The 57671-nt window shown below is 51.5% G+C and carries 47 protein-coding genes (2 of these 47 cut by a window edge); 44 read left to right on the top strand and 3 right to left on the bottom strand.

Translation table 11 applies throughout. The features are described 5' to 3' along the window. Positions 1-2049: the 5' portion of an InlB B-repeat-containing protein gene (locus DQG23_RS26930; protein ID WP_475113015.1), read on the bottom strand. Its footprint begins 1446 nt before the window's first position; only the first 2049 of its 3495 coding nucleotides appear in the window; it begins with the start codon at positions 2047-2049; its stop codon lies off the left edge, out of view. 1121 nt (positions 2050-3170) lie between these two features. On the opposite strand from DQG23_RS26930, the gene DQG23_RS26925 reads away from it, so the two are divergent. The 7 genes from DQG23_RS26925 to DQG23_RS26895 all read left to right on the top strand — a co-directional run bounded on the left by DQG23_RS26925 (position 3171) and on the right by DQG23_RS26895 (position 9342). Then, a complete protein-coding gene (locus tag DQG23_RS26925) occupies positions 3171-3938 on the top strand; it encodes an aminoglycoside adenylyltransferase domain-containing protein (RefSeq protein ID WP_113034126.1) in 768 nt (255 codons plus the stop codon). 21 nt (positions 3939-3959) lie between these two features. After that, positions 3960-5711 carry an RNA polymerase sigma factor gene (locus tag DQG23_RS26920; RefSeq protein ID WP_158560710.1) on the top strand — a complete coding sequence of 584 codons (1752 nt, stop codon included), beginning with the start codon at positions 3960-3962 and terminating at the stop codon, positions 5709-5711. Positions 5712-5726: 15 nt separating this feature from the next. Beyond that, entirely contained in the window at positions 5727-6458 is a 732-nt protein-coding gene (locus tag DQG23_RS26915) for a hypothetical protein (protein ID WP_146762391.1), read from the top strand. Between the two features lie 114 nt (positions 6459-6572). Further along, the gene (locus tag DQG23_RS26910) at positions 6573-6962 is read left to right on the top strand and encodes a VOC family protein (RefSeq protein ID WP_113034123.1); all 390 of its coding nucleotides are present in this window, start codon (positions 6573-6575) and stop codon (positions 6960-6962) included. Between the two features lie 45 nt (positions 6963-7007). Further along, positions 7008-7469: a VOC family protein gene (locus tag DQG23_RS26905; protein WP_113034122.1), complete on the top strand. Its 462-nt coding sequence runs from the start codon at positions 7008-7010 to the stop codon at positions 7467-7469. A 15-nt stretch (positions 7470-7484) separates the two neighbouring features. Continuing rightward, positions 7485-8099, top strand: a complete 615-nt coding sequence (locus tag DQG23_RS26900; RefSeq protein WP_113034121.1) for a hypothetical protein — start codon at positions 7485-7487, stop codon at positions 8097-8099. Between the two features lie 160 nt (positions 8100-8259). Next, complete coding sequence (locus DQG23_RS26895) at positions 8260-9342, top strand: hypothetical protein (protein WP_113034120.1); 1083 nt, start codon at positions 8260-8262, stop codon at positions 9340-9342. A 170-nt stretch (positions 9343-9512) separates the two neighbouring features. Here DQG23_RS26895 and DQG23_RS26890 read toward each other — a convergent pair whose 3' ends face one another. Next, positions 9513-10379, bottom strand: a complete 867-nt coding sequence (locus DQG23_RS26890; RefSeq protein WP_113034119.1) for a hypothetical protein — start codon at positions 10377-10379, stop codon at positions 9513-9515. A 232-nt stretch (positions 10380-10611) separates the two neighbouring features. Here DQG23_RS26890 and DQG23_RS26885 point away from each other — a divergent pair, with 232 nt between their 5' ends. The 37 genes from DQG23_RS26885 to DQG23_RS26705 all read left to right on the top strand — a co-directional run bounded on the left by DQG23_RS26885 (position 10612) and on the right by DQG23_RS26705 (position 56154). Continuing rightward, entirely contained in the window at positions 10612-11541 is a 930-nt protein-coding gene (locus DQG23_RS26885) for a phosphotransferase family protein (protein ID WP_113034118.1), read from the top strand. 156 nt (positions 11542-11697) lie between these two features. Then, complete coding sequence (locus tag DQG23_RS26880; RefSeq protein ID WP_113034117.1) at positions 11698-12162, top strand: DinB family protein; 465 nt, start codon at positions 11698-11700, stop codon at positions 12160-12162. Between the two features lie 160 nt (positions 12163-12322). After that, positions 12323-13798, top strand: a complete 1476-nt coding sequence (locus DQG23_RS26875) for a protein adenylyltransferase SelO (RefSeq protein ID WP_113034116.1) — start codon at positions 12323-12325, stop codon at positions 13796-13798. A 451-nt stretch (positions 13799-14249) separates the two neighbouring features. Beyond that, complete coding sequence (locus DQG23_RS26870) at positions 14250-14786, top strand: HAD-IIIA family hydrolase (RefSeq protein WP_113034150.1); 537 nt, start codon at positions 14250-14252, stop codon at positions 14784-14786. A 104-nt stretch (positions 14787-14890) separates the two neighbouring features. Then, complete coding sequence (locus tag DQG23_RS42635; protein WP_192894642.1) at positions 14891-15517, top strand: hypothetical protein; 627 nt, start codon at positions 14891-14893, stop codon at positions 15515-15517. Between the two features lie 148 nt (positions 15518-15665). Next, entirely contained in the window at positions 15666-15899 is a 234-nt protein-coding gene (locus tag DQG23_RS26860) for an NUDIX hydrolase (RefSeq protein WP_238178045.1), read from the top strand. A 221-nt stretch (positions 15900-16120) separates the two neighbouring features. After that, positions 16121-16504, top strand: coding sequence for a hypothetical protein (locus DQG23_RS26855; RefSeq protein WP_146762390.1), 384 nt, complete (start codon positions 16121-16123; stop codon positions 16502-16504). 25 nt (positions 16505-16529) lie between these two features. Continuing rightward, on the top strand, positions 16530-17048 hold the full coding sequence (locus tag DQG23_RS26850) for a GNAT family N-acetyltransferase (RefSeq protein ID WP_113034114.1): 519 nt from the start codon (positions 16530-16532) through the stop codon (positions 17046-17048). A 284-nt stretch (positions 17049-17332) separates the two neighbouring features. Beyond that, entirely contained in the window at positions 17333-17593 is a 261-nt protein-coding gene (locus DQG23_RS26845; RefSeq protein ID WP_113034113.1) for a hypothetical protein, read from the top strand. Between the two features lie 165 nt (positions 17594-17758). Next, positions 17759-19051: a hydroxylamine reductase gene (hcp, locus tag DQG23_RS26840; RefSeq protein WP_113034112.1), complete on the top strand. Its 1293-nt coding sequence runs from the start codon at positions 17759-17761 to the stop codon at positions 19049-19051. Positions 19052-19276: 225 nt separating this feature from the next. After that, positions 19277-19954, top strand: a complete 678-nt coding sequence (locus DQG23_RS26835) for a response regulator transcription factor (RefSeq protein WP_113034111.1) — start codon at positions 19277-19279, stop codon at positions 19952-19954. A gap of 32 nt (positions 19955-19986) precedes the next feature. Continuing rightward, positions 19987-21405 (top strand): HAMP domain-containing sensor histidine kinase, encoded by a 1419-nt coding sequence (locus DQG23_RS26830; RefSeq protein ID WP_238178044.1) that lies wholly within the window; start codon positions 19987-19989, stop codon positions 21403-21405. Then, entirely contained in the window at positions 21389-22450 is a 1062-nt protein-coding gene (locus DQG23_RS26825) for a Fe(3+) ABC transporter substrate-binding protein (RefSeq protein WP_113034110.1), read from the top strand. Before DQG23_RS26830 ends, DQG23_RS26825 begins: the two co-directional genes overlap by 17 nt. 280 nt (positions 22451-22730) lie before the next feature. Then, a complete protein-coding gene (locus DQG23_RS26820) occupies positions 22731-23852 on the top strand; it encodes a Fe(3+) ABC transporter substrate-binding protein (RefSeq protein ID WP_113034109.1) in 1122 nt (373 codons plus the stop codon). 3 nt (positions 23853-23855) lie between these two features. Next, entirely contained in the window at positions 23856-25499 is a 1644-nt protein-coding gene (locus DQG23_RS26815; protein WP_113034108.1) for an ABC transporter permease, read from the top strand. A gap of 4 nt (positions 25500-25503) precedes the next feature. After that, the gene (locus DQG23_RS26810) at positions 25504-26202 is read left to right on the top strand and encodes an ABC transporter ATP-binding protein (RefSeq protein ID WP_113034107.1); all 699 of its coding nucleotides are present in this window, start codon (positions 25504-25506) and stop codon (positions 26200-26202) included. Positions 26203-26413: 211 nt separating this feature from the next. Then, a complete protein-coding gene (locus tag DQG23_RS26805; protein ID WP_146762389.1) occupies positions 26414-28249 on the top strand; it encodes a sensor histidine kinase in 1836 nt (611 codons plus the stop codon). Continuing rightward, entirely contained in the window at positions 28242-29825 is a 1584-nt protein-coding gene (locus DQG23_RS26800) for a response regulator transcription factor (protein WP_113034105.1), read from the top strand. Before DQG23_RS26805 ends, DQG23_RS26800 begins: the two co-directional genes overlap by 8 nt. A 230-nt stretch (positions 29826-30055) precedes the next feature. After that, positions 30056-31795 (top strand): type 2 periplasmic-binding domain-containing protein, encoded by a 1740-nt coding sequence (locus DQG23_RS26795; RefSeq protein ID WP_113034104.1) that lies wholly within the window; start codon positions 30056-30058, stop codon positions 31793-31795. Between the two features lie 104 nt (positions 31796-31899). Continuing rightward, a complete protein-coding gene (locus tag DQG23_RS26790) occupies positions 31900-32805 on the top strand; it encodes an ABC transporter permease subunit (protein WP_146762388.1) in 906 nt (301 codons plus the stop codon). 17 nt (positions 32806-32822) lie between these two features. Further along, complete coding sequence (locus DQG23_RS26785; RefSeq protein WP_113034102.1) at positions 32823-33695, top strand: carbohydrate ABC transporter permease; 873 nt, start codon at positions 32823-32825, stop codon at positions 33693-33695. Positions 33696-33721: 26 nt separating this feature from the next. Next, positions 33722-34873, top strand: a complete 1152-nt coding sequence (locus tag DQG23_RS26780; protein ID WP_113034101.1) for a Gfo/Idh/MocA family protein — start codon at positions 33722-33724, stop codon at positions 34871-34873. A gap of 4 nt (positions 34874-34877) precedes the next feature. Next, on the top strand, positions 34878-36740 hold the full coding sequence (locus DQG23_RS26775) for a hypothetical protein (RefSeq protein WP_113034100.1): 1863 nt from the start codon (positions 34878-34880) through the stop codon (positions 36738-36740). After that, on the top strand, positions 36731-43027 hold the full coding sequence (locus tag DQG23_RS26770) for a DUF4838 domain-containing protein (RefSeq protein WP_113034099.1): 6297 nt from the start codon (positions 36731-36733) through the stop codon (positions 43025-43027). Before DQG23_RS26775 ends, DQG23_RS26770 begins: the two co-directional genes overlap by 10 nt. Before the next feature lie 74 nt (positions 43028-43101). Beyond that, a complete protein-coding gene (locus tag DQG23_RS26765) occupies positions 43102-44208 on the top strand; it encodes a mandelate racemase/muconate lactonizing enzyme family protein (protein WP_113034098.1) in 1107 nt (368 codons plus the stop codon). A gap of 84 nt (positions 44209-44292) precedes the next feature. Beyond that, positions 44293-45132: an amidohydrolase family protein gene (locus tag DQG23_RS26760; RefSeq protein ID WP_113034097.1), complete on the top strand. Its 840-nt coding sequence runs from the start codon at positions 44293-44295 to the stop codon at positions 45130-45132. Between the two features lie 19 nt (positions 45133-45151). Next, complete coding sequence (locus DQG23_RS26755; protein ID WP_113034096.1) at positions 45152-46081, top strand: U32 family peptidase; 930 nt, start codon at positions 45152-45154, stop codon at positions 46079-46081. A 65-nt stretch (positions 46082-46146) separates the two neighbouring features. Next, positions 46147-47139, top strand: coding sequence for a Gfo/Idh/MocA family protein (locus DQG23_RS26750; protein ID WP_113034095.1), 993 nt, complete (start codon positions 46147-46149; stop codon positions 47137-47139). A gap of 25 nt (positions 47140-47164) precedes the next feature. After that, positions 47165-48649, top strand: a complete 1485-nt coding sequence (gene gucD / locus DQG23_RS26745; protein WP_113034094.1) for an alpha-ketoglutaric semialdehyde dehydrogenase GucD — start codon at positions 47165-47167, stop codon at positions 48647-48649. Positions 48650-48723: 74 nt separating this feature from the next. Beyond that, on the top strand, positions 48724-50982 hold the full coding sequence (locus DQG23_RS26740) for a glycosyl hydrolase family 28-related protein (RefSeq protein WP_192894640.1): 2259 nt from the start codon (positions 48724-48726) through the stop codon (positions 50980-50982). 130 nt (positions 50983-51112) lie between these two features. Continuing rightward, complete coding sequence (locus DQG23_RS26735) at positions 51113-52399, top strand: neutral/alkaline non-lysosomal ceramidase N-terminal domain-containing protein (protein WP_113034093.1); 1287 nt, start codon at positions 51113-51115, stop codon at positions 52397-52399. Between the two features lie 24 nt (positions 52400-52423). Then, positions 52424-52852, top strand: a complete 429-nt coding sequence (locus DQG23_RS26730) for a GNAT family N-acetyltransferase (protein ID WP_113034092.1) — start codon at positions 52424-52426, stop codon at positions 52850-52852. A 114-nt stretch (positions 52853-52966) separates the two neighbouring features. After that, positions 52967-53785: a creatininase family protein gene (locus DQG23_RS26725; RefSeq protein WP_113034091.1), complete on the top strand. Its 819-nt coding sequence runs from the start codon at positions 52967-52969 to the stop codon at positions 53783-53785. Between the two features lie 44 nt (positions 53786-53829). Further along, positions 53830-54198: a RidA family protein gene (locus DQG23_RS26720; RefSeq protein ID WP_238178043.1), complete on the top strand. Its 369-nt coding sequence runs from the start codon at positions 53830-53832 to the stop codon at positions 54196-54198. Positions 54199-54250: 52 nt separating this feature from the next. Then, positions 54251-55666, top strand: coding sequence for a serine hydrolase domain-containing protein (locus DQG23_RS26715; protein ID WP_238178042.1), 1416 nt, complete (start codon positions 54251-54253; stop codon positions 55664-55666). A 137-nt stretch (positions 55667-55803) separates the two neighbouring features. Next, positions 55804-55983, top strand: coding sequence for an AraC family transcriptional regulator (locus DQG23_RS26710; protein WP_158560709.1), 180 nt, complete (start codon positions 55804-55806; stop codon positions 55981-55983). 3 nt (positions 55984-55986) lie between these two features. Continuing rightward, on the top strand, positions 55987-56154 hold the full coding sequence (locus tag DQG23_RS26705; RefSeq protein ID WP_272949071.1) for a helix-turn-helix domain-containing protein: 168 nt from the start codon (positions 55987-55989) through the stop codon (positions 56152-56154). Positions 56155-56191: 37 nt separating this feature from the next. On the opposite strand, the gene DQG23_RS26700 is transcribed toward DQG23_RS26705, so the two are convergent. Beyond that, positions 56192-57671, bottom strand: the 3' portion of a protein-coding gene (locus tag DQG23_RS26700; RefSeq protein WP_113034087.1) for a response regulator transcription factor. The gene runs 80 nt beyond the window's last position; only the last 1480 of its 1560 coding nucleotides appear in the window; its start codon lies off the right edge, out of view; its stop codon occupies positions 56192-56194.

The following is a 57671-nucleotide window of genomic DNA, read 5'->3' as shown; positions in this document are numbered from 1 at the left end:
CGATGTGTTGAAATCGAAAGCCGTTAGCGGATCCAGATTGCTGTTCGTAAACCAGCCATCGAATGTGAAGCCGCCTTTCGTAGGTACCGTAGGCTCAGAAGCTTTGTCGTTCTTGTTAACCGTTTGTACAGGTACAGCGGAACCGCCGTTGCTGACAAATGTTACGGTATGGGTAACCGGCGTCCATTTTGCGTAAAGCGTAATCGGAGCCGTGATCGGCGTGTTGAAATTGAAAGCAGTTGTCGGATCAAAGTTGCTGTCCGTAAACCAGCCGTCGAAGGTGAAGCCGGCTTTTGTAGGAGCCGTAGGCTCAGAAGCTTTGTCGTTCTCGTTCACGGTTTGCACAGGTACAGCGGAACCGCCGTTGCTGTCGAATGTAACGGTATGGGTGATCGCCGTCCATTTCGCGTAAAGCGTAATCGGAGCGGTGATCGGCGTGTTGAAATCGAAAGCTGTTGCTGGATCAAAGTTGCTGTCCGTAAACCAACCATTGAAAGTGAAGCCGCTTTTTGTAGGAGCCGTAGGCTCAGTAGCTTTGTCGTTCTCGTTCACGGTTTGCGCAGGTACAGCGGAACCGCTGTTGCTGTTGAAGGTAACGGTGTAACTATTTGTTACAGATATAGGAAGGCTGCTGCTGTTGTTAGTCAGATCGCTATCTTTCTCTGTTGAGGAGATAACAGCTTGATTCGTAATGGATGCCGGTACGCCGGCATCGGAATTAATTCTCACCGTAATGTTCATAGTAACGGATTGACCGCTACTCAATGTTCCTATTGTCCAAATTCCGGTGCTCGCATCATAATCTCCGCTCGAATCGTCGCTTACATACGTAAGCCCTGCCGGGAGCGCATCGTTAACAACTACACGGGTTGCAGGGACATTGCTCACGTTCGAAGCATTCAGGGTGTAAGTAAAAGTGGAGCCTTTGATATAAGGTCCGCTGCTCGCCGTTACAGTAATTTTCAGATCGGTCTCTAAATAGTAGCCTACATTCTGTAAAATGACAGAGCTTGCGCTTAACGTTCCAGTCTGTGTCCCGTTTCCTGTTTGCAGCGTGTATCCTGTGGGAGCAGTGGCTTTAAACGTATAGTTCCCTTGCGGGATCCCGACGATATAATAGCCGGTTGCATCCGTGGTAGTCGTATGGTCCGTGCCGTTTTTATCCTTTACGGTAACCGTAATTCCGTTCAGTCCGGGTTCGCCGGAGGAGAACTTTGTGTCTTTATTCATATCGTTAAAAATATATCCGCTCAAAGAGCCGTACTTTGTCGCGGAAACGGGCTCCACATTAAAATCTATGGTGATGGAGGTGCCGTCCGTAAAATAGGTCCAAGTGTCGATTCCGCGTTTATCGCCATAATTATTGGACCATTTATGTGCGCCATTGGCGCTGTCAACGCCTGCGGATGCGTCGACCGGATTGATTGCGTAACTGGAGCTTGATGCATTAAGGTTAATGGATGTGCCGCTCGCCGTTTTATAGTTGGATTCGTCATAGTAGATCGTAGTATGCGAATTTCCATCCGGTGCGTTAAGGAGCTCGACTTTGATGCCGTATGTATTATGCTCCGCATCCAGTAGCGGAAAGTGCACTTCTCCGGATCTTAAAATCAGCTCTGCGGTATACACTTGATCAGGCAATACATTGCCTGCAGAATCCTTTCCATCCCATAAAACTTTATTCGTCCCGGCGATGGCTACGTTTTTAATAACGCGTTTGGTGACCGGTACCGCATCTTTGGTTTTAATGGTCAGTTCATAGCTGGAAGGCTTGTCGGCTACGAAAGTAAAGGTGCCGCCATCCGCCAGATTGGTTTTGCCGGCTATCCCTGAAGCGCCTTGAAAAGCAAGTGCCGTAGGTTTGGCCGGAACCGGCGCCGTCGCTCCCGGATACAAGCTTACAGGCAAGTCGGGACTAGGCGGATTGAAAAATACATAATGGGAAATATCCGTATTCGTATCGGCTACATTGGGAAGCTGGGCCCCGACGTTTCCGGAAATAACGGATAAATTGTCGTCATTGCCGTCAGCTGTATGATACAAAGTCATATTATTTGTCAGGTCGATGAACCCCCGGTTTGCCGAGAAAAAAATAAATCCGTTAGGGTCCAGGCCGTTCATATCCGTTTTATACAAGTAGCCGTCTTTGGTGACGACATAAAATACGGAATTAAGCACTTTTTGATTAGGCTTATTTCCTCCCATATACATGGCAACATAAGATGTGAACACTCGGCCTGGTTTTTTATCTCCGTTCGCGTCAACGATCGTAATATCCCAAGCTCCAATCGTACCACCTTGATTTTGTCTAAATGAAGTGTCTGTAGTTAGAGTAGTGGAAGGCGCAGCAGTTCCGCCTTCAAACTCTACCTGATAAATACCTGTCTGTGCAATGGACACGATGTAAGGAACATAGCCGCCGTCGTCGGTTGTCAGACTAGGGCCCTTGGTTTCCTTAGCAAGGGTATCGATATAGCCGACACCGTTTTGGTCTACTTGGTAGCTGGTTTTCACTCCATTCGGGTCGGTGAAAATAATATTTTTCCCTTTCTGGCTGGAGCCCAGGTAAATCTTTTCCCCGGCTTGAGCGTACACCTTTAAATAGGTTTTCCTTTCAATTCCGGCTGTTTTATCCGTAGTGGCCCAAATAAATGGCCGATAGCCGCCGTTCGCCACCATTTCTTTGCTGCCCTCGGCCTTGGCGATGTCCGGCGGCCCTAAGATTCCGAATAAGACGGCCCCGATGACGATCATGAAGGACAGTAACCATTTTCTGCCGATCAAAGTTGACACCTTCCCCTAAAATAATAGATTTTTTAAGACCATAGTGCTCCGTGCTTAACCCGTCCTATCGGACTTTTAGCACACGAGGGTAATTATATCGACATAATCTGAACAATTTTTGGACATTTCGACACGGAAGAGTAGGACAAATGTAATGATTTTGTAAAGGTATTCCACTTTCGGTATTTATATGTCGAATTCTACTGTAGCTTCGTACATTTTGTAATAAAATAGAAGCCATATAGGTTCATCGCGAAAACGCCCCACCGTAATAGCTGAGCCCGTTTTCCGATGGCTGTTTTGCGGCATTTGATTTTTCTGCTAGATTAGCGGCAATAAAATCGGCCTACAGCGACAGTCGCGATCAATCACATGAAAAAGAAGGCATGATCAAATTGAACGTTCCATACTATTTAGACAAAATTACGGCTTTATTCAAAGAAGAGCTTAAGGAAAATCTGATAGGCGTTTACTTGCACGGTTCATTGGCGATGGAATGTTTTCATCCAGGCAGGAGCGACATCGATTTGCTGATCATTGTGAGAAGGAAGCTGATAGCTTCCGAGCATAAGCGGGTTGCCCAAACGGCTTTGCTCCTGCATGACGAGCTGCCCAATAAGGGCGGGCTCGAATTCAGCGTATTATTAGAAGATTGCCTGAAGCCTTTCGTTCACCCTACGCCAGTCGAGTTTCATTACTCGGATTACCATCGCGAGAAATACCGAAGCGACGGGAACTATTTGTGCGGAGGTTATGAGGACCGGGACTTGGCGTCGCAGTATGCTGTTGCCTATCACCGGGGAATTGCTCTATATGGCAGACCGCTGACGGAGATGTACGAGCCTGTCGACAAACCGTTTTACTTGGATTCCATTCTTTATGACGTAGAAGGCGCCTCGACGGATATCGTCCGTAATCCAATGTATTTCGCTTTGAATTTGTGTAGAGTTCTATACTTTCTGAAAGAAGGTGCGATAGCGTCGAAAAAAGAAGGCGGCGAATGGGGCGTTCAAGCGCTACCTGCCGAATACCGGGAGCTTGTCCAAACATGCTTGTCCTACTACACAGGTGCTTCGGATAAAATGGAGTTGGATCACAGCCTGCTCTTAAGCTTTGCAGACTACATGCTGCGTGAAATCAAGCAGTTATCATAAAAAGAGATGAGAGGGCCGCGCATGGAAAACGATTGGCGTACGGAAGGTCCTCTTCACGAGCAGCCGGATGAGGAGCTGGTCCGCAAGGCGCAAGCAGGCGATCGGGACGCTTACAATGAGCTGTTTATTCGACACCGCGACCAGGCGCTCGGGTATGCCCGACGCTTGTCCAACGATCCTCATATGGCCGAGGACATCGTTCAGGAGGCTCTGATCAAAGCCTTCCTTCATTTGGGCAGCCTTTCGCACAGCGGCTTTATTCCGTGGCTGCAAACGATCGTCCGCAATCAGGCTCTGATGAGGCTGCGACGCGGCGGACCATTTGCCAAAGAACGTCCGTTTTCCGGCCTTGCTATTACGGGGGACGACCGGGCAAACGTCGATTTTTCCAATGTCGACAACGTTCTGGATTATGTCGGCAAGCGGCTGGGGGCTGCTCGAAGTCAGGAAGAAGAACCGCAAGGCATCTTACTCCGCAAAGAGATGTGGGAGTCCGTTCGAGGGCTCGTTCGGGTATTAAGCAAAAGGGAACGCAGCGTCTTCGAGGCGTTTTTTTTCGGCCAATTGTCGCCGGAGGAAATAGCGCGATTGTTTGATTTGAACAGCGCAAACGTTTATAAAATCATTTCCCGTTCCCGCCAAAAAGTCGTGCAAGAGCATTATGAGTTCAACCTTCGCGATAGTCTCCGTCACAAGCTGGAGCAGGTGGGGAGGCGGAAATGCGAGCTTGCGAAGCCGTCCATCGAAGGCTCGGATTATCCGCACCCCGATCTTACGTTTATGAACGCGTTTTCCTATTGTCTTCCGTATTGCGGTTTGACTATGACCAAGCACGAATTGGCCGGCTGGAGCCATTACGCCTTCAAGATCAGCGTATGGGACAAACGGATCGGTCCCCTTAGCATGCATGATTGGAGCACATACAAAACGAATGCCCTCCTCAATCTGGGATTCCACAGCCGGATCATGGATATTTATAATTTCGGCGTGGAAGCAACCTCCAATAAAGGGGAACTGGCATGGAAGGCCGTTCGGATGATCCGCGATTCGGTAGACGGAGGAGTGCCGGCCCTCGTATATGACGCCCTGCGCCCGGAATTTGCGCTTGTATACGGATATGACGACGAAAAGCAGCGATTTCTGGCGGCGGATACGCGGGGACACGGGGATTTGCCCTATTCGCTGATCGGGCATCGGAGAACGAACAGCATTTTTATTGCGGCGATCGACGGGCGGTTTGATTTAAGTCCTTGCGCCGGACTGGTGCGGCTTCTTCGGCTAATCGTACGTCATGCAGAAGGGAAGGAGCCGATTTTTTATTCCCAAGTGAACGGGATGCGGGCTTACGACGCTTGGGTGGAAGGGCTTCGCAGCCATACGGCCGATCCGCTCGGACATGCTTCGAACGTAAATATCCTCGCGGATGCGCGGGAATCGGCGGCGTTTTTTCTAGCGGAGCTGGGGCGGCAATGGAACGGTTGTTCAATGGATGAGGAAAATCTTAAGGTTAGAAAAAAAATCGCGGAGGCGGCCCATTGTTATGAGGAAGTGTCCGGGCTGTTTGGACAGCTTCGGGATCGGTTTCCGTTAACCGGTGCGGCAGAGCTGGATGAGGCGGGGCGGGCTTTCGCAATCCGGCTGCTGAATGAAGCGAAACAAGCCGAGGAACGCGGCGTTGCGATTATCGAAGCATTGCTCGCGGAGCTGAGCGGCGGCGATTGTCCGCAAACGGTGCCGGCCGTCGTGGAGCCGAGTCCGTTCTTTTTATTTTGAGCCTGGAGGTAGCTTGTGTCACCAAAATGCTTGTTCGAAGCCGAAGGCTTGTTTTTTCACTCAGATGCGCTGCGGCAAGCGGTTTATGCCTATAGCGAGCTTTTCGATTTCCCCGTTATTCCAGGGCTGTGCGACGGACCGATCTATGTGCTGGATCTTGCGGGCGGATTAAAACTGATCCTCGACGATTATCGGTTCGATACGCATCATTTTGACCCGAAGCCTGCTTACGTGCTGACCAGCCCGGATTTGGAGGAAGCGCTGTTTGCGGTTAAGCGCTGCAAGTTCGAAATTACGCTTCCGATCGTGAAGGGAACCGGCATGAATTTTTTCTTGTTTCGGGGGGAAGACGAGCATGTATTTGCCGTATGCGATCGCCGGCTGCCTTACCGGACTGCTGCGGATCCGTCAGGCGGGGAACGTCACGTTTTGAAGGATATTTACCTTCCCGTGCGTCACGTTGCAAAAGCCTATGAAAAATACGCCTCTATCATGCAGGGACTGGTATGCAGATATGACGAGCAGGACCCTATTCGGGCGGCTTCCTCGATACGGCTGAAGCTTGTCCCCCGCACCTTGCGTCCGCAGTGGCCGCGGTGCCGGATTCAAACGGCGGAATTGCCGCATATGCAGACCCGGCTGCGTCAAAATCCGCATTTTCGCTTAGGCGCTGCCGATGAACGCATGCTGGAAGTGTGGGATTCCGAAGGCAACGGACTGGTTTTCGAAGAGAGGCGGCATTCTTGAGTCAATAACATCGGACGATCGATTTTTGTTTTGAGAAAGTTGAGTTATTAATGTCAGATTCCGTATCTTCGCGGCATTGTACATAGTGAACCCCAAAATAGGAGGCGTGTAAAAATGACAATAGCCAAAGAGAACGTAAAAATGACCGGGCCTGCCATGGTGCTCAATGTGGCCGATTTGCCGAAAGCAGTTGAATTTTACGAGCGGGTGTTAGGCTTTGAGCGGGAGGAGGCTGGAGGGCATGTTCATATGAGCCGCGGGACGGCGGTTTTTATTTTGCATCCGGTTCCCAACCCTTCGGACGTCAGACCGAATTCTTCGGCGGAAGGCGGGCTGTATTTCGATGCTTATTGCTACACGGACGATGTGCGCTCGTTATTCGAGGAGCTTAAGGGCAGGGGAGCCGATATCGTCAGAGGCGTCGATCCGCTGGACTGGAACGAGCAATGGATCGAGTTCACGATTAAAGATCTCAATGGATATTGCATAACGTTCGGCGGTTAGCACGATCGAATGTAGAATCGATTTCCATTAAAGGAGATGTTCGAATTGGCGGATCATGCGTCACAGGAGCAAATAACAGGAAAAGCCGGCGCCCGGATCGGAAATGCGCTTCAGGTAAGATTAGTAATGGATCTGTCGCAGGCAAAAGAGTATTATCAAAATAAACTTGGTTTTTCCGTTGACGGGTGGGGACACGCGGAACGTGAAGGAGTGGGGTTTCTGCTTCAGCAAGCCGATCGTCAGGAAGACGTTCGGCCTAACGCCAAAGCGGCCGGGAGGGAGTACCCCAATAACTGGCATGGGCCGGTGTCGGGCTGGGACACCTATGCGTATTCCGATTATGACGGCGTTCAGCAGTTGTATGAGGAATTTGCCGCTAAGGGAGCCATTATCGCTTATGAGCCGCAAATCGAAGACATGGGAGCGATGAAGTGGAAGGAATTTGCGGTTAAAGATTTGGACGGCTATGTCATCGTATTTGGCGGAGGCGCGCGGTCGGGAGATTGAGAGGCGGGGATTGCTATGGATCGAATGATTTACTGGATCGGCGGCTCCGCTTGTTCCGGTAAAAGCACATTAGCCAACATGTATGCAGAAAAGCATGGGCTGGCGCTTTACTCTTGCGATGAGCATTTCGATAACCATTTGCGGAATATTTCAATTGTCGAACATCACGCGATGAATAAAGTTCGAACGATGGATCCCAATGAAGCGTTTTATACTAGAGACGTTCAAGAACAATTAAGTGTGTATATCCGATGCTTCATTGAGGATTTTGCGTTTGTCTTAAAGGACATTGCCGATGGCCCCGCCACGCCCTTGGTTGTAGAAGGCAATCAATTATTGCCGTCTTTAGTCGCTCCCCATCTTAAGCAGCATCATAAAGCGATATGGATAATCCCTGCTGAACGTTTCCAAAGGGAGCATTACAGCAAAAGGGCCTGGATTCAAGAAGTATTGCAAAAAACGGAAAATCCGGCTGCGGCCTTTCACAACTGGATGTTGCGGGATGCTCGATTTGCCGGCTTTGTCGCCCAAGAAGCGGCCGATTTAAACTTACAAGTTCTACATGTGGACGGCAGTAAAAGCTTGCTGGAAAACTATGCGTTCCTTGAAAAGCATTTTGATTCTAAATGATGGCCGTACTCCAAATTGCATCCTCGATCTTCGGCGTTTGATTCCAAGAACCGTTCAGTCCTACGGCTGAACGGTTTTTTAGTTAACTTTATGTTTGATGAAACATTTGCATCATTCGATCAGTCCATTAAAGTAGCAAATAGATAAAGGGGGAAGCGTAATGCGCAGAGCTCCGATTGTAACAAGTTTAGTAGTCCTGCTTCTGCTGTCCTCAGCTTGCCAAAATAATCAGGAAGCCGCGCCGGCGGCGGATATACCGGTGGACACGACGACGGTTCTCGCCAAATCGGACATCGATTACGACCGCAATGGCAGTAAGGAAAAGCTTACTGTCCGCATGATGTCGGGAGGATTGAAGGAAGAGAAGGAGCCCGGACCGTATACTGGCGTCTACTGGGAGGGGAAATTCCAGCTGGAGCTGGCTGCTGAGGATGGAACGCTGCTTCATACGTTGGACTTGAATTCGACATTCGGGGAAGATTCGCTCATTTTCGCTAAGAATCGCGCCTTCAACATCGCCTTCGCCGACTACAATAACGACGGTTATCCGGATTTTTCGATCGGCCAATATTTTTCTTCCAACGGTTTTACGTATAATCTGTTCTCGCTTAAGCCCGAGGGTATTGCAGTCATACATCGTGCTTTATTTACGGCCGACACCAATTATTCCATCCTCTACGAAAAAGCGGGCAACACTTCGTTCAAGAATCGTTACTATGACATGGACAAAGGGCAAATGGCGGAGACGCTGTTTACATGGCAAAACGACCGGTTCGTCCGGACGGAGTGCGAGGGCTGCGGGATGCTTCAGCCGGTCTCTACGGAGCAATGGTCGTTTTCTTCGAAAGAAATGGAGGAACGGTACGACCGGTTTGCGGAGAAAAAAGATGACGAGCTGCTTCGCGGGCTCTCGCCGCTCGACGTTTTCAAGTTCTACGTGAAGGCTTCGGAAGCGGGAGATTACGACACGCAATATGCGCTCTACATCAAGGATCCCGGTCACGAGGTACCCTCCTATAAAACGTATATCAACGATATTTCGCGCGACCAGGAAGCGCTGAACCGCTCCAAGCAAATGTGGGCGGAGCTTAAACTAAGCTATGGGCTTGCGGAAGAGATAGACGGGGACCGGGCGCTCATTCGCATTTCCAAAGGAAACGGCAATCAAGAAGAAGAGAAAGGCTTTCAGCTCGTCAAGAACAAGGACGGGATATGGAAAGCGGCATGGATGCCGATGCAGTGATTACCAGCCAACAGAGTACTTACTCAGCTTAATTTCAATTCGACTAAACTTTTGTCTGCAAAATCATGATCAAAAAGTGTTTCTATCCCCCCTTCGCCCGTTAACAAAAACGAGGCTTCCGAATGCGGAAGCCTTGTTAGGTTTTTATCGGCAGCAGCTCATCATGTAACTCAGAAGCAACCAACATTAAAACGATTGCCGTCCGGATCGTAGAAATGGAACTTTACATATCCTCTCTGAACGAAGCCGCCGAAATCGCCGGTCTGAATGCCGTTTTCGCGGAGGAACCGGTGATAAGCAAAGAAAGCGTCTCTGTTCTGAATATAGCAGCGAGGCCGGATCGGGCTATTTACATTTCCCTGGAAATAATCGGGGGAGAGCTGTTCGAGAATCCACGTGTGCGTTTTTCCCGGTTTATGATTTACGCCTAATTGCAGAAGCGCATATCCTTTGTCGAGGTGCACCACCTGGGTGCTCATTCCCACGAAGCGCCGGTACCACTCTACCGCGGCTTCCAGATTTCTTACGCCAATGCGGATCAATGAATCGTGAAAACCGCTCGCAAGCAGCGTGCGATCCTCGTGAACGGTTAATCTCGCCCCTTCGGATGTGCACCATAGGTCGAAATAAAGCTCTCCGTCAGGGCCGTTACTAATTTCAGATGTGCGTATTCCGTTCTGACGCAGCTTGGAATGGGCATGTTGGATATCTTGGGTTTTCCAGCACCATCTGACGGAGGAATTAACCGTACCCCGTTCGGCATAATGATAGGGCAACCGCTCGTCCGTAATGACCGACTCCAGCCAAACTCCGTTTCCCATATGCGTCATTTTACCGTGCAAAGCGCGCGGGTCGGGCTTCCAGTTTTCTTTTTGCTCCACTTGCCAGCCCATATGGTCCTCATACCATCGAATCGCTTCCTCATGACCGTCCCATAAAACATCGATATCCGCGCCGTCGTATAAAATAGCGGGTACTACCTGATCGATTCTTATTTCGTATGAAGCATTTTCTTGCTTAGCGGTTGCTTTTTGCATAGATCCCTGTCCTTTCAATGAATAGTAGCCGACCCGACAAATAGCTTTACGTGAAAAATCGTCCTAAGGATGCTGATTGATGAATGTAATAGTTTTCTATATCTTCCACGTCATCCCGTTTTTCTCCTGCTTATGAATCCTTAGATTTGGTCAAAGAAGACGACATCGTTTCCATTGCTATATAATGTTAATTATGTTGCGAATTCGAATTCATATGGAAAGGATGAGGCTTATGCTTCCGAGCGGCACAACGTTACCGGATCGCGTCCGTCAATGGATTGTCGATACGGTTCAACCCGAAGCAACGATTCTCTCGGTTCGGCAGCTTAAAGGAGGGGTTTCTTCTCCCGTACATGAAGTCATGCTGGAACTAAATGGAGAGGAAAAGGCCGTCGTGCTGCGCCGGTTCGACGATGCCGATTGGCTGCGGAGCCAGCCCGATCTGGCTTTGCGCGAAGCGGAAAGCTTGCGCCGGGCTTCCCGCGCCATAGGTGTGCAGACGCCGAAGCTTATTGCGTTCGAAGAAACCGAAAGCCGGTGCGGTACGCCTGCCATGCTCATGACTGGGCTGAAGGGCGAGGTCGTACTAGAGCCGCCGGATATGTCGCGGTGGCTGAACGGGATGGCAAAAGCGCTTGTGGGTATTCATGCGGTTGAGGCGGAGGATTTTCCTTGGACGTTCGAACCGTACTGCGATGCCTCCACTATGGATACGTCGTCTTGGTCGAGGTTTCCCGACGAATGGCAAACGGCAGCCGGCATCGTTACGGGGAACCGCCCGTCTTTTGCGAAACGGTTCATCCACCGCGACTATCATCCGGCAAACATCTTGTGGAGCGGCGGAGAGGTAAGCGGCGTTGTCGATTGGGTCAACGGGTGCATCGGCCCCGCAGGCATCGATGTCGGTCATTGCCGCGTCAACTTGGCGCAATTGTACGATGCAGCGATCGCTGACGAGTTTTTGGCCGCTTATCGGCACTATGCCGGGGCATCTTTTACATACGATCCTTATTGGGATCTGGTTACCCTAATCGACTTTGCCTACTGGCCGCCGGAAGTTTACGGAGGATGGACGGCCTTGGGCGTGACCGGACTAACGGATGAGATAATAGGCGAGCGGCTGGATAGCTATCTGATTAGCTTGCTGAAGCGTTTTTCCTGAGGAGCTGAACCGGTTCGGGCAAAGTTGGCTGGAATGCGCTGCATATCCGAAAACATTCCTTTATGATCGCTATCGAACGGCGGCGAGCCGCTTATATTCCAAGCCTATAGCCGATTTGTAACGTAGAGATTGGTAAATGAAGCTGAGGTGTATGTTTTGATTAAGTTATTTCACTATAATTGGACGGTCAGGGACGAATGGTTTGAATGGTGCAAGCAGATTTCAAGCGAAGAACTGACGCGCAGCCGGATTGGCGGGGCGGGCAGTATTTTGTATACGTTATTTCATATTTTGGATGTGGAATACAGCTGGATTCGGGGGATTCAAGGCAAACCGGATATCCAAGTGCCCTACGAAAACTACAAAACCCTCGGGCAAGTGCGTGAGCTCTCGGATCATTGGAGGGCCGAATTGGTACCGTTCCTTAAGGCTTGGGTAAATGATTCCGAGCACGAAATCGTTACCGTGGAATGGACGGAGGAGCGTTACACGAAGGGTGAAATTTTACGGCATGTGGTAACTCACGAGATTCATCATATGGGGCAGCTGTCTATATGGGCGAGAGAGCTTGGGCTTCAGCCTGTTTCGGCGAACGTTATCGGACGAGGGTTGTTTGCATGATAAAATCGGGGCAGGAAAGCTTAGGAAACAACTGGTATAATAAATGGGCAAAAGTAAAAACTAACAGGGCATCACGTGCCGGTATGGGTGATAACCAACATATTATGATGCCTACGGGCTTTTTTCTATCAATAGGAAGCAAAAGGAAAAGGAGATACGAATGATAGATAACAAAGCGGAAACCGAAGCAGGGTGGAATTTCGACAACAGTTATGCCCGACTGCCGGAAACCTTTTTCAGCAGAGTTAACCCGACCCTCGTACGATCGCCAAAGCTTGTCATTGTGAATAATTCGTTAGCGGCATCGCTAGGGCTGAACGTTCATGCGCTGCAAAGCAGCGATGGAATAGCGGCATTTGCCGGAAACCGGATTCCCGAAGGCGCTTTACCTTTGGCTCAAGCATATGCAGGACATCAATTCGGGCATTTTACGATGCTGGGGGATGGCCGGGCTATACTGCTGGGGGAACAGATCACGCCCCAAGGGGAGCGGGTCGACATTCAGCTTAAAGGTCCGGGAAGAACGCCGTACTCCCGCCGGGGCGACGGACGAGCGGCGCTTGGGCCGATGCTGCGCGAGTACATCATCAGTGAAGCGATGCATGGGCTTGGTATTCCTACAACCCGCAGCCTTGCGGTAGTGACGACCGGCGAACCGGTATTTCGCGAAACCGAGCTGCCTGGCGCCGTTTTGACCCGCGTTGCCTCCAGTCATTTGCGTGTCGGGACGTTTCAATTCGCTGCACAGTGGGGGAGTGTCGAGGAACTTCGGGCATTGGCCGATTATACCTTGCAAAGACACTATCCTGAAGTCGATGCTGAGGGGAACCGCTACCTTTCCTTGCTTCGGGGAGTGATCAATTGTCAGGCCGCGCTTATAGCCAAGTGGCAGCTCGTCGGTTTTATTCACGGAGTGATGAATACCGACAACATGGCCCTTAGCGGAGAAACCATCGATTATGGTCCTTGCGCCTTCATGGATGCCTATGACCCGGCTACGGTTTTCAGCTCCATCGACACTTACGGCCGCTATGCTTATAGCAATCAGCCGCGTATTGCCGCGTGGAATCTCGCGAGATTTGCCGAAGCGTTATTGCCGCTGCTGCATACCGACGAGGAGGAGGCCGTCAAACTGGCCGAACAAGAGATTTCGGCCTTCGTCGGGCTGAATTATCGGAACTGGCTCACGGGAATGAGGGCGAAGCTGGGCATTCTGAACGAAGAGCCGGAGGATGAAGCGCTAGTCGAAGACCTCCTCGGGATGATGCAGAAGCATCGTGCGGACTACACCAATACGTTTCGCGCATTAACTTTCGATAAACCGGAGGAAACGGCCATGTTCGGCAGCGGGGATTTTGCCCGGTGGCAGGAGCGATGGCAGGCAAGACTCGGCAGACAGCAGGAGACGAAGGACGATTCTCGCCGGCTGATGCGGAACAGCAACCCGGCGGTTATTCCCCGCAATCACCGGGTGGAGGAAGCACTGGAAGCGGCGGTTGACGATGGAGACTACAGCGTGATGGAGCGGCTGCTCGATGCGCTTGCGAACCCCTACGCGCACACGGAGAAACAAGCGGATTACTCCGCACCGCCTGAGCCGTCGGATTGTCAGTACCGAACTTATTGCGGTACGTGAATATGGAACGAGAGAAAGGCTGCCGGCAGGATCGGCGGTCTTTTTTTTATTGGCAAAGAACTGTTAGGGGTTCCTTGCTTTGCTCGAACGGTACGCTTACTCAGCAATCCGAATTTGCCTGTTTGGAGCAAGGAATCGCAGTTCCCTATGTACTGCAGTCCGAATTTGCCTGTATGGAGCAAGGAGTTGAGGTTCCTCTTATGCTGCAATCCGAATTTGCCTGCTTGGAGAGCGGATTTACCGGTACGTCAAGTCAAATAGCCGCGATAAGTGGGCATTTTCGGACTACAAATGGGAGCAGGTGCCTGTACGCAACTCCAAATGGGCAAAATCGGACTACGCGCAGACGAACGGCGGCCTCCTTTTTCTGTAGGCAGGATAACTCAGCCTTTTACCGAATTCTATAAAATGGATGAAATAGCCTAAAGGTGGAGGGGGGATTATTTTGCAGATGCTTCAGGCGGTTTTTGTAGATCGTGATGGAACGATAGGCGGGACCGGTCATTTTATTCATCCTCGAGACTTTGAGCTGTATCCTTCATCATTAGAAGCGCTGAACTTGCTGAAAGAACACGGTATAAAACGATTTGCCCTCACCAATCAACACAATATCGCCAAAGGTCTTGCAACTGAAGAAGAGTTTAGCCGACAATTTGCTTCCTATGGCTTCGACGCTTCATACATATGTCCCCATGAGCCGGAGGATGGCTGCGAGTGCCATAAACCTCGGCCCGGTATGCTTCTGAAAGCCGCGGAAGAACACGGATTGGATCTCACCCGCTGTGTTGTAATCGGGGATGTAGGCTCGACGGATATGCTGGCGGCAGCCGCTGTCGGTGCCAAAAGAATTCTTGTAGAGACCGGCTGGGGCAAAAAGTCGTTGGAAGCCTACCGTCACAAGTGGTACGATCAAGCACCGCCGGATTATATTGCAAAGGATCTTTTGGATGCGGCGAGATGGCTGATAAGGAAAAGTGAGCAAGAGTAATAGACCGATATAGAAAAACACGAGGCTGCCGCGCAACAGGCAGTCTCCTTGCAATATAGAGATTCGTGGCTGATTGATGAGAGTAAGAAAAGGAGACAAGAAGGATGAAAAGACTATATCGGCCTGTGGGGCTTTATGAAATGAAGTTACTATTGGATCTGGAACTTAAGGCTTTTCCTCCACGATTGCCGGAACAGCCTATTTTCTATCCTGTTTTGAACAAAGCTTATGCCGACCAAATCGCTTCGGAATGGAATACGAAAGATAAATTTTCCGGCTATGCAGGGTTTGTAACCGAGTTTGACGTGAGAAGTCCGTTCATTGATAGATATGAAGAACAAATTGTAGGTGCCCGCAACCATAAAGAATTGTGGATTCCTGCAGAACAATTGCAAGAGATGAATGAAAACATTCAAGGCAAAATTCGGTTGGTTGATGTATTTTATGGCGGCAATTATACCGGTTTAACACCGGAATTGATTGCATTTGAAGATAAGAATATTACTGATCAATTTAAAGTCTGGCAGGAGATTTCCGATAACGACCCTGCGGAATTTTCCCGTCGCATAAGAGAACAATGGAAACCTATTTTTGTGAACTTCAAGTATTGGGCGGATGCAAGTCATGAGCGGTTCGGGATCGGTAAAAAGTCCAAAGATGAAACGTTAGGCAGGATGAAAAAGGTATGGCATGAACATTTTCCTGACCTACCGTTATTTGGAGGTAATTGAGCGTATTGCGTAACTACGGGGCGACGGAAACGATCAATCGCTCTCTTGCGGCTCGCAGCGTTCATTATTGATTGTCTTATGCCATCCGTAAACGGAAGAGGTAACAACGATCCAACTTAAACAGTTAAATTAACAGGTAAAAGTATGAATGAAGAAAGGTTGTGAGCAGATGTTTTTCGTTAATTCCCGTGCGACTATAGAGCGATCTCTGAATAGAACAATTGAAATTGTAGTTCAGACACGCAACAAACCCGATGAGCCGCAAAAGATTGAGCTTCCGGGCGGGAGAATTGAGCCGTTTGAATCCTTGATTAAAGCGCTTATTAGGGAAGTAAAGGAAGAGACGGGATTGGATGTAACAGAGAAATATTATTTTACTTAAAAAACTTTGAAACAAAAAGATAAAAGTGTAAGGTTTGTTGCGAAAGGATGTGTAGTGAAATCTTAGTTTGCATATACTCAGGCACTTGCGATATATTACTTTAATAAGGTAATACATCACATCAATAAAGTGAGGTGCGGTATTTGTTTATAAGATATCACGGAAACTACTCCAGTCCTTATACGAAGCAGCCGTATGGCATTTTTGCCGTAATATCTCACTTGCAGCGTGACGGTAAGTTATCTAAAGCGGATAGCGATCTTTATGATAAAACCGCAAACTGGTTCGAGGAGAACTTGCCGAATCCGCCGTTTTATGACGATCGGAACGCGATCAGAGCGGTGACCTGGTTTAAAGTATATGATGAGGCAAGACATATGATTGAAAGGCTGGCGCCCTATTTTGAGATAGCGCAAAAATATGAGGTGGAAATTATAAAATCCGTCCGTTATGAAGCTCCCGGCAAGATTGTGTATGAAGATGAATACCAAGTCGGTGTGGTTGATCATTCGGGGACACTTTTGGATGAAGGGGAGTTTTCCGGTAACGGAAATCGAAGAGGTCGCTCGCTCGGGATAGGCAATAAATGGCTCAGCTGCGACTAACTACAGAACAGGAGAGGGTAACAGGATGGAAGTCAGTGTTGATCCTCGTTTGAGCGAGGTTGAAATCGCCAGAGCTGGAACCGATGATTTGGAAACGGTATTAAAGCTTTGGTTAGAAGCGGCTAATTGGCTGGAATCAAAGGGGATTAGTCAGTGGAAGCCAAATTCGTTCACTATCGAATCGGTCAAAGAGCACGCTGCCAAGACGGAACTATTCGTCGCTAGATTAAATAAAGAAATAGTCGCGACCTTCTCCTTACAATGGAGCGATGCGTTTATTTGGCGGGAGCTGAACAGCGAAGATTGCGGCTATCTACATAGACTGGTCGTTGCAAGAAGTTATAAGAGCCATAACTTGGGACGATTGCTGCTGTCTTGGGCGGAGAAATACATTGCAGATAATGGAAAAAGCAAATTGAGACTTGATTGCATGGCAGACAATGAGAAATTAAACGAATATTATCGTGGATCGGGTTTTGACTTTGTCGGAAGGATCGACAGAACGTATTTCAGTGCGAGCTTATACGAAAAGGTTATCAAATAGTAAGGAAAAGTTTACTGTTCATAAGGCAAACCTCACTATCTCTCGCCGAAAACCCGCTTTCAGGAGAGCTAATGAGGCAAACGCAATTATTAGTGAGGTAAACGAAATGGATAGTGGTGTTTGCCTCATTATCAGGCAAGAAGGAGCATTTTACCTGCGAAATAGTGCGATCAGCCTCATGAACAATGAGGTTTTCGCAACTACGCGCGCGGTCCGTGCATAACCATTACGATATCCGTATTTGCTTTCGTAACCAGATCTTCTAATGGATTGGAGGCGTTCTAATGAAAAAAACATTTATCGGCGGAATTCTGATGTTTACCGGGGCGTTAATTTCTTTAGCCATTTTAATTACCGCCGCTTTATATGTCCCGCAAATTACGGCTTGGCGGGGCTCTAAGCTTTGGTACGCCATATTCGGCGCAGAGCAGTTCGGCAATGAGGCAGCACAGAGCTTGTCTTTAGGCTTCCCGTTCGTTTTGGGCGTGATCTTGTTCGTTCTAGGTTTGGTTGTGCTGATTTTGGAATATTTCAAAAAAGAGTAACCCGGTTTTACGCTCCGCATGCCGCGGCTTACTGTCATAAAACCAACGCCCATTGTCACCATTTCTCCCGAAACGGTGTGCGTGCAATCACATAGGTAACCTCCCGGCTCTGATAAGCTAATTGTAGGAAGTGAACAAAGCGAATCATGGAACGGAGGATGCATGATGTTTTGTTACCAATGCGAGCAAACGCCGAACGGCGGCTGCAAGGTGATCGGGGTGTGCGGCAAGGACGAGACGATCGCGAGCCTGCAGGATACGATTATTTTTGCGCTGAAAGGAATCGCCGCATATGCGACGCACGCCAGACAGCTTGGCTACAGCGACCCGGAAGTAGATAAAATAACGCACGAAGCGCTTTATTTGACATTGACCAACTCCAATTTCAATCTTCAGGAGCACCTGGATATGGCCATGAAGGTCGGCAACGCCGCAGTGCGGATCATGGATGTGCTCGACCGCGCGCATACGACGCATTTCGGGATTCCGCAGCCGGTTACGGTGCCGCAAAATAAGATCGAAGGCAAATGCATCGTCGTGACGGGACACAACCTGTATGCGCTGGAAGAGCTGCTGAAGCAGACGGAAGGCAAAGGCATCAACATTTATACCCACTCCGAAATGCTGCCTGCCCACGGCTATCCGAAGCTGAAGCAATATGCACACCTTAAAGGAAACATCGGGAAAGCCTGGTACGATCAGCGCCGGCTGTTCGAGCAGTTCCCGGGCGCGATTCTGGCGACGACAAACTGTGTGATGCCGATCAAAGGCACGTATGCGGACCGCTTTTTCTCTTACGAGGTTGCGGGGCTTGAGAATGTGACGAAAATCGCGGGCGAGGATTTCTCGCCGCTCATCGAGCGGGCGCTCGAGCTGCCGGAGGCGAATATCGGCTCGGAGCAGGTGCTGACGACCGGCTACCACCACGAAACCGTCATCGGGCTTGCGCCGGAAATCATTCAAGCGGTCAAAGACGGACAAATCAAGCGTTTCTTCGTCATCGCCGGCTGCGACGCCCCGGGCAAAGGCGGCGAGTATTACCGCGAGCTGGCGACGTCGCTTCCGAACGACACCGTCATCCTGACGACATCCTGCGGCAAGTTCCGCTTTAACGATGTGGATTACGGTACAGTGCCGGGCACCGGAATCCCGCGGTATATCGATTTGGGTCAATGCAACAACTCCGGGTCCACGGTCAAAATCGCGCTTGCGCTCGCCGACGCCTTCGGCTGCAGCGTCAACGAACTGCCGGTGAGCATCGTGTTATCTTGGTTCGAGCAAAAAGCCGTCGCCATCCTGTTAGGTTTGTTCAGCCTCGGCATCCAGGATATCCGCATCGGCCCGAAAGCGCCGGAGTTTATCAACGAAGGCGTCATGAACGTGCTCGTCGAGAAATTCGGCCTCAAGCTGATCGGCGATGCGCAAGAAGACATGGCGGCCATGCTTGCCCTGCACTGATCAATAGGCCGATCGCTGCCTGCGGCACCGCTAAGCTGCATAAAAGGTAAGCATAAAAGATACTGCACTTACGATATCCCCTGTTCCGGCTTTATGCTGGAATGGGGGATTTTATTCTTTGTGCGGTTTCCATTTGATAAAGATTCTCAATGTTGATTTCTTGCGCTATACTAGTACACATAACGAAGCGATTTGGAAGACTCGCCATGAGGGGAATCGAATGGAATGAAGCGGATTTTGTTCATTGAAGACGAGCAGCATCTTTCGCGGTTCGTCGAGATGGAGCTGCGGCGCGAAGCGTTTGACGTGGTTTTGGCTTATGACGGAGTGACGGGGCTGCAGCTTGCGCTTGCCGAAGAGTGGGATATTATTTTGCTTGATCTGATGCTGCCGAAGCTGGACGGAATGGAAGTATGCCGCCGGATCCGCTCGGTCAAAAAAACGCCCGTCATCATGCTGACGGCCAGAGACAGCATTACGGACCGCGTATCGGGTCTCGATTGCGGCGCCGACGACTATATACCGAAGCCTTTTGCCGTTGAAGAGCTTCAAGCCCGCATGCGGGTTATTTTCAGAAGGCAAGCGGACATCGCCGAACCGACGCAAGCGGTTCTTACGTTCCGGGATTTGTCCGTTAATATGGACTTAAGGGTCGTCAAGAGAGGAGATACGGAAATCGGGCTGACCAAGCGCGAATTCGATCTACTCACGGCGCTTATGGAGAACGTCAATCGGGTGATGAACCGGGAGACGCTCCTCGATAAAGTATGGGGCTTCGAAGCGGCGGTCGATACGAATGTCGTTGACGTGTATATCCGGTATTTGCGCAACAAAATAGACGAGCCGGGAAAAGACAGCTACATTCAAACCCAGCGCGGTGTCGGCTACGTGATGAAACCATGACGCCACAATCCGTGAAGCGGGCGTTGTCGCGCATGCCCATTAGATGGAAGCTAACCTTGTGGTCGGCTTTCCTCATTTTTGTGCTGTTCATCGCTTATAATACCGTACAGTATGTGTTTGTCGAGAAATGGATGATCGGCCAAGAGAAGACGCAGACAAGGCAAAAAATGAACGACATCCTAAACTCGCTGCTGGAAAAGGAAACCGGTTTTACGGAGGACGAGCTGCCGCAAATCCGCACCTTATTGGATAAGAAAAATGCGAACGATCAACTGATCCGCATCATCGGCCAGGACGGGACGCGGGTGATCGCGGTCTCCGACGGCATCCCGGAGGAGTGGGTTGCCCCGGCGCCAACGGCGAAAACGGAAATCGTCATCGCCGGCCATTCCGGCCACTCCTTGCTTGTGATGAGAAGTCCGATCACGATTCATTCGTTTAACGGGACCGTCGAGATTGTGAAGAGCCTGGATCAATTCAAAAGGCTGACGGAAGCGATTTTGCGGGTGTTCGTCCTGTCCGGGCTGGGTGCCGTCGTCCTAAGCGGTCTTGCCGGCGGATTGCTTGCACGGCAATTCCTGAAGCCGCTTCAGTCGATGGCGCAGACGATGCGTAACGTCGAACGCAAAGGGCTGCAGGAACGGATGAAAATCCCGGACCACGAGGATGAGATCGCCACCTTGATGAAAATGTTCAACGGCATGATGGATCAAGTCGAGCGTTCTTTTCACCAGCAAAGCCAATTCGTCGAAGACGCCTCGCATGAATTGCGGACGCCGATTGCGATCATGGACGGGCACTTATCCTTGCTGCTTCGCTGGGGCAAGCACGATCCCGCGGCTCTGGAAGAATCCTTGAACATCTCTTACCATGAGCTCGCTCGGTTGAAAGCGCTCGTTCAGGATCTGCTCGTTCTTACAAGGGCGGATAAGGAAGGGGAGATTGCCGATAACGGCACGTTACGTGCGGATCGGACGATCCTGAATGTGGTCGGGCAAATGGAGCAGCTGCATCCCGGTTTTACGTTCGAAACGGCCTTCATAGGCTTCGAGGACCGCGAGGTGGCGGTATCCGAAAGGCATTTGGAGCAGATAACGACGATACTGCTGGATAATGCGGTGAAATATTCCGAAGCCGGGTCCGCTGTTCGTGTTAAAGGCTCCGTAAACGGCGATGAGGCGTTTTTCGAGGTGTCCGACTGCGGGATCGGCATTCCGGAGAAGGATTTGCCGTATGTGACGGACCGTTTCTACCGGGTGGATAAGGCGAGAAGCCGGAAGCAGGGCGGAACGGGCCTCGGTTTGGCCATTGCCAAGCGGCTTGTCGAGCGCTACAACGGCCGAATGATCATCCGAAGCAAGGAAGCGGACGGGACGACCGTGACGATTACGTTTGCCTGTCGACTTCAAACTGATAAGCGGGAGGTAGATTCCAATGATAAAGCGGGTTAAAAGCGGAGTATTGTTAGCCGCTGCGGCTGTTCTTTTCGTATCGGGCTGCTCGTCAGGCGGCTTGACGCGACAGGAGAAGCCGCAAGGCAAGCGGCAGGTCGTCAACGTGTTTACGGCAAGACATTATGAGGTGGACAACGCGCTTTACCTAGAATTTGCGAAGCGGACGGGCATTCAGGTCAATGAAGTGAAGGGGACGGCGGAGGAGCTTGTCGAGCGCATGAAGCGGGAGGGAGAGGCCTCGACTGCGGATTTGTTCGTCGCTGTTGACGGCGGCGCCCTTGATTTCGCGAAGCAAAGCGGCGTTCTACAGCCGCTATCGTCCGAAGCGCTGCAGCGGAATGTGCCGGCGGAGTGGCGCGACCCGGACGGCTACTGGGCGGGAATCGCGACCCGTTCCCGGGTGATCGTGTATGCCAAAGACCGCGTAAACCCTGAGGAGCTGTCCACCTATGAAGATTTGACGAGCGAGAGGTGGAAGGGAAGGGTGCTGGTGCGATCCGCGTCAAGCCTGTACAATCAGTCCCTGCTGGCATCGTTTATCGAGCTGTACGGGGAGCGGGAAGCGGAGAAATGGGCGGAGGGCATCGTCCGTAATCTTGCCCGCGAGCCGGAAGGAGGAGACCGCGCCCAAGCCAAGGCGATAGCGGCCAAGGTCGGCGATGTGGCGATCATGAATACGTACTACATCGGTCAAATGTCGGCATCGAAGGATCCGGAGGAGCTGGAAATCGCGGAGAAGCTCGGTGTTTTCTTCCCGAATCAGACGACGACGGGCACGCATGTAAATATTAGCGGGATCGGCTTGGCCAAGCATGCCCCGAATAAGGACAATGCGCTTAAGCTTGCCGAATTTTTGACGGGCAAAGAAGGGCAGACCTTGCTGGCACAAGGCAGCTACGAGTTTCCGGTGAATGGGGAAGCCGATATGCCGGGACTGCTGAGAAGCTGGCAAAAGTTTCAGCGGCAGCCGGTCGATGTTGCGGGGCTGGGGCGGTTTCACAAGCGGGCGGCGGAAATATTCGAAAGAGCCGGCTGGAAGTAGAGGGTTTGTGTCATCAAACTGAATTTTTTTTCTTTCACATCATTTTCTCATTTTCGGTTGCTACAATGTTCAATAGACAGCAGCGATAATAATGATTCTCATTTGCAAAGGACCGAAGCAAGTACCGTTTTTTGAGTCAATCAGCAAGGATTTCGCGGATGCGGATCTTGACCTACGGTAACCGCCGGCGTTAAAGACGCTGGTAAGGGCTTATCCTCGATTTTTAATGAGAATGAATATTATCATCAACTGCAACCGATGTGGGGAGGATTACAGAAAGATGTTAAGAAAAAGCAGATCTATCTTTTTAACCGTTTCGTTTATGCTCGTTATCGCGCTACTGGCTGGATGCGGCGCAGGCAATTCGGGACAAAGCAATGCCGGCGGTGCTTCGCCAACCAAAACGGCGGAACCGGCGAAATCGGCTAGTCCGGAGCCTGCCAAAACGGGCGGCGAAGTGAATATTTATACGGCTCGTCACTATGATGTGGACAAAGAGCTGTACGACATGTTTACGAAGCAAACGGGCATCAAAGTGAACGTGGTGGAAGGCAAAGCGCCAGAGCTGATCGAACGCATAAAACGCGAGGGCGCGAGCACGCCGGCCGACCTGTTCATTACGGTTGACGGCGGCATTCTGAATACGGCGAAAGCGGAGCAAGTTTTGCAGCCTGTCGTATCGGCGGTCGTGGACAAACAAGTTCCGGCAGACCTGCGCGACAAGGATAGTCATTGGATCGGCTTATCCACTCGGGCGCGCGTAATCGTATATGCTAAGGATCGTGTAAATCCAAGCCAGCTTTCTACATACGAAGACTTGGCTACGGATAAATGGAAGGGCAAGGTTGTCGTAAGATCGTCGACTAACTTGTATAACCAATCCATGCTGGCGGCATTCATCGCCATTATGGGCGAGAAAGAAACGGAAGCTTGGGCAAAGGGCATCGCGGCGAACCTTGCGCGTCAGCCTGAGGGCGGCGACCGTGATCAAGCGAAAGCGATCGTAGCCGGCGTAGGCGATGTCGCGATCATGAACACGTATTATGTCGGGCAGCTGACGGCTTCCAAGGATGCAGAAGAAGTGAAGGTTGCCGAGAAAGTCGGCGTATTTTTCCCGAATCAGCAAACGACCGGTACGCATATCAACATAAGCGGTGCAGGCCTCGTCAAGAACAGCAAGAACAAAGACAATGCCGTCAAGCTGCTGGAGTTTTTGACGGCGCCTGAAGCACAAACGAAAATTTCGCAGGCCAATTTCGAATTCCCGGTCAACAGCCAAGCGACGATGCCTGAGCTGCTCAAAAGCTGGGGAACGTTCAAGCACCAAAACATCGATTTTGCGAAATACGGCGAATTTAATCCGAAAGCCATCGAGATCGCCAATAAGGTCGGCTGGAAATAAGCGATGAAAACAACGCTGCTTCCAAGATCGGCCGGGAGGCACATCAATGGATGGACGATCACAAGCGTAATCGGGGCGGCAGTCGTACTGCTGCCCATCCTTTATGTGCTGACCGGTTTGTTCCGTTCGCCCAATGAGAACTGGGACAAGGTCAAACAATTTTTGATTGCGGATTATGTGCTCGGGTCGGCAAAGCTGGTGCTTTTTACCGGCTTTTTTGCCGCATTTATTGGCGTCGTGCTCGCATGGCTTGTCGTGGGGTATACGTTTCCGATGAGAAACTTTTACAAGTGGGCGCTCGTACTGCCGCTTGCGGTTCCGCCGTATATCGCGGCCTATACGTACAGCTCGATGACCGGTTATACGGGCGTTATTCAAGCGACGCTGCGCAATCGGTTCGACATCGCGGTGCCGCCGGGTACGATCGAGGTGATGTCGGCTCGCGGAGCCGTTTTCGTATTGACGCTGTTTCTATTTCCGTACGTTTTCATGATGACTCGCGTCTTTCTGGAACGTCAGAGTGCATCTTTCGTTGAAAATGCGAGGCTTCTCGGCCATAAGCCGCTTTCCGTTTTTGTGAGGGTGGTGCTGCCGCTTGCCCGTCCGGCCATTATGGCAGGCGTCATGCTCGTCGTTTTCGAGGTGCTCAGCGATTACGGGGTAGCCAATTTTTTCGGCGTGCAAACGGTATCGACGGCTATTTTTCAAACCTGGTTCGGCATGTACGATGTGCAGTCGGCGATGAAGCTGGCGGCGTGGCTTATGCTCGCCGTAATCGGTCTCTTCATGTTCGAGCGTTTGCTTCGGCGAAGCAGGCGGTATGCGGGCGCTGCGAACCGGAGCAATCCGCTCAAGCCTCAGCAGCTGAAGGGGATCGCTGCGTGGGGGGCGGCCGCGTTTTGCACCGTAGTGTTTCTGCTTGCCTTCCTTGCTCCGATCGCCCAGCTGGCGGCGTGGTCGATTCAGCACGGCGGTACGGTATGGCGTTCCGACTTTGCCGATTTGACCGTGAATACGATAAAAGGAGCGGGAATCGGAACGGCGATCATTCTTCTGATCGCGCTTCTTTCCTCCAGGGCGGCGCGTATGTTCGACTCGCCGTTCATGCAGGCTTTGACGCGTCTGCTGTCTGCAGGATACTCCGTGCCGGGGGCGATTATTGCGATCGGCGTGCTGGCTGTGTTTATCGCGCTGGATGAGCAGTTGTCCCCGCTTTATGCGGCAATGGGCAAACCGGAAGGCTCGCTTGTGCTCAGCTTGTCGCTGTCGATGCTTATTGCCGGTTACGTAATCCGTTTTATGGCAACGGGATACGGCGCCTTGGAGGCCGGGTACGAGAAAATGCCGCGCGCTTATTCGGAAGCATCGCGGACGCTCGGACGAAGCAGCTTGGCGACCTTCTTCCGCGTTGAGCTTCCGCTCCTCAGAGGCTCGCTGCTGAGCGGCTTCGTGCTGACCTTCGTGGAGATCGTCAAGGAGCTGCCGCTTACTTTGCTGCTTAGGCCATTCAATTACGACACCTTGTCGACCCGCGCTTATCAGTATGCGACGGACGAACGCGTTTTTGACGCCGCGCTGCCCTCGCTGCTGCTCGTGTTGATCGGACTGGTTTCCGTACTATTCATCCTTAAACCGGAAAGGAGCTGAGTTCATGTCTTATGTCGCGGTAAAAGACGTGACGTTCCGTTTTGCCGGCGGGCAGTCCGCCGTTATCGACGAGCTGTCGTTCACGATGTCACGGGGGGAAATCGTCGGGATTCTGGGGGCGAGCGGCAGCGGGAAGAGCACGCTCCTCAGGCTGATCGCAGGACTCGAAACGCCTGAAAGCGGAAGCATATCCATCGACGGACGCTTAATCGTGGACGGGCGCACCTTCGTTGAGCCAGAAAAACGCGGCGTGGGTATGGTTTTTCAGGATTACGCGTTATTCCCGAACATGACCGTCGCCGATAATATCATATTTGGGCTGCACAAGCTGAACCGTGCGGCTCGCCGCATGCGGCTGGAGCAAATGCTGGAGCTTGTGCAAATGAAGGAATACGCGTTGCGGTATCCGCATGAGCTGAGCGGCGGGCAGCAGCAGCGGGTCGCCCTCGCAAGAGCGCTTGCTCCGCAGCCCTCGGTGCTGCTGATGGATGAGCCGTTCAGCAGCCTCGACGCCCACTTGAAAGCTGCGATCCGCACCGAGCTTCGGCTGATTTTGCAGAAGGCGAACATCACCTGCCTGCTCGTTTCGCACGATCAAGCGGACATCGATGCGATATGCGACCGCGTCCAACACGTCAAGGAGAATCGTCGTGAGGCGGTGGAAGGGGCTAGAACGCCTGGTTGTCTAGTACACGAGAGCTGAGTTAACAAATCGTAAATTCGAAAGAGTGGCTGGACACAGAAAGCATGAACCGCCCATCGTTTCACCATTTCGGTGAACGGTGGGCTTATTGTCGTTTAGTGCCTTCATTCCATTTGTATTTTAAGTTATAGTAGAAAAAAACTGGAATTTAATATTAAATAATAGAGTGGAGGTGAGCACGATATTACCCAAGTTGTTTAAGGCAAACAACATGAGGCTTTGGAAGAAGATTATTCTGATTTATTTGATTGTCATTCTTATTCCGATACTCGTTCTGGATTACTTTCTCTCGAAGAGCATCGGAGCGATATCCTTCAGAAGCTCCCTGGAGCTGTCGAAAGTTTCCCTTGATCAGCTTGGGGAGAATATTACGAATAAATTGGGCGTTTATTACGATGTAATCGACGGGCTGTCCAATGATTTGCAATTCAATTCCTATATGAATACCGTCTATACAACCGATTACGATGCTCTTCATGATTACAGGGCCTACATACAACCGCTTTTTGAAAGGCTAAACTACAAAATTTCCGATGTGGTTATTCGGGTATACACCCAAAACGCTTCCATCGGCTTTTCCGGGATCTTGAATAATTCTATGGAAGATTTGAAGAGGGAAGGGTGGGCAGATCTTTCAAACCCGACAGGAGGAGTAATCCGGTGGGCCGGCGCCGGAAATTCGATCAAATTGTCCAATAAGGAGTATCTGGGCGGCTACAGGTTCCTGCTCAACAGTAGAAAGGACTATAATCTGGATAGCGTGCTTGCCGTATTTTTTCGCAAGGATGAGCTGTACTCGCTTATTTCAAAGGAAAATGAAGGCGGGAAAAAAATATTTTTCTATAACGAAGAAGGAAATATTCTCGTTTCTACCGAAAGCGAGAGCGAATACAGGAATATTCAAGACGTGAAGTTTGACAATCCGTCTTCCGAGAAAAGTAAGGGATATTTTTTGGCGAAATATAAAGGAAGCGATTACATCGTCCTCAACAAAAAGATAGACCAGTCCGCTTACAACATAAACAATTGGAGCATTACCTATATGATTCCTACGGGGACCATATATGCAAGCATTCATAGTATCAGGGTTACAAGTATTGTCCTTAGCTTGCTTTGCATCGTGTTTTCTCTTATTTTAACGCATTACCTATCGCGGAATATTACAGGGAGAATCAAGAAAATTTTAGTGAAAATAGGTAAGGTCAAAAGGGGAAACTATACGATTTCGGATGAGATATCAGGCACGGATGAAATAGGCATACTCAATACGAGCTTTAACGAAATGGTCGATAAAATCAATACATTGATCCACGAGGTCTATGAAGCCGAAATCCGCGTCGTGAACGAAAAGCTGAAAAGCAGCGTAATCGAAACCAGGGTAAAAGAGGCTAAAATCATCACGCTTCAGAGTCAGATCAACCCGCATTATTTGTTTAACACGCTGGAATCCATTCGGATGAGACTGCTCATTAAGGGAGACAGGGAAACCTCGGATATTATCGGTATGTTCGGCGAAACATTCAGACTGTCACTAAGCAGTAATCATGAATGGTATAAGCTTGCGGATGAAATACGCTTTGTCGACTCTTTTTTCCTGATCCAGAAATACCGTTACGGCGATAGGGTCAACTATGAAAAGCATGTGCCGGCGGAGCTGCTGAATTTCTATATCCCGAAGCTGATTTTGCAGCCATTGATTGAAAATTCGATTTATCATGGAATCGAGATGAAATCTGCCGGGGGGATGGTAACGGTTCGCGCTTTTATTGAAGAGGGGGAGCTTGTGCTGACGGTTGCCGATAATGGCGCGGGGATGGAGGAGGACGAATTGCAGGCGGTGCGGGAAGATATCAGGAATAGCGCGGAATCGGTCGCAAGCCTGGGTCACACGCGGATCGCACTGAAAAATATTCATACCAGGCTCAAGCTTATGTTCGGCGATCAATACGGCTTGACAATTAACAGCAGGAAAGGCTTCGGTACTGAGGTGAGGGTTACGCTGCCTGTATTGGACGACAGCGGGGAAGGAGGAATGAAGCGTGTATAAGATATTGTTTGTTGATGATGAACCGAACATTTGCGAAGGGCTTAAGCTGATTGTCGATTGGGAACGGGAAGGATTCGGCATAGCAGGCGCGGTATTTAACGGTTCGGAGGCTCTCGCGCAATTGGATCAAACGGCCGCCGATGTCATCATTACGGATGTAAGAATGCCCGAAATGTCCGGTATTGAATTGATCAAAAAGCTATACGAAAAAAAATATCCGGCAAAGATCATCGTCATTAGCGGGTATATGGAGTTTGAATATGCCAGGGAAGCCTTAACCTATGGGGTCAAAAATTATATTCTGAAACCGATAAACCGGGAGGAATTGGAGAATACGGTTCGATTGCTTAAAAAAGAGCTGGATCACGAGACGACCAACGAGCTTTTGCAGAGGAAGAGAGAGGAATTTGTCAGAGAGAAGCTTTTTTGGGAGCTTGTGAAAACCGGTGTATGGAAAAAGACGGATTACGAAATCGGCGATTGGGGTAGAAGGCTGGAAGAGTATAGCTACAGTGTCCTTGTGGTACAGTTTGAGCAAAACGAATCGGCAGGACAGGATGATCCGAATGAATGGAAAGACGGGATCCCCAAGCAGATGATCAAAGCGGCCATTCGCGATACGATTGAAAAGTATGAATGCGGATACCTGTTTGAACCGGATGAGCAGAATATGCTCGGCGCCTTGCTTTATAGCAGGGAGCAAAACATGAATGTTCTCAAAGAAACGGTTATGCCTGAGCTGTTTAAAACTATCAGTCGCGCAGCAAATGGAATGATGATTATAGCGCTCGGGAATGAGGCGAAGAGTGTTGCAGGCATTCCCGAATCTTTTCGAAATAGCTGCAGAGCGATCAAATGGCAGAGGTTGATGCAAGGCTCCGGGATGACGTTTTATGACGACATTGAGCATGTTTTTCACGCGGAGTGCAACTGGGACCATACCGTCCTTCTGAGCAAGGTTCAGGAATGCGATGAGGCCGGTATTTTGCATGAGCTGGAACGCCTCTCGCAAGAAGCGGAAACGCTAATTCAGTCCGATAAAGCGCTTTATTCCATCATGATCCATACTTTTATTGAACTTGCGTCTATGATCAGCGAAAGCGGCGGGAATGCTAAGTCAATCATCGATATTGGAAGCGATGCCGACTATGTTTATGCCGATAACAGCGATCAGCAGCTTATCGAATATATCAAGGCTGCGTGCATCCAGACCGCTTGCTATATCAAGAAGAAGCGAGGCAATTTTGACCATGCGGTGTTAAACGACATCGTTCAGTATGTGAACGGCAATTATAATAAAGACATCAGTTTGACGACACTCTCGCAAAAGTTTTTTCTCAACCAGGGATACATCGGCAAGCTGTTTAAAAAGCATACAGGCATGGGGTTTGTCGATTTTTTAAACAAAACGAGAATTGAGAAAGCGGCGAAAATGCTGGAAGAAGGCTATTTGAAAAATTACGAAATCAGCGAGGAGGTGGGCTACCGGGATTTGAATTATTTTTATCAGATATTCAAAAAAATAAAAGGAATGTCTCCTGTGGAGTACAAGAAAAATATACGAACCCATAAATGATCATTGATGTTTTTCGCTCACGGCCGTTATCCGTATCGCATGCTTCAAAGCAGTACGGGGAACGGCCGTTTTTGAGTTTTCGCCAAAAGTTGTGCGCAATTGCCCTGCTACAATGACGGTTTTGTCATGTTATGAAAGCGCTGCATTTCTATTAAGATTAGTTTAGTAAGCAGGAGGGAGGTTCCATTTCCAAGTCAAGTCGAAAACTATGTTTTGAGGGGAGATCGCGTATGCATAATCGGACAAAGAAAGCTATTTCGCTCGTATGGATTGTGATGTTCGTTTTTTTAGCCGCGTGTTCGAAACAGGGAAGCGGCACCGCTGAGACTGCAAGGCCGCCGGCGACTAGCGATAACGCTGCCAATAGCAATGATAGCCCATCGCCGGGCAAAGAAGAACGTCCTTTATACACGATCAAATACATGTATCCGGGCGGTACTTCAAAATTCAAGAAAAGCGATGAAACGACAGTCGGCAAGATCATCAAAGAAAAGTTTAATATTGTCTTCGAGATGGTGCCTTATGCGGGAGATTGGGGCGAGAAAGTGAACCTGATGCTGGCCGCCGGAGATTATCCCGAAATTTTACCTATCCAATTCAACGAGAATGTTAGCAAATATATACAAGCAGGCGCGGCGATTGCCCTGGACGACTACATGGCTAAATCGCCGAACTTTACAGAAAGGTACAAAAGTCAAATTCCATACTGGAGAGCGCTGGCGGCGGAAAATAAGCTGTATAAGTGGGAAACCAGCCAATCGGATTTAAACACGAATATAAAAGGGCTTGACGTTGCCGTTCGGATTGATGCGCTCGAGAAGCAAGGCTGGCCGAAGCTCATATCCGAAGATGACTATGTGAAATTCCTGAAGCAAGCGATGATTGATTTCCCGGAAACGGACGGCAAGAAGACGATCGGCATGTCGAGCCTGTTCGGGGAGTCCTATGGAATGGCCGGAATTGCCGGCATCATGTACGAGAAGGGCGGAAGATATACCGGAGTTGCCGGCAACGGCGGCGTCATCTGGAACCATGCGGAACAAAAGTTCGAAGACTATTTGAAAAATGAATACGTGCTGGAGTCGTTCAAATTTCTCAACAGGCTGTACAGAGAAGGGATTCTGGATAAGGAAAGTTTCACCGACCGGGCGGCGCAGGTTCAGGAGAAGGCGAACAGCGGCCGTGCCCTGAGCATGTGGTACAGCGTTTGGCTGGTGGATTCGGCCAATAAAACGTTGGAGAAGGCCGGGCATCCGGAACGGCAGTATATCACGCTCCCTATCCGCAGCAATACACAGATAGAGCGCAATGAAAAAAGACTGATTATGGAGCTGGACCTGGCGCCGTTCAATTCGGTCGTGATTACGACAAAAGCGAAGGACCCTAAGCGAATTATGGAATTGGTGAACTGGGCAACGTCGGAAGAAGGACAATTGCTGCTGCAGGAAGGGATTGAAGGCAAGCATTATACCGTTGAGAACGGGAAGCGGGTACCGACGGATTTGTTAATCAAGCATATGGATAATCCGGCGGAATCGATGGAAGGGATCGGGGCGTTCGGCTTCCTGGGAAGCGACACGAGAGCGGCCAAGAACGGCCAACCGTATCCCCTTGAAGTGGACCCGGACTTAAGAGACAAGCTGTCCTTGACCGAGAAGACAAAGGAAGCTTATACGAAATTAGGGTGGAAAAACTCGGTTGACTACTGGCAGCAAACAAGTGTGGGTGCTCCTTCCGGCATCGTCCCTTCGATTCAGATCGATCCGAGCAGCGATTTGGGTCAGCTGCAGCAGAAGCTGGTCGAACACCGGGTGAAAAATACAGCAAAGCTGATTATGGCGAAAGACGATGCGGATTTCCAGCGCATATGGGAAAGCATGCTGAAAGAATATGAGAATATGAATCCGCAAAGCGTCGTAGACAAATACAACCAGATGTACAAAGAGATGATCGATAAAGTGAAGAAATAAAAGAGTGCGCGACAGGCAATGGTTGTTCGCGAAACCGGTCGGCTGATCGGCGATCGGTTCTCGCATCCGCCTGCGAAATCGCACGGAAAGCTGGTTGAACATTGTTGATTGCCAAAATCCTGAGACAGCGCTATTTATTGCTCATGCTGCTGCCGGCGTTACTGCTGGTGTTCGTATTTTCATATGTTCCTCTGGCCGGCTGGATGATCGCATTCAAGAAATATCAGGTTGGACTTAGCGTGTGGGATGCCAAGTGGAGCGGGTTCGCCCAATTCAAGAACTTTTTTATGCAAAGCAGCGACTATGTATATTTGCTCCGAAATACGTTGGCCATGAATATGATGGTGATCGTCGCCAATTTATCGTTTGGCCTGCTGTTTGCCTTACTATTGAATGAAATTCGCTCCAGGGCGTTCGTCAAAGTGATTCAAACGGTTTCTTTCTTTCCTTTCTTCATATCCTGGGTGATCGTTTACTCGTTAACGCACGCCTTGTTTGCACCCACAACGGGAATTGTCAATGATCTGCTTGTGGGATGGGGCATTCTGGACGAAGGCTTAAACATTCTGGGTGATAAAAAGTATGCCTGGGCATTGATTGTCGGGCTGGAGGCATGGAAATCCGTAGGGTATATAAGCATCATCTTTATCGCGGCGATTTCAGCCATTCCGACCGATCAATACGAAGCTGCATCAATCGACGGCGCCTCGAGGTACGCCAAGATCTGGCATATTACCATTCCAAATTTGCTGCCGACGCTGGTCGTGCTGCTAATATTGAACAGTGGTTGGATTCTGAATTCAAATTTTGAGCAGTATTTCATGTTTACAAACCCCACTAACTGGGAAAAAATGGAAGTTTTCGATATGTACATTTACAAGTTTGGATTAAAGCAGCTTAACTTTCCCTATTCAACCGCAGTCGGGATTGTGAAGTCGGTCGTAAGTATTTTTATTATCCTCGCGGTAAACGCCTTCTCCAGAAGGGTAACGGGCAAGGGAATCTTCTAAGTAAGGAAGGAGCTCGCATGATAAAACGAACGCTGGGAGATCGGCTTTTTGACGGCGCCAACTATGCGGCTATGCTGATCATCTTCGTCATTATGGTTTATCCGTTTCTGTATATCATCAATTACTCGTTAAGCGATCCGGCGCTAATTAGCGGAAGCGCATTGCTGCTTCCCCAAAACCCGAATATCGACGCTTATGTGCTGGCTTTCAGCGATTCGAGCATTGTGAACGGCATCTTTATTTCCGTCGCGCGGACGATATCCGGGTCGGCGTTAATGATTTTCTTTACTTCGATGGCCGGCTATGTGCTGACACGGGACGATTTGATCGCCATCCGCTTTTTTCGCAGATTTTTCGTGTTGACCATGTATTTTTCGAGCGGCATCATACCCGCTTACATTCTGATGAATGAATTGCATCTTGCGGGGACGTTCCTCGTTTATATTCTTCCGTCCGCGGTGGCCGTATTTAACCTGATCCTGATTAAAACGTACATCGAGGGCTTGCCCAAAAGCCTGGAGGAATCGGCGCTTATCGATGGCGCGAACGATTTCCAGTTATTCTTCAGGATCATCTTTCCGATCAGCAAACCGGTTATTGCGGCAGTTGTCTTATTCGCATGCATCGCGCAATGGAACGCATTCATCGACACTCAATTTTACAATGCGATGAACACCGATTTATATCCGCTCCAATATGTCTTGTATAACGCTTTGCAATCCATTTCTTCCATCGAACAAATTACGATAGGGAGAAGGGTGCAGCATGTCACGCCGGAAAGCCTGAAAATGGCCATTACCGTTATTACGGTGCTTCCGATTATGCTCGTTTACCCGATTCTGCAAAAATATTTCATTAAAGGCTTGTTGATCGGCTCGATCAAAGGCTAATTCAATCGGATCAGGAGAATGAGACTATGAACAGAAAGCAAGTCAGACTGGGCGTGCTCGGTCTTGGACCTCGAGGAAGAGGGATCGCGAAGCTGTATGCACAGCATCCGAATTGCCGGATCGTGGCATTATGCGATCGGATAGCGTCCATGAACGAATTGGCGGCGGCGGAAATCGGCGATCCCGATGTGAAATGTTATACCGATTACGAGCAGATGCTCGCTTCGGAACCGATGGATGCCTTGTTCATCGCCGCCCCGCCCGACATCCAGGTTGAGATGGCTTGTTATGCGATGGAGCGGGGCATTCATGTCACGACGGAAGTGCCGGCGGCTTATACGCTGCAGCAATGCTGGGATCTCGTGCGTACGGTGGAAAAGACGGGAGTCAAATACCAGTTATCCGAACAAACGAGGTATTGGGGCTTTATCCGGCAATGGAAGGAGATGGCCGCGCGAGGCGATTTGGGCAAAATCCTGTTTGCAGAAGGAGAGTATCTGCATTTTGCGGACTGGGATTACTTTCTTGATCCTCAAACAGGCGAAAGGTTCAACGGCAGCGCCGCTCCGCCGGAGGGGCGTGAGGTAGAACGGACATGGCGCCAGAGACGCTATATCCATCCGATTTATTATCTCCCGCATACGCTTAGCCCGTTGTTAAGCATTACCGGGGGACGGGTGACACGAGTATCCTGCATGGGCACGCGGCCGGAAAGCTATTATGTGGATAACCTGGCTACCAGAGATATCGAAGTCGCGCTTATGCATACCGATAACGATGTGGTTTACAGAGTGGCGGTCGGCTTTACTTCCCCGCACGGCATGCGCAAGGAAACAGGATACCATTGGTATCAGGTGAAGGGAACGAACGGCTCGGTGGAATGGAACAGGACGGACTGCGATAAACCGAAGATGTGGACGGCGCACGACGGTCAATGGCGGGACATGGAGTGGAGCACGGACGTAGAAGGGGCAAGCGATTATATGAAGCAGAGCGGGCATGGCGGTTCTGACGGATGGCCAATCGAGAACTTCCTGCAAGCGATACTCGAAGACACGCCTATCGAGATGGACGTGTACAAGGCTGCGGAATGCGCCGCTCCGGCCATCTTGGCTGCCGAATCTTCCCATGAAGGCGGGACGTTGAAGGACGTTCCGGATTTCAGAAAGCGAGGGTAATGTCGTGAATATCGTGACTACATCTTTGACGGGGTACCTATATGATGATGCATTGTGCAGAGAGGCGAACGATAACGGACAAAATTATTGGTATGCCTATATAGCGGAAATGCTGGACGAAATCGGCCTGAGAGCGAGGAAGCTTTCGCAGCCGAATCTGGCCAGCGCCGAGGAGCTTGCCGGTCTGAAAGTTATATTCGTCGGCGATTGCAGCCTGTCGGACGAAGCTAAGCGGACACTGACTGAGTGGGTATCTGCCGGTGGGACGCTGATCGGATTTTCAACGAAAGAGGCGGATGAATTGTTCGGTGTGCGTCGAACCGGCTTAATCAAGCAGCCTGACGATGACTATACCGTATCCGCATACTACAAATTCAATGCTATCGGCGAAGCGGATGCCGATCCGTCATACAGCTTCCGGGGAGCGATGCTGCCGATCATGTCCGATGTGGAACTGGTAGAGTCCGCGGAGGAGAGCAGGCTGGGAACGCTGTTCAACGCCGGCAAGGGGAACACAGGCTGTGACGCAATCGTCAAAAGGAATTTCGGAGAAGGCACGACTTATTATTTCGCCTTCCATTTGCCGCAGACGATTTGGGTCATGCATCAGGGGAGACCTGTCGTCCGCGATATTGACGGCGATGGCTATTACCGGGTAGGCGATTCGATCGCTTTCGGCCGGTTGACGGATTTGAAGCTGCCCTATGCGGATTATTGGCTGCAGGCTCTCGAGCATATGATATCCGGCGTTCCGCAGCCGTTCATCCATCAGCTCCCGCCATTTGCGGATGGGACGCTGCCCGACCTCATGCTTCATTGCGCCGGGGATGACGAATGTACGCCTGGTATCCAAGTGAAAGCCTCGCATTACATGAAAAACAAAGGGCTTGCCTACCAACAAAACATTATGCCTTCACGCGAAGGCAAATTTGCCGTCGATCTCGATGAGTTCAACCAAATAAAAGCGAATGGGCACGACATATCCCTGCATTTCGATTTTGCCAAGCCGCATTATCATTTCACCGAAGCGGATATTAAGGAACAATTGGACCAATACCTGGCTGCTTTTGATGAGCTTCCTGTAGCTACCGTCAATCACTGTACGACGTTCACCGGATGGGCCGAACAGGCAAGATGGGCTTCGTCCTATGGCATAAAGGGGGATAATTCCAGAATTCACTCTTTTACGCCGCCATACAATCCGATCAATCAGCTGGGCTTCGGCTTCGGAACGGTGTATCCGCATTTCGTTTATGACGATTTTAAGCACGGCAATGCCAGAATCCCGTATGCCTATATCCCGATCGGTCTATATGAACCGAGAATTTATGAGGAAACCCGTGAATCGGACATAGGCACCATTCATAGCGCCATCGATCGGGCTACTTTCTTCGGTTGGACATTGAATGTCTTCCTGCATCCCATCTATATTGCGGATGATGACTGGAACAAAGAGTGCTTGCCGGCCATCGAGGAAATCGTCCGTTATATTGGAGAGAAGCGGTATCGTGCAATGCATTACTCTACGAGCCAACTATGTACATGGTGGTTTGAGCGCTCCGGGACGGACATCGAATATGGAGAATGGGGGAAAGCGGAGGACGGCCGGACGGTTTCGGCAAGCTTCAAGGTGACGACGGCAAGCCCGAGCGGTGTGTTTGTCAAGCTCCCGATTCCGGAAGGGAACTCGGTGACGGTAGGGAGTTCCGGAGCCGTAACCTACTTGCTGGATGGGGAATCGCGAGAGGGTACGATTCAGAGGCAGAACGGCATAGACAGGGCATTTTGCTACATTCCATGCGGTGAACATAGGGTTGAAGTTTTGTTCAATTTATCACCTCAAAAAATGGAGGAACTATGCGACTGAAACGATGGAACAAACAGTTGTTTTCAATGCTGCTAATTGTCTGTTTAGTCTTTTCGACGTTCGGTACGCTGTACGCGGCTGCGAATAATTCGGCGATTTCAGCAGCAAGCGCTTCCACCACCTCGGAACGTACGATCCCTTCAGACGTGATAGGCCACTGGGCGGAGAAGGAAATGCTCGAATGGTTGATCAAAGGACTGATTCACGGATACGAAGACCATACGTTCAAGCCGGACAATGAGGTTACACGAGGTGAGTTTTTGGCGCTTGTCAACCGATCCTTCGGCTTTACCGAGGAAGCCGCCGTAACTTTCGACGATGTGAAGAGTTCGGACTGGGAATACCAAGACGTCGCCAAAGCCGTCAAAGCCGGTTATATCCAAGGCTACGCGGACGGCACGATCGGTGCGGGGCGACAGATTAGCCGCGAGGAAGCTGCCGTCATCATCGCAAGGCTGCTCCATTTAAGCCAGACGGACGATCCTTCGGCCGTCAATGGGTTTAAGGACGCCGCACGTATTTCGGGATGGAGCAGGATGGCGGTCGGAGCGCTCCAATTGAAGGACATCATGAAGGGTTATGAAGACGGCAGCTTCCGTCCGGAAGCGTCCATCACCCGGGCCGAAGCGGTCGTCTCCCTCGATCGTGCCCTGAAACAGCCGGAATCGAACGTCCTCGATACGGCGGGCTTATACGGTCCGGCGGAAGGCATGCAGACGATAACCGGCGATGTAATCGTCAGAGCAGCCGGAGTGAAACTGCGGAATATGACCATCACCGGCAATCTGCTGCTCGCCGAAGGAATCGGCGAAGGAGACGTCTACTTGCAAGGCGTCACGGTGAAAGGAAAGACGACCGTCCAGGGCGGCGGCCGCAACAGCATTCATTTTGAAGACAGTGTGCTCGTCACCGTCATTGTCGACAAAAAAGACGGAACGGTCCGCATCGTTGCGGAAGGAACGACCGTGATCACCGAAGTCGTCCTGCTGTCCCCAGCCATCCTGGAAGAATCCGGGGCGACCGGCGAAGGGTTCACGACCGTCACCCTGACCAGCTCGCTTCCGGACCACTCGAAGGTGACGCTGCTCGGAACGTTCGAAAACGTTGATGTCGCAGCCGACTATATAACCGTCGAGCTTCCGAAAGGGACGATCGGTCGGCTGAACGTATCCGATTTGGCTGCCGGCTTCATTCTGAACATCGGAAGCGAAGGAAACGTGCTTTCGCTCATTCTGGATGCGGTCATTCAAGCGATTGGCCAAGGAAAGATCGTCAGCGCAACGATCAGCGAAAAAGCGAGAGCGTCGACATTCGAAAAACAGCCGGACAAAAAGGACGGCGCGGGAGCTTCCTCGACCCCGACCCCGGTTCCTGATTCCAGTCCGGGCGGAAATTCAACGCCTGAGCCTACCCCGATAGAGAGTAAGCTTACGGCGGCAAGCGCAGTGAACGGGATGATCACCGTTTCGTTCAACAACGCTCCGGCAGCCTCCCCGGCGATCGAACAGTTCACCGTATTGCGGTCGATCGACGAAGCGAGCGCCGTTACGGTCGTACCGACCGCGGTCGAGTGGGTTGCCGCCAGCAAAACGGCAAAATTGACTGTCCCTTTGGTACCGAATGGCGAATCGGCGCAAGCGGTTAGCTACTCCGTCGCTTATAACCAGACGGCTGCTTTGCATACGGCGCCGTTTCACGTTGCCGCTGCTGCCGGCAGCATATCGGGCATTGTGAAGGGGGCGGATCTCGCTCCTCTCGGCGGCGTAACCGTCGTGCTTGCCGGCCGGACGTCCGGAACGACGGTGACCGATGAGAATGGCAAGTATACGTTTGCCGATGTGCTTGCCGGTACCGATTACAGCGTGCAGGCATCTAAGGAAGGATACAAAACCGGCTCGCTGACCGGCATTGCCGTGTCGCACGCGGAGGACACCGTTCTTGCGGTTATCGCGCTGACGCTCTTCGTACCGGCTCCGCAAAGCGGCACCGTTACCGGCATTGTTTATGGGACGAATATGGGCGTGTTGTCCGGAGCATCCGTGACCGTAACCGGTTCGGTGTACTCGGGCCTAACGGATGACAGAGGCATATATATCATTCAGAACGTACCGATTGGAGAGCATACGATCACCGTATCGAAAACGGGTTATGCCGACGGCGTCTCTTCCCCGTTCCTTGTCGCTGACGGCGGCACGACGGTCGTAGACGTCACGCTTATCGAAGCCGCTCCTCCTCTGCTGCTCGTATCGAACGGCGAAGCCTTGTCGCTGGTCGTCGTTGCCGACGGGGCGCCTGAACAAACGGTCCAGGCAGCGCATACATTGGCCGATTATGTGAGGAAATCGACCGGGGTCCTATTGCCGGTTATGTCGGAAGCGGAGGTTGCTGCAGCGGGCGATGCGTTCTCCGGCAAGGTTCGTATTTACGTCGGCACGACTTCTCCGGAGGGCGATCCGCACATCACCGCGCAACTGGAAGCGCTTCTCGGTGACGGATACGTCATTCACCCGCACGGGCAAACATTGACGATCATCGGGCCGAAGGCGATCGGAACGGAATACGGCGTTTATGAGTTTCTGGAGCGCTATGTCGGCGTACGCTGGCTGCTTCCGGGAGAATACGGAGAGGATGTTCCGCAGCACGCCGAGCTGGCGATTCCCCTGAACGATGTGCGTGACCAGCCGGCGTACCTTTCGCGGGTGATGTATCCGCTCCAGTATGTGGACGTCGCCGGCAACAACCCGATCCGGTACGAATGGGGCGTACGCAATCGGCTGCGCAACCAGAACAATGGCTGGGACCATAACGTTTGGAGCTTTATCCACCCGGACTTGTACAAGGAGACACACCCCGAATTTTTCCCGCAGAAGGATGGAAAGCCTTACATTCCGGCGCTCCGCGGGGGGTGGCAGCCATGTTTTAGCAATGCGGCGACGATTCAGATCGCCGTCGACTGGATAATCGATTACTTCAGCAAAAATCCGGATGAGGAGTCCATGTCGCTAGCTGTAAACGACAGCGGCAATTTCTGCGAGGCGGACCCGTCTCACCCGAAGTATACAGGCAAGCTTAACTCGCTCGGAAGGCCTGATATGTCGGATATTTATTACGAGTGGGTGAACCAAGTCGCCGAAAAAGTACTGGAAGTGTTTCCGGACAAATGGTTCGGTGTGCTCGCCTATCAGGAAGTGTACGACCCGCCTTCATTCAAGCTGAATGACCGAGTTGTGCCGTATTTGACGAAAGACCGGATGGCTTGGAGCGATGCTGCGGTTCGCGCCGAAGATCAGCAGATTGTCGATAAATGGAACGAGAAAGCAGCCTATATCGGCTTCTACGATTACATTTACGCCAATCCGTATACGCTGCCGCGCGTGTACAATCAGTTAATGGCCGACAACTTGAAATACGGCAAGAACAACAATGCGATCGCCTTCTTCGGCGAGCTGAATCCGAACTGGGGTGAAGGGCCGAAGACGTGGCTGATTTCCAAACTGCTGTGGAATCCCGATCAAGATGCCGACGATTTGCTGAACGAATGGTATGAACGGGCGGTTGGGACGGAATCGGCGCCGTATTTGAAACTGTATTTCGACCACTGGAGCGATTTCTGGGAAAACCGGATTCAACAGACCGATTGGTTCCAAAGCCGCAAACGGATCGTCTACTTCATGTATGATTCGGCTGCATACCTATCGATCGTCACCGCCGAAGAAATTGCCCAAAGCCGGGTTTGGCTGGAAACCGCGCTTGACAAGGCGTTGACGACCGAGCAGAAGGCACGGGCGCAAATGCTGCTGGACGCATTCGGCTACTTCGAAGCCTCGGCGCTCAGCTACCCGAAGCCTGCTGCCCCTCTTACCAATACGCAGGACGCGCTGGAGCTTCTCGAACAATCGGTCGATTTCAAACAGGCGATGGATTATGCGGATAAACGGATTGAACTGGTCGAGCAGTTCAAGGACGATCCGGTGCTTTACCACTCGGTGGACCCGCAGTCGATCAATCTGGTCTGGTCGGGATTGAACGCAACCGCGTTCTGGAGGCTCGTCGATTATTTGAAAGATTATGAGGCGACGGGCGGTCCGGTGAAGGTGAGAGCGGCTGAGCTGGCGGCAAACGGAACATCCGAAGGAGTCCGCGTCTATGCCGGGCTGCTGATGAGTGCGGTCGACGAAGGACCAGCCAACCGGAACGCTTCTTTTGAAGAGGCTGGAGATTTGAGCAATGAACGGGTAACAGCCAAATACTGGGATGCGAACATCTTTAGTTATGGCAAGTTCGAGCGCAAGGAAGGATTTGCTTATACCGGCGATGCGAGCATTTACGTCCATAATTTCTACTCCGGTGACATCAATCAGACGGTCGACGCCCAGCCGGGACTGATCATTTCCCGCCTCAAATATTTCGTTTCTGCGGATACGAGGTCAGTCGGCACCATTTGGCTGGAACTGAATCTGCTCGATGAGAACGGTATTAAGCTGGCGACGATTCGAACCGACCAGCAGGCGTTCGCCAACTCGTTGGGCCGCTGGGAAACGATTCAGATTTTGGATAGAGTGCCGGCAAGAGTAAACGGCATTCCGGTCAAGAAGGTGCAGATGGCGGCTATTGTGAACGGCTTCTTCGAAGGCGGTACGCTCTATATCGACGACTTCGAGCTTTATATGGCGAACGAACCGAGCCAAGTGCCGTATCTTGCTTCGGCAACGGCGGAAAACGGCAAAATAACCGTTGTGTTCAACAAAACGCCCGAGCAGTCTCCGACAGCAGCAGACTTTACAGTGACGCATTTCGCAGGCGTTGAGCCGGTAACGCTGACGCCAGAGGTCGTGTGGGATGCAGCCTCCAAAACCGCAGTGCTGACTATACCGGAAGCCGAATTAAAGCCGTGGGAACAGAACATCAAGTATGAAGTGGCGTACAGTGGTGTCGATACGATCTCGACAAATGCCGTAGCGCTTCCGAGATTGAGCGGGTACACATCGGTCATGACGAACACGTCTTTCGAGCAGTGGACCGACGGAAGTCCAGACGGCTGGTGGCTCTGGGGCGAAGGCTTTTACCGTGCCGATACCATCAAACGGAGCGGTCAATACAGCCTGGCCATCGACGGGGTATATCCTGCCCAGAATGCGGCTGGAGGCGCAGCGCCCATTCAGGAATTATCCGAAATTGCCCCGGGTCATTATTATGGCGTCTTCCACTTTATGACCTTGGCAGAAACGGAAGGTACCTTAAGTCTCAACGTTTGGTTAAGGGATAGTGCCGGGAATTGGATTAACGGAGCAGTTGCAAGTTCGTCACTTGTTCAGGCCGCCACGTCCAACGGCAAGTGGAGGACCGTCTCCTTCGAGTTCGATGTGCTGCCCGAATATGACGGCAAGCAGGCAGCCGCCGCCCAGGTGCTTCTGCACATGCTCGATTTCAAAAAGGGAGAGAGGATCTACTTTGACGATGTGGAGCTGATCCGTCAAGAAGATGTGCCGTATCTCGCTTCCGCATCGGCGGAGAACGGCGAAATAACCGTTCTGTTCAACAAAATACCCGAGCAACCTCCGACAGCTGCAGATTTTGCCGTGACGCAGTTCGCAGAAGGCGAGTCTCTGACACTAACACCGGAGGTGGCGTGGGACGCAGCCTCCAAAACCGCAGTGTTGACTATGCCGGGAGTCGAGTTAAAGCCGTGGGAACAAAGTGCCAGCTATGAAGTGACGTACAGTGGTGTCGATACGATTTCGACAAATACTGTAGCGCTCCCGAGATTGAGCGGGTACACATCGGTCATGACGAATACATCTTTCGAGCAGTGGACCGACGGAAATCCAGACGGCTGGTGGCTCTTGGGAGAAGGCTTCTACCGTACCGACACCGTCAAACGGAGCGGTCAATACAGCCTGGCTATCGACGGGGTGTATCCTGCCCAGAATGCGGCTGGAGGCGCAGCGCCCATTCAGGAATTATCCGAAATTGCCCCGGGTCATTATTATGGCGTTTTCCACTTTATGACCTCGGCAGAAACGGAAGGTACCTTAAGTCTCAACGTTTGGATAAGGGATAGTGCCGGGAATTGGATTAACGGAGCACTTGCAAGTTCGCCACTTGTTCGGGCCGTCACGTCCAACGGCAAGTGGAGGACCGTCTTCTTCGAGTTCGATGTACTGCCCGATTATGACGGCAAGCAGGCAGCCACCGCCCAGGTGTTTCTGCACATGCTCGATTTCAAACGGGGGGAGACGATCAGCTTTGATGATGTGGAGCTGATCCGTCAGGACGCGGGGCTTTGAAACCATAAGTAAAACGGCAATGCCTCTCTGCGATTCGGGGAGGTATTGCCGCCATAACAACAAAGGAGCCATCTATGAAAATTGCATCCGTTGAGGTTGTTCCTGTTCGTCTACCTCATTATAAAGCGGCGAGCGACAGCTTGGGTACGTACTCATTTTCCAATCATGGCATTGTTATCATTCGGACTGAATCCGGCCTTTATGGCGCCGGTGAAATTGCCCTTGCATGGTTTGGGGGAGCACATTCCATATGCCGGGAAGTAAATGAATTTTGGGCGGATCAGTTGATCGGGCAAGAAGTGACCGACATTGCGGCGATTAGCAAAAAGCTGGATGAATTGTCGGACTTCTCTAAACGCCACCTGCTGGCGAAAGCGGGCATTGAAACGGCTTTGTACGATTTAATAGGAAAAATGACGCAGCTTCCCGTGTACCAACTGCTCGGGGGAAAATCAAGGACACGTATTCCAATCACAGGAGCGATCCATATCGATTCGCTTGACATGATGGTGGAAACGGCGAAACAAAGGGTTTCCGAAGGATTCAAGGAGCTAAAAATTAAAGTTGGCCTGGACGACGAGAAGGATCTTAAGGCCATTCGGCAAATCCGCAACGCGATTCCCGACCCGGTTCTGCTGCGTGTAGATGCAAATATGGCTTGGCGCACTAAAAAACAGGCTAAAAAGCTCATCGATGAAATGTTCGCCTTTGGGGTGCACATCGTCGAACAACCGTTAAGGGACGATTGTCTGGATGAGTTATCCTGGCTGCGGGACAACACGGAGGCTCTCATCTTGCTTGACGAAAGCGTATGGGATATTTGTGATGCTAAACGATGTCTGGAGAAAGGAGCCGCGGATTTGCTTCATGTCTATGTCTCGGAAGCCGGCGGACTGAACGGAGCCCGGAAAATATTCGAGCTTGCAGAGCTGTATAACATCGATTGCACCCTGGGTTCCATGCCGGAAGCCCGCATCGGCTCTTCTGCATCGGCGCAGCTGGGTATAGCGATGGGCAATTTGTCGGCATTCGCTTCCGACGTTCGAGGGTTTACTGCTTATCGCGAAGATGTTGTACATGAAGAGTTGATCATTGCAGACGGATATTTAACGATTCCAGACACACCAGGTCTTGGCGTCACAATCGATTTTGAAAAGCTTAAGAAACTGGCCGTTCAGTAATGAAGCTTCTCTTATTGTTCAGAGCATGATGGCCAAGTGTGGAATGGCCGTTAAAGAGATTGGGGCCCGCCAGGAGGAGAGAAGATGGTTTTTGATTGTCATACCCATTTAGCCGAGAGGCATCATATATCGGGTTCATTTTTAAGGGCTGCCCAGCGGGCATGGGGGGAAGATTTTCGTCTGGCTTGTACGCCTGCCGAGCATAGAGAGGCCATGAAGCAGTGCAGTGGCGCCATTGTGCTGGCATTCGATGCTCCGGCTGTAGGCTTCGAGGTGCCAAATGAGTACGTGGCTCACTATGTAAGCGAAAACCCGACCCGATTATTCGGATTTGCGAGTGTAGACCCCAACCGGGCAGGCGCCCCGGCAATACTGGAAACCTGCATCAAGGATATGAATTTGAAGGGATTAAAGCTAGGCCCCATCTATCAAAATTTTCACCCGCTGGATAACTATTGTTTTCCCCTCTATGCGAAGGCGCAGGAATTGAAGGTGCCCATTTTGTGGCATCAGGGCACATCATTTGTACCGGAAGGACCTTTGGAAAAATCAAGGCCGGCCGATCTGGACCCTGTAGCGAGAGCTTTTCCTCATTTGAAAATGATTATTGCCCATCTCGGGCATCCCTGGACCGGGGAAGCGATCAGTGTTGTCAGGAAGCATCCGAACTTGTTCACCGATATTTCCGCACTGGCCGGCCGCCCGTGGCAAGCCTACAATGCTCTGATTGAAGCTGTTGAGTATGGTATTGAAGATAAACTGTTATTTGGAACGGACTTTCCGTTTTTTGATACTAACCATACGCTTAAGACGTTATATGCCTTGAATGATATGGTGGCAGGGACTAATTTGCCGCGAATTCCCGATAGAGTGATCGATAATATGGTGAACAGAAATACGATCGAATTATTGGGGTTAGCCTGACGGGGGAGGAAGAAAAAAGATGAATAGCACCAAAAAGTTTATGCTGGAGCGCGGGTTTCCCGAAGGCGATCTCCATCATCTGCCCAGCTCGACCAAAACGTTTCCGGATGGTGCTCAGTACCGTATCGAAATCCCTTCCGTGGAAGGACCGAAAGCGCTGCTGTCTGTGATAGAGGCTGCCAAGGAATACGAAGTTGTCGTCCACCGTATTTCGCAAGGTAGCGGCATTATGCTGCTGACGGATGACGAAATTCAGGAGATGGCGCGCATTGGCAAAGCAAATCATATGGAAATCAGCCTGTTTGTCGGCCCTCGCGCAACCTATGACATTTATGCGCAGACGCTGACTCCGGGCGGAAAGAGCATCGGGCTTCGTTCGTCCGGGATGGACCAGGTCATTTATGCCATTGAAGATGTGAAACGAGCGTGCGCGTTAGGCATACGCGGCGTGCTTGTCGCCGATGAAGGTGTGTTATGGGCGGTGAATGAATGCAAGAAAGCCGGGGAGCTTCCAAGCGATCTAGTGGTTAAGGTGTCCGTGTCGATGGGGGCCTGTAACCCGATTTCGATTAAGCTGATGGAGGGTTACGGGGCGGACACGTATAACGTGCCTACCGATTTGACGTTGGCTAAGTTAGCCGCAATTCGACAGGCTGTCGATATCCCTATCGATCTTTATGTGGAAGTGCCGGATGATTTCGGCGGCTATATCCGTTACTACGAAATTGTTGAAATCATTCGTGTGGCTGCTCCAGTGTATATTAAGTTTGGTCTGCGAAATTCCCCTAATATTTACCCTTCAGGCACTCATCTGGAGGAAACGGCCGTAAGGCTTTCACGCGAACGGGTGCGCCGGGCTAAAATAGGTTGCGACTTTATCAAGCGTTATCATCCCGAACTGAAAATGTCAGATCCTCAGGCCGTGGACCTGGGACTTCCTTGCAGCTGACGGCTTTCTTATTGAAGTGGGAGGCCTGCTGCTAGAGACTGCGTTATAAGGAAGGATAGAGTCTAATGAACGAATCGCTTCGCATTGGCGTTATCGGCTGCGGCGATATTGCCGCCACCCGGCATATTCCCGCGTTATCGGCTTGTTCGGATGTACGATTAGCAGCGCTCTGCGACGCGGATCTTCAGCGGGCAAGGCATCTGGCAGAGCAATATCAGGTACCGATTGCGACTGCCGATTATCGGGAGCTGCTGCAAAACGAATCATTGGATGCGGTTGTCATTTGCACGCCTCCGTGGGTGACGCCTCATTTGACCATGGAGAGTCTGCAGGCGGGCAAACATGTTTTGTGCGAAAAACCGATGGCTGTAGATGTAAACACAGCCGAAAAGGTGCGGGAAACAGAGCGTGCAACAGGATACAAGGTTCAAGTCGGATTTACATACAGACATGGCCCGCTTCTTGAAACCTTGAGAGAGTGGATTAAGCAAGGGAAGCTCGGATCGCCGCTTGTCTATCGATTGGGTATTTTTGATGAAAGTTGGGACCCGACGGGCAATCCGGAGCATTATGATCGAATCTATCGAACCATGCAGCATGGATCGCCCTCGATTCACGATGGTGCTCATGTTGCCGATTTTCTACAGTTTCTTGCGGAATCTCCGGTGACGGCAGTAGAGTCTTTCGGTATTCGTACACGTACAGAGTTCCCAACGACGAATTACGATCTTTCGGTTATCCGTTTTGAGAATGGGGATATTGCCAAAGTAGAGATTGGCTGGTTTCTCCCGAAATTCCCTAAAGGAGAATTCGAGATCGTGGGCCCCAAAGGCATCGCCATTTTTGACCGCTTCGACCAATATGTACAGTTGAAGACGGGCGAGATTACAGAAACCGTCAAGCTGGAGGAAGACTGGGCGGCTTCCTGCTTCAGCATTCAATTGGGTAAATTTATCGCGAGTATTCGTACAAATACTCCGTGTGTTCCTGGGGTTGATGAGGGAATCGGAAGCCTCGCGCTCACGAAAGCCATAGAGAAGAGCCTTAGAGAACGATAAAACCATTCAAGAAGGAGACCGGACTATGATAGATCAACCCGATCTTGAACAAGAGAAGCTACCGACAACCTATCTTAATTATATAGACGGCGTCTGGCAGGCATCCGGGACAGGGCGGTTGCTTCGGAATGTAAACCCTGCCGATACCCGGGAGACTGTCGGGTTTGTTCAAGAGTCCGACGCGGAAGATGTGAATGCGGCGGTGCGTGCTGCGAAGCAAACATTCGGCGCGTGGAAGCGGCTATCCGGTATGCAGCGGGCCGCTTATTTGATCAAAGCGGCGGACCTGCTTGATGAACGAAAAGCAGACATCGCGCAGACGATGACCCGTGAGATGGGTAAAACGTATGCCGAGGCATTCGCGGAAACGGCGCGGGGGACCGCGATACTGCGGTATTATGCCGGAGAAGGATTGCGCAAAACCGGCGATGTGATTCCTTCGGGGGAGAGCACAAACCTGTTATTTACCACTCGCGTGCCGTTAGGCGTCGTGGGCGTCATCACGCCGTGGAATTTTCCGGTTGCGATTCCGCTATGGAAGCTGGTGCCGGCCCTTGTCTACGGAAATACCGTTGTCCTGAAGCCTGCCGCCGAAACGGGAATTACGGCCGCCAAAATCGTTGAAGCATTTGCGGATGCAGGCTTTCCTCCGGGCGTTATCAATATGGTAACAGGAAGCGGAACTGGGGTTGGACAGGCGCTTGTGGAGCACCCCGATGTACAGGCCATTACATTTACGGGATCGAATAACGTCGGAAAGCGCATCGGGATATCGGCACTTTCCCGAGGGGCGAAGGTCCAGCTTGAAATGGGCGGCAAAAATCCGGTTATCGTAACGGAGCATGCCGATCTCGATCAAGCTGCGGAACTGACGATCGCCGGCGCCATGCGCTCAACCGGACAAAAATGCACGGCAACCAGCAGAGTAATCGTACTAAGCCGTATTTATGAGCCGTTCCTTGAACGATTGGTGGAAAGGATCAAGCGGATCAAGATTGGAAACGGTATGGACGCGGATACATGGATGGGGCCGCTAGCCGGCAAAGCTCAATTAGAGAGAGTGCTTGGATTTATTCAGAAGGGTAAAGAGGAAGGAGCCCGTCTTCTTATCGGGGGCGGGCAGCCCCAGGGCGAATGCTTTGCAAACGGGTATTTCGTCGAGCCTACCTTGTTCGATGAAGTGCGATCGGAGATGACAATCGCCCAGGAGGAAATTTTTGGCCCTGTATTGGTGCTGATGAAGGCGGACACGTTGAAAGAGGCGATTCAACTGGCCAATGATGTTCGCTTTGGGCTTAGCGCTTCGCTGTTCAGCAAGAACCTGTCGGAAACGATGATATTTATTCAGGAGATTGAAGCAGGACTTGTCCGCATCAATGGAGAAAGTGCCGGCGTTGAGCTGCAAGCGCCCTTTGGCGGCATGAAGCAGTCAAGCTCGCATTCCCGTGAACAGGGCCAGGCAGCCATTGAGTTTTTTACGGCCGTAAAGACAGTTACAATGAGCGGCTAGTCGTTATCGCGATCGCCGACCATCTAAGAATTCGCCTGCATCTATTTTCTCACTTGGGAAGAGGAGGATGGAGCATGGAAGAGCGTAATGGGCAAATGATTCAAGGGAATACGGAGGGCCCGACTGAAGCGTCCGGCAGGTTGAGCAGGAGAAGCTTGTTAGCCTATATTGGCGTTGCCGGAGCTGCGGCTGTAACCAGCGGCTGGCCTGCAGCAAGAACGGCGTTCGGGCAATCGCCACCGGTTACGGATTATAGCAACCCCATGAGCGGCAGTAGCGAAATGACGCTCGCTTGCAGCAGCATCTGCGTGACTACAATTGCCGAACTCCGCGTCTTAACGGCCCCAGATCCGGACATTGTCTACTATGTTAAGGACACGGGACAGGAAGGCCATTTTACTTTCGATGCCGCTGATACCGTATCGGCGGATAATATGGGCACGATACTCGTTTCAACTTCCGGAGACAGGTTCAAACGATCGTTTGTCGCTGGGGTCGTCCATGTGAAATGGTTCGGCGCCAAGGGTGACGGAACGACAGACGATACAGCCTCCATTCAAGCGGCAATGGACAGCATTCCGCATGGAGGGACCGTCTTTTTCGCTGAGGGTACTTATCGGACGACTTCGCGGCTTATTGTACGCTGCTCCAATATTACATTATCGGGGAACGGCAACCGAAATATCCAGACTCCGATCACCCTATTCGACTCCAAGGTGCCTGCAACCCTGCACGCCGATCATACGGGCGACTGCGTGTGGCTTTCCCACACAAATCCGATAAACGGATTTAAAGCTAGCGGCCTTACGTTCGCAACCGGCGGTTCCGGACGATTGAAGGCCAAGCGATGCTTCGGATTCGACCTTGGGGGTAGCGGTCAATTTAGCAGGGACATTCTTTGCGAGAAAATATCCGTGCAAGGATTCGAAACGGCTTTCGATCTCTACGCCAGCTCGGCCAGTTCGGGAAGCGAAGCGTCGATGGGGGTCATTCGGATCATCCAATCCTCGACCATGCATAATAATTGGATTGCCAAAACCTCATTCGGCCACTGGAACAGCTTTATTTATGAGTTGAATGAAGGGGGGCAGAACGGTTATAGCGAGCCCGGTCAGGGAGGCATTCATATTGAGGGGCATAATGTTTCGATTTGTCACAATGTGCTGGAAGGACAACGGGATCCGATCAAAGTTTCGAACTCGTATCGCGGCCTCGTGATCAAAAACAATTATTTCGAAGCGAATGTTGGCAACGCGTGCATCGAAGTATGGGGTTCAAGAGGGCCGTTCGATATCGGCGAGAACTTTTACTACGGGACCATGACATCACATCGCGTCTATTTGTTTGCGACCGCTCCCGGGCGATGCTCGGATCCTTATTGGCCGCAGCACACGAATAAGATGGACTTTACGACCGGAATGGTGATGTCCGAACGGCTGCTCAACAATAGCGTCTCGATAACGTATTCACGATCCGATTGTTTGCAGCCCGCTTTTATCGATCCGCCGGCTTATCAGTCGGTATCCGCTACGGTTTCCTATAATCATGCAAGCCGAACGCCGGTACACGAAACGGGGTTGCTTTCGAGAACCGGGGTTACGAGCGGAACGGGAATCGTGACCGACTTGCGGAACATCCAGATCGATGCAGGAAAATGGGTAGTCGTATGCTGGACGCTTAAGCAAAACAGCACGCCAGCCGAACCGTATCTAAATATCAGATTAAACGATAACGGAATGTCCGCGCAACAGATCGAGGATTTTAATGTATACGGCTACGGCGACGCTTTCCGCAATGGCCAGTGGGCGACCATAACGGCTGCCATCAAGGCGGGACAGTCGGCGAGCAATGCGATGCTTTATTACTATCCGTTCGGAATATCCCCCGCGAGCGGCTTAGAATTCGAGTACTTCTCTCCAGTAGTGTATACGGTAGATGATGTGAACGATATTCGGCCGTATTTTCCTCTTCAAACCTATCGGACTTTGACCTCGGCTCCCGAATATGGGGTTTGGCGCACGGGGGAACAAATCTTGAATCGTTCACCGGCTGGGGGAGGTTATGTCGGGTGGGTTTGTACGGAAGGCGGCAAAGCGCATACAGCTTCAATAGGAACCTTAACGCTCGGTAGCAATCAAATAACGGGCCTAACCAATATATCAGCTTGGATGGTTGGTGACGAGATTAAAGGACAGGGAATACCGGCAGCTGCGAAAATAACGGCTGTAAATCCCGGACTAGGGGCGCTTTCAATCGATGCCGCCGCAACGGCGTCAGGTTCTATCTCATTATTCGATGCCATGTTTAAGCCTTTCGGGGGTGTGACGAACTAGCTCACCGGCTGCAGCGCGCGAACCGCGCGGACGTATGCAGGATGGCGCCGAGTGAAACGACGGCCCAAGTGTGGCGATACAAGGTTCGAGCGCAAGGTCTAATTTTATACTAAAGCGAGGTTGATGAAACATGCTCTCCTGCGGAATGGCGGAAATGGATATTACGCCGGCGCTGCAAAGCTCCATGCCCGGTTACTTCAATGATCGCAAATCGACCGGCGTGATGGACGCTCTGTTCGCGAAGGCGCTCATTGCCGAAACGGAGAAAGGGATTGCGGCATGGGTCGCCCTGGATTGCATCGACTTGCCGCGTCGCGTCGTGCTCGGCATTCGGGAGCGAATACATAAAGAAACGGGCATACCGGAGTCTTCCATCATGGTGTCCGCAACGCATACGCATACCGGTCCGCCGGTCGTGACCTATTCGTTTATATCAGCTGACGAGGCATATTTGAAGCTGCTGACGGAGAAGGGAGCGGATGCGGCCATCGTCGCCTACCGGACCAGAAAACAGGCGCGGATCGGCTTCGCTTCCGGTACGGAGGCGGACATTGCCTTTAATCGGCGGTTCTGGATGAAGGACGGCAAAGTCAAGATGAATCCGGGCGTCGGCAATCCCGACATTGAACGGCCGGAGGGGCCGATCGATCCGCAAGTGCTGGTCGTACGGATCGACGATGCGGACGGCAACCCGATCGGGGTTGTGACGAATTACGCCTGCCATACCGATACGGTCGGCGGCACGCTGTACAGCGCCGATTACCCGGGAGAGCTGAGCGCGTCGCTGAAACAGGTGCTCGGCGCGCAGGTCGTCAGTCTTTTCTGGATGGGCGCCAGCGGCAATATCAATCATATCGACGTCAGCGGCAAGTGGCCCATACACCAGGAGCATCATCGGGTGATGGGACGTGTCCTCGCCGGAGAAGTGCTGAAGACGAGGGAGAAGGCTTTGTTAACGGACGACGTAGAAATCGGCGTAGGGCAGGTAGGTTTTCAAATCGCCTGCCGGTTTCCGAGCGAATCGGAGGTAGAGCAGGCGCGGCAGCGCCTCGTCTCGGATACGGAAAGCCAGGTAAGGAAGACGTTCGCCGCCGAAGTGTTGTTGGCTTATGAGCATGGCGAGCAGATTGCGGATATTGAGCTTCAAGCGATCAAGCTTGGGCCTTTTGCCGTAGTCGGCTGCCCGGGAGAGCTTTTTGTCGAACTGGGACTGGCGATCAAAGCGGCGTCTCCGTTCCCTTACACGGCGGTCAATGAGTTGAGCAACGGCTCCGCTTTCGGTTACATCTGCACGCGCGAAGCGTTTGCTAACGGCGGCTACGAGCCTCGGTTGACGTCCAACAACCGGCTGCCTTCGGGAACAGGCGAGTTGTTCGTCGAGCGGGCGATCGAGCTTTTAAACAAGATCAGCGGATAATTTATTTAAACAGAGGTATCCTCTATGGACAACGAAACGGTTCGGTTCGGGCGTTTGAACACTTGTACGTTTGACGAGGCCTTGTCGCTTTGGAATCGCGGCTTCTCCGGCTATTATTCGGACATGACGAGGAGTTTGGAACAGCTGCTGGCCAGCTTCGCAGGCAGCTCGATCAAGCCGTCGTTGTCGGTTGTAGCGTTTGTTGGCGATGATCCTGCCGGGTTCCTATTTCTCGCGACCAAGACGGTTGACGGCGCAAAATGGGCCTGGAACGGGGGCACCGGAGTGGCGCCGGAGTATCGCGGGATAGGAATCGCCAAGGCGCTCATGCGGGAGGCGCAGCAGGTGATCGCGGCGGAAGACGTAGCTGGAGGGAACGTTGATCGCATTCGCCGCGAGCTGCATCATTATTCGGAACTGAGCTTTCAGGAATTTCGCACGCGAGCAGAGTAACGGAGGAGCTGCGCAAGCTGGGCCTCGAGGTGCGGTGCAATGCAGAGTGGCTTTAAGCAATGAATGTTTATTTCAATCTTTGACTGATATCGGTAGCGACTGGGGGATACAGCTATGACTGAAATCCATATGCATCATTTAACACGGGAAGATATTTCACAGAGGGCGAAGGCCGGGTGTGCCGTTGTGGTCCCGCTTGCCGCGACAGAGCAGCACGGTCCGCACTTGCCTGTGTATACGGACAGCCTGATTTGCGAGCATGTGGTTTCCGGCGCCGTTCGTCAAGCGGCTGATATGGCAGATATTCTGATGGCACCGGTCCTGACAATCGGCTGTTCGGAGCATCACCTTTCCTTCGGCGGCACGCTCTCCTTTACTTCGGCAACCTATTTGCAGGTACTGCGGGATGTCGGGGAAAGCTTGGTGACGGACGGCTTCCAAAAAATTATTTTTGTGAACGCGCACGGCGGCAACGCTCCGATGATGCTTCAGACGATAAATGATCTGGTTGTCAAGCACCGGATATGGGGAGCATGCGCCTCTTACTGGAGCGTGTCCGGCTCTGTGCTGGATACGCTGCAAGCGTCCGATACAGGGCTGGTTCCCGGACATGCGGGCGGCTTTGAAACCTCGGCCATTTTGGCGCTTCGGCCAGAACTGGTAAGAACCGACCGTTTGGAAACGGACCATCCGATCCGGGAATGGATTCACGGTGGGACCCCCGGCACGTTTATAGGGAAGCACGGAGAGCTGACCGGCCTGGACGGATATACCGATGCTCCATACCGGGCGACAGCAGCGGCGGGCCGTATCTATTTGGATGCGATCACGAAGTGTGTTGCGGAGTGGCTGGTAACAACCGTGCAGACGATGGATGAACATGGAAGCTTTGCATCAAGGGCGAAGAGTGGAAACACCAGAGCTTATGCTTGATTAGTAGTAACGAAGAAATGAAAGAGAAAGGAGGAACGGTTTCATTGAAAGATCAAACCGTGTTTACCGAATTGCCGGCATCCCGCTCGTTCGAAACGGATGGCTGTATCTATGTGTCCGGCCAAGGAGGTCTGGATGCTTCGACGGGGGAGATTGTCGGACCCGACATAGAAACCCAAACCATAGCGACGATGGAGAACATCCGGGCTATTTTGGCGGAAAGCGGACTGGACCTGGATTCCATTGTGAAAGTGAACGTATATTTATCCGATCGCGGTCTGTATCAGAAGTTTAATGAGGTATACGGGACGTTTTTTTCAGCGCCATACCCGGCGCGAACGACGATTTATTGCGACTTGAATTATGAGCTTCTTGTTGAAATCGATGCGTTTGCCGTTCGCAGGCAGGGATGAGAGGAAAAGGCTTGAAAATCGCTGTCGCCGTATAGAATGGGGGAATCCAAATTTGAGCGAGACGATGAATGCATTCGTAAGTTCCTTCATGAGCAAGCACGTCATTCCGGGAATGGCGCTGGCTGTGGCCGAGCATGGGCAGATGGTTCATGCCCGAGGTTACGGTTGCCGGAATCGGGAGGATAAATTGCCAGTCAGCATGGACACCGTATTCGGCATCGCTTCCCTTACCAAATCGTTTACTTGCGCGGCAGTGATGAAGCTGCAGGAACAGGGGAAATTGTCTGTCGACGATCCGGTCAACCGTTATTTGCCGGAATTCGCAACCCCGAATCAGGCCTGGACGGAGCAAATTCGCATTCATCATTTTATGACGCATTCGACGGGGATCCCGCCGCTGCCTACTTTATTTTACGCGATGAAACGCTCCCTGGATGCGGACCCATCCACGAAGGATTATTCGTATACGGCTGCTGCACCCCTATTGAAGCATGGCCCGATCGATTCGTATGAGCAGCTCATGGCGTTTATGGCTGACTGCGATTATGAATTGCTCGGGCCGCCGGGCACGCAGTTCAGTTATTGCAACGATTGCTATGGCCTGCTGGGGGCGATTGTGGAACGGGTTAGCGGCGTGCAGTTTGCGGAGTATGTGGGGCGGGAGATTTTGCAGCCGGCGGAGATGGAAGCAACCTCGTTCGACCTGGATAAGCTGCCGGCCTGGCAATTGACGATGCCCTATGCTGCTCGCAAAGCGGAAGACGGACATAAGACCACCTACCCTGCGCCCGGTTGGTGGGAGGCGCCGGCGCTGCTGGGAACCGGATTTTTGCGCTCTACCGCCAGAGATATGATGAAGTACCTGGAGATTTATCGAAATTACGGCAGGGTAGGCAATCGCCTGGTGCTGCAAGAAAATAGCGTGCGGCAGATGCTGACGCCGCACATTCAAATCGCTCCCGGCAAATTTTATGGCTATGGATTTCATATTACGAAAGGCGACCGAGGGCCGACGTTGATCGAACACGGGGGGGGATTAAAGGCCGTTTCATCACGAATGTGTTTCATTCCGGAGAAAGGGATAACGGGCATTGTGCTCTCCAATCTGGCGGAGGTTCCGATTTCGGCCGTACTGTATCGGGCATTGAATCTTGCTCAAGGTCTTTCGCCCGATGCCCGAATCATCCGCAGAGCGGGCTACGAGATGAAGAGGGACGATCTTAATGGCTATACAGGCCGCTACTCGTCTTATGAAGGCCAAAATATCGTCTTTGCGGCGATGGAGGGGAAGCTGGTCTTGGTCTGCCAGGGGCAAAACGTGATATTGCAGCCGGTGACGGAACGGGATTTGTTCCTGCTTGCGCTGGATGACGAAGAAGCGTTATTCCGATTTATCCGGAACGCGCAGGGGGAAGTGGTTCGGGTGTGGATGTCCAACAGCTCCCGGCAGCTTATGAAGGTGGAGTAAATGAAGCTACACAGGCATTTCGGGAAGTGAAAATATTAATAGGTGGATGTTGAGGGACGTCCGCCGAATCGCTCGCGGAACTGAAGGACTGGTTCCGGAGCGAATTTTTCCCGACGCTGCGCGGGCATCTCGGGCAATTGGAAGGTTCGCAGAAGCACGGCTTGATCCGTCAGGCGATCGAGTACATTTACGAGAACTACGAAACCGACCTGTCGACGCAGCAGGCGGCCGCCCAGCTCCGGCTGTCCCCGTATCAGCTCAGCCGCTTCTTCAAGGAAGAGACCGGCATGACCTTCGTCGATTATGTCATTGATTAGCGGATTTCGAAGGCGAAGGAATGGCTCCTCGACAGTTCCGAAATGTCGATCAAGGAAATTACCGAGCGGCTGCGTTATGCCAGCATGCAAAATTTTACGCGCGTGTTCAAGCAAATGACAGGGGTTCCTCCCGGCAAATACCGCAGCGACTGGCGGCAAAGCGGCGGGTAGTGCCCTTGAGGGAGCCGGGCCAAATACCCCCAAACAATCAGCCCTTCTGCTGGCGATACTCCAACGGAGCGAGACCGCAATATTTTTTGAACACCTGCGAGAAATACGAGAAGTTGGAGTAGCCGACCTTGGAAGCGATCAGATGGACGGGGATGCTCGTGTTCGTCAGCAGCGACTTGGCGATTTCCATCTTCTGCATCGCGATATAGTCGTTAAGAGAGACGCCTTTGACTTTCTTGAACAGCCGAGACAAATATTCCGGGTTGATATAGATGGCTTCGGCGATTTCAGCCCGGCTGCAGTTTTTCTCAATGTTCTGGTTGATATAGGCGATGGCGCGCGCGACGGAATCCTGGACTTGATGCGCGCCTGCGGCGTTTTCTTCCGCGTAATTCAACACGAAATCGACCAGATCGAGCATCTTGTCAAGCGAAGTATAAGCCTGAATATAGTCGGCGTAGCCGTATCGTTCGAAGAAAATTTCGCTGGCGTTCAGCTCCAGCTGTTTGGTCGCCGTCATGAACACCTGGATGAAGTCCTGGTGAAAACGGGCAAGAAATTCGGCGGTCATCACGCCGAGCTGCTTCTGCTGCTGCAGGTAACGGTGAATTTCGTTACGCACGGTTTTGCTGCTGCCATGGGCGATGAGTATGGCCCAATTTTGCATATCCGGAATCGAGTATGCGCTTTCCTTCAGCTGATTCATATGCTGCATCGTGAACACTTTGCTGTATAAAGCCACATTGTGCTGGCGCATCCGGCAGAGCGCTTGATAATGCTGCTTCAGCATAGGGGCTTGTCCGATGTCCGACACGTAGCAAGCGATCAAACAGGCAAGCTTATTCTGAACGGCAGCCATCAGCTGATTCATGATACGCTCTACGGGAGCGCCGAACGTGCTCTCCGTGTACAAAAGCGCCAAATAATTGAAGCCGTCAAGCTGGACCAACAGCGATTGCAATCGGTACGGCGCTGTAAAATGCGCCAATTCCTGCTTCAATTCCTCTTTGCCTGCTTGATCGCTTGGCTTCGTCAGCTGAATGAGCACGGAGCGAAACCAGGTATGCGGCGTTACGCGGATGTCCAGATTGTTCAAGTCCCGCAGCAATTGCTCATGATGCTGCCCGGAATCGGCGAGGAAGCTGCGGATGCAGTTTTCCAGCAGATAATCTTTGTTCTCCCGCCAATACGCTCCGTATTCGGAGAGCTGCCGCATCTGGGCGTTAGCATGGATTTTGTGGATGGCGCGCTCAATCGACGCCTGGATCGCCTCGTAGCTGGCCGGTTGCAAAATGTAGTCGAAGCAGCCGAGCTGCAGCGCTTCCTGGGCGTACTCGAATTCGGAGTGGGCGGACAGGAAGATGCACTGCAAGGCCGGGTAAGCCTCCCGCACCCATTTGAACAATTCCAGCCCGGTTTCCATCGGCATCTCGATGTCGCACAGCAGAATATGAATGTCTTTCTCCCCAAGCAGCATTCTCGCTTCGTCCGCGCTGTAGGCGTGATAGACACTCTCG

Origin of the sequence: Paenibacillus contaminans, assembly GCF_003285015.1 — a bacterium.
Taxonomy (GTDB): Bacteria; Bacillota; Bacilli; order Paenibacillales; family NBRC-103111; genus Paenibacillus_V; species Paenibacillus_V contaminans.
Note: the sequence above shows the minus strand (reverse complement) of the source record. Positions and strands in the feature narration are given on the sequence as shown.

Coding starts and splice junctions, on each gene's coding strand:
- DQG23_RS26870 (WP_113034150.1), top strand. CDS start 14,250: ATGCTTCAGGCGGTTTTTGTAGATCGTGATGGAACGATAGGCGGGACC.
- DQG23_RS26845 (WP_113034113.1), top strand. CDS start 17,333: ATGAAAAAAACATTTATCGGCGGAATTCTGATGTTTACCGGGGCGTTA.
- DQG23_RS26755 (WP_113034096.1), top strand. CDS start 45,152: ATGAATAGCACCAAAAAGTTTATGCTGGAGCGCGGGTTTCCCGAAGGC.
- DQG23_RS26815 (WP_113034108.1), top strand. CDS start 23,856: ATGAAAACAACGCTGCTTCCAAGATCGGCCGGGAGGCACATCAATGGA.
- DQG23_RS26850 (WP_113034114.1), top strand. CDS start 16,530: ATGGAAGTCAGTGTTGATCCTCGTTTGAGCGAGGTTGAAATCGCCAGA.
- DQG23_RS26785 (WP_113034102.1), top strand. CDS start 32,823: ATGATAAAACGAACGCTGGGAGATCGGCTTTTTGACGGCGCCAACTAT.
- DQG23_RS26820 (WP_113034109.1), top strand. CDS start 22,731: ATGTTAAGAAAAAGCAGATCTATCTTTTTAACCGTTTCGTTTATGCTC.
- DQG23_RS26825 (WP_113034110.1), top strand. CDS start 21,389: ATGATAAAGCGGGTTAAAAGCGGAGTATTGTTAGCCGCTGCGGCTGTT.
- DQG23_RS26900 (WP_113034121.1), top strand. CDS start 7,485: ATGGATCGAATGATTTACTGGATCGGCGGCTCCGCTTGTTCCGGTAAA.
- DQG23_RS26725 (WP_113034091.1), top strand. CDS start 52,967: ATGACTGAAATCCATATGCATCATTTAACACGGGAAGATATTTCACAG.
- DQG23_RS26885 (WP_113034118.1), top strand. CDS start 10,612: ATGCTTCCGAGCGGCACAACGTTACCGGATCGCGTCCGTCAATGGATT.
- DQG23_RS26810 (WP_113034107.1), top strand. CDS start 25,504: ATGTCTTATGTCGCGGTAAAAGACGTGACGTTCCGTTTTGCCGGCGGG.
- DQG23_RS26760 (WP_113034097.1), top strand. CDS start 44,293: ATGGTTTTTGATTGTCATACCCATTTAGCCGAGAGGCATCATATATCG.
- gucD (WP_113034094.1), top strand. CDS start 47,165: ATGATAGATCAACCCGATCTTGAACAAGAGAAGCTACCGACAACCTAT.
- hcp (WP_113034112.1), top strand. CDS start 17,759: ATGTTTTGTTACCAATGCGAGCAAACGCCGAACGGCGGCTGCAAGGTG.
- DQG23_RS26740 (WP_192894640.1), top strand. CDS start 48,724: ATGGAAGAGCGTAATGGGCAAATGATTCAAGGGAATACGGAGGGCCCG.
- DQG23_RS26730 (WP_113034092.1), top strand. CDS start 52,424: ATGGACAACGAAACGGTTCGGTTCGGGCGTTTGAACACTTGTACGTTT.
- DQG23_RS26925 (WP_113034126.1), top strand. CDS start 3,171: ATGATCAAATTGAACGTTCCATACTATTTAGACAAAATTACGGCTTTA.
- DQG23_RS26795 (WP_113034104.1), top strand. CDS start 30,056: ATGCATAATCGGACAAAGAAAGCTATTTCGCTCGTATGGATTGTGATG.
- DQG23_RS26765 (WP_113034098.1), top strand. CDS start 43,102: ATGAAAATTGCATCCGTTGAGGTTGTTCCTGTTCGTCTACCTCATTAT.
- DQG23_RS26750 (WP_113034095.1), top strand. CDS start 46,147: ATGAACGAATCGCTTCGCATTGGCGTTATCGGCTGCGGCGATATTGCC.
- DQG23_RS26830 (WP_238178044.1), top strand. CDS start 19,987: ATGCCCATTAGATGGAAGCTAACCTTGTGGTCGGCTTTCCTCATTTTT.
- DQG23_RS42635 (WP_192894642.1), top strand. CDS start 14,891: ATGAAAAGACTATATCGGCCTGTGGGGCTTTATGAAATGAAGTTACTA.
- DQG23_RS26890 (WP_113034119.1), bottom strand. CDS start 10,379: ATGCAAAAAGCAACCGCTAAGCAAGAAAATGCTTCATACGAAATAAGA.
- DQG23_RS26875 (WP_113034116.1), top strand. CDS start 12,323: ATGATAGATAACAAAGCGGAAACCGAAGCAGGGTGGAATTTCGACAAC.
- DQG23_RS26860 (WP_238178045.1), top strand. CDS start 15,666: ATGAAGAAAGGTTGTGAGCAGATGTTTTTCGTTAATTCCCGTGCGACT.
- DQG23_RS26835 (WP_113034111.1), top strand. CDS start 19,277: ATGAAGCGGATTTTGTTCATTGAAGACGAGCAGCATCTTTCGCGGTTC.
- DQG23_RS26780 (WP_113034101.1), top strand. CDS start 33,722: ATGAACAGAAAGCAAGTCAGACTGGGCGTGCTCGGTCTTGGACCTCGA.
- DQG23_RS26910 (WP_113034123.1), top strand. CDS start 6,573: ATGACAATAGCCAAAGAGAACGTAAAAATGACCGGGCCTGCCATGGTG.
- DQG23_RS26735 (WP_113034093.1), top strand. CDS start 51,113: ATGCTCTCCTGCGGAATGGCGGAAATGGATATTACGCCGGCGCTGCAA.
- DQG23_RS26920 (WP_158560710.1), top strand. CDS start 3,960: ATGGAAAACGATTGGCGTACGGAAGGTCCTCTTCACGAGCAGCCGGAT.
- DQG23_RS26770 (WP_113034099.1), top strand. CDS start 36,731: ATGCGACTGAAACGATGGAACAAACAGTTGTTTTCAATGCTGCTAATT.
- DQG23_RS26805 (WP_146762389.1), top strand. CDS start 26,414: ATGAGGCTTTGGAAGAAGATTATTCTGATTTATTTGATTGTCATTCTT.
- DQG23_RS26895 (WP_113034120.1), top strand. CDS start 8,260: ATGCGCAGAGCTCCGATTGTAACAAGTTTAGTAGTCCTGCTTCTGCTG.